Here is a 57671-nt window from a genome sequence, read left to right on the forward strand (position 1 = left end):
GGGATATGCACTGACCGAAGGCCGCAAAGTAGATGTTGTGGCTGCTGGACAGCGAGCCATTTCTGTGGAGACGAGCAGCAAATATGATGGTACACTGACCGCTGTGAGTACAACCAATAAAACAATGACGATAAAACTTTCCAATGGACAGCTCCTGACACTGCCATATCCGCAGTCCGTGGACATCTATGGCCGCTCTAATTTAGCAATCACCGATGTGGCTCTTAACAGTGCGGTAACTGCCGTACTTGCCGGTAACCAGAACGTGGTTTCAGTTCTGCGGGTGAACTCTTCTGTCCAGTTCGAGATTATTACCCTGGATGCAGCCGCAAACAAGCTGGGAGTAAAATGGTCGGGAGGGACATCCGAATTGTACACCCTGACACTGCCAATGACAGGCGACGCTGGACAAAGCATTAAGATCAGTGATTTGAAGGTTGGAGACTTTGTGAATGCCTCATTTAATGGCAGCACACCGCTCTCTCTCCAAGCGGTTAAGCTTAGTACGGGTCAGTTGACAGCTGTGAATGCTAGCACAGGAACATTAACTGTGAAGGATTACAAAGCGGGTACTCAGACCATCACGGCGACTGGTGGGGTCAAGATTATCCGTGACGGGTCTACTGCAACTACGCTCGGCTCACTTACTACTGCAGATCGTGTGGAAGTGCGCAAGGACTCCGATGGGTCCACTATTATTCGTGTATTGAGCCAGCAGTCACATGCCTTCTCGCGATACGAGAGCGGAACGAATGAGATTTTGGTAAAACGCGCAAGTCTTGACGATAACAATTACCGCTTTGCGCTGGGTGCAAATGTATATATTCATCAAGGTGACACGACTTTATCCGTGCAATCTCTCAAAGAAAATGATAATATTATAATGTATTTCAATAATAATATTCTTGTTGAGATAGTGAAACAATAAGTGCTTGGTGATTTTCCGTGTGAAACACCGTCTTGATTCAGGCGTTTTGCCTGCATCAAGACGTTTTTTTTGAAATATACAGCTGGTGATGTGTTCGTTAATAATGTATGAACGTGTACGTTACAATACATACTTTGCTTATATTTCTTTACAATTGAGAAGTTACACTCACTGCAGGCGGTGAGAGGTAACACTCCGTGGAGGGGACACTATGAAAGTTGCAGAGGTCCGCCACATCCTGGATACCATCGGAGAGTTGTTCCCTGATGCGCATTGTGAGCTGAACCACAGCAACGCATTTGAGTTGACGATAGCCGTGCTGCTCTCAGCCCAATGTACGGACGCAACAGTGAATAAAGTAACCGAGGACCTGTTCCAAAAGTATAAAGCCCCGCTCGACTATGTTTCAGTACCCATAGAGGAACTGGAGAGCGACATCCGGCGCATCGGTTTGTACCACAACAAAGCGAAGCATATTCAAAGTCTCTGCTCAATCCTGATTGAGCGGTATGGTGGAGAGGTGCCTCAGGCACATGATTTGTTAATAACCCTGCCGGGTGTGGGGCGCAAGACTGCTAATGTGGTAGTATCCAACGCTTTTGGAGTCCCGGCCATTGCGGTGGATACGCATGTAGAGCGGGTGGCCAAAAGGCTTGCCCTTGCTGGCTGGAAAGATTCTGTGCTGGAAGTGGAGAAGAAGCTGATGAAGGCGGTGCCGCGTGACGAGTGGACACTCACGCATCACCGGCTGATCTTTTTTGGACGCTATCACTGCAAGGCACAGAATCCCAAATGTCAGGTGTGCCCGCTCTTGGATGTGTGCCGGGAGGGTAAGAAACGTATGAAAACTACTGTAATCAGGAAAGCTAAGAATCATACGGAAACAAGTGATTAAGAGTTAGAGATGAAGAAGAGGATGGGATAGAGATGAAGTGCATTTCTGTATATACCGATAATTTTGAAGCGTTCTCCGATATTTTTGAACGTGTAGTGGAAAGTCCACTTGAGGAAAACGAAGAACAGGAAGTGGAAGGCATCACGATCAGCCACTCCGGCGATGTGCCTGAGCATTACCTGGAACGTATGTCCCAAAAACCTGAAGTAGTTGTGATGAGAGATAAATCCCGTGGCCTGACCATTCTACAGCATGGCAAGGTATTTGAAATTCTGTTGCCAGTTCTGGAAACTGCTTAAGCCACCCAGCTTGATTGTATAAGCAGGAGTGACCCAAATCGGATGTGAGAAAGCCGGCCCAAGGGCCGGCTTTTTGGTATGCAAAGAAAACAACTTCTGCTGATTTTGCTCTTATTGCGGGTTCGTGTCATTCTCAACGAATTCTTTTAGCAGCGACAGTCTGTCTTCCCAATAGGTCTCGAAGAAGGCAAGCCAGTCTTTTAGTTCTGCAAGAGGCTCCGGGTGAAGTGAATACCTTGTCTCCCTGCCAATCCGTCTGGAGCTGACAAGACCAGCATCAGATAAAATATGCAGATGTTTGTTAATGGCTGTACGCGAAAGAGGGAAGTTCTCCGATATGGCCACAATCGGCATATCGTTACGGGCAAGCAGCTGTAACACGCTTCTGCGGGTGGGATCGGCGATCGCTTGAAATACATCATGCTTGATTACTGGGGCAGCCACCGCTTAAGCCTCTGTATAACGAACGAGACTTTTGTTGACAATACCTTCCCATCCACCGTCCATAATGCCGCGGATCATCGAATGAGGTTGTCCGAACTCGGTAGCCTTTGTTTCATCCCATCCCGAGTGAATCAGGGTGAACTCTGTTTGCTGATTGTCCAGCTCTTTTAATTCAAACTCCAGATGCCAGTCTTTGCCCCAATCAAAACCCAGCCGGTGAGGCGGGGTAAGTTCAGTTACTGTGCAAGGAGAATCACCAAATTGGCCGGAACGCAGGATAAACTCCTTACCCAGGACCGGTTCGAATGTATTGTCCATCCACCAGGCCGCAATCCCCTCGGAAGTGGACACAGCTGTCCATACTTTTTCAATGGGAGCTTTAAGAACTACAGTTTTGCGAATTTCGGGCAATGTCTTTTCGCTGTGCATAAATTACCTCCTGTTTTGTAACACCTTTTGGGTTCGTAATTGATTGTAACACCATAAGGTGTTGTATTTCAATAGCTAATGAGAACTTCAACAAGCTTGTAAAGAAATACCTGGATTTGTGACATTCGTGAGGGATTATAGGGGAATTTGTAAATAGTTCTGATTTGAATTGTGGCAAACTGGTGATAAAATGTAATTATTCTATTCTTGGTAGACATACGATACACGAAGCAGCGAAGGTGGGAGTAAACGTGGGAGCGGAACGGGCCAAAATGGAGAAAGAAATCTTGAAGAAACCGTCCTATTCTGGGCTCAGCAAGCTTATGAAACAATGGGGCGATCCGGCTGCAGAACAAATTATCTCGGATTTGGAGTTAAAAGCTGCTGCGGGTGAGCTGACCTTTGCCTTTTGCGGGCATTTCTCGGCAGGGAAATCGAGTATGATTAATCAACTGTGCGGTAGGCCTGTACTGCCTTCCGGACCGGTTCCAACCAGTGCGAATATCGTATCCATCCGCAGTGGAACCCCTCGTGTTCTGCTGTATCCGCCAACTAGTGAAGCCGGAACCAAACCGGCCCCATGGGAGACAACACCGGAACAACTGCAGGATTTTTGCCGCAGAGGGGGCGAATACGCCGCCATATCGGTATGGGAGAACGTACCGCTGCTGGGGAGTTATGGAGTCCTAATGGATACACCGGGGGTGGATTCCACCGATAACGGGCATCAGGCGGCAACACATTCCGCACTCCATTTGGCGGATGTTGTGTTTTATGTGATGGATTATAATCATGTGCAGTCCGAGAATAATCTGGCCTTTGCCAAAACACTGAGTGAATGGGGCAAGCCCCTGTATCTTATCATTAATCAGATTGACAAGCACCGTGAACAGGAAATTACCATTGAAGTGTACCGGAAGCAATTAGTAAGCGCTTTCGGTCAATGGGGGATTCAGCCGGCGGGAATTCTCTTTACTTCACTCAAGGTTCAGGAGCATCCATTGAACCAGTGGAAGGATCTGCTGAATCTGATTGAGAAACTCCTGGAGCAACGGGATGAGCTGCTTCAGTACAGTCTGTCCCGTTCCCTTTATCATACCGCAGATGCAGCCCTGACAGCCTACAGAGAAGGACAGCGGGAGGAACGGGAGCATCTTCTTGAGGATGCAGGAACAGCGGAGGAGCGGGATTACGTGGAGCGTGAGCTCCTCGAATGCGCGGATGAGCGGGCAAAGGCTCTGGGGCTGGCTGAAGAAGCGCGCCAGCAGCTGCGAACCCGTCTGGATGCACTGCTGGGCAACAGCAGCCTGATGCCGGCAGAGGTCCGGGAAGCTGCCGGAGCCTATGCCGAAAGCGTCAGTCCCGGCTTCCGCAAGGGACTGCTCTTCACGGCAGCGAAACGGGAGAAGGAACAGCAGAAACGGCTGGCCGCCTGGCATGTGCTGCAGGGACGGGAGATTGCCGCCCAGCTGGAATGGCATCTGCTCCAGCTGGTCCGGCAGTGGGGAGAAGACCTCGGAGTCTGGGACGAGGCGGCGGAGACGGCACTTAAGCAGGCGTTCCCGGCGTTCAGCCCCGGGGTGCTGGCGGCTGCCGTCAAGCCGGGAACCGGCTTCAGCGGCGAAGCGCTGCTCAATTTCTGCCGCGCACTTGCGGCTGAAATGAAAAGCCAGTTCCGCCGCGCTGCGCTAGGCGTCGGCGATGAGCTGCTGGCGAAGCTGCCGCCGCTCCTGGACGAGCGGCTCGCGGATGTGTCGCGCCGCGAGGCAGCCCTGCAGCGGCAGGCGCGCGCAATCAGCGCGCTGGCCGCCCTTGACCGCGCAGCGGACGCCCGCGCGGCAGAGCTCGCGGCGCTGCTGCCGCAGCGCCGCACCCTCACCCCCGGCACGCTGCCGGAGGTGAGGGTCACCCCGCAGGCGGGCGCGCCCTGCGCCGCGCCGCGGGAGACCCGGCCGCCGCAGGGCGCAGCGGCTGGAAGCCCCGCCGCAGGCTTTGCGGCGGGTATGGCTTCGCCGGCGGGCGGACGCCGCCGGCTCGGGAAGGCCGCAGCGGTGCTGGACGCTGCGGCGGAGCTGCTGCGCAGCGAGCCGGCCATGGCCTCGGCAGCGCGCAGCCTGACGGCGCGGGCGGCGGATCTCGCCGGCGGCCGGTTCACCCTGGCGCTGTTCGGAGCGTTCAGCGCCGGCAAGTCCTCCTTTGCCAATGCCTTACTGGGCGAAGATGTGCTGCCTGTGTCTCCGCATCCCGCCACAGCGGCGGTGAACCGCATTTTGGCGCCGGAAGGGGACTTCCGTCACGCCAGCGCGGTGGTCACCATGAAGAGCATGGAGGATTTCTGGGAGGATATCCTCCATTCCTTCAGTGTGCTGCAGCTTGACGCGCCGCAGCCGGAGAACTGGACTACGAGCGCTGGGAATCTCCAAGTGAGCGGGCTCCATCCCTCTGCACTGCCGCATGCCGGATTTCTGAGGGCGGCAGCGGCGGGCTGGCAGGAAGCAGAACCCTTGCTTGGAACCGTACGCACTGTCGATTTGCAGGAATACCGCCAGCTGGTCGCCGAAGAGACACGGGCTTGCTTCATTCAGGGAATAGATCTCTATTATGACTGTCCCCTGACAGCCGGCGGTATCGTACTGGTCGATACCCCTGGGGCGGATTCACTGCATGCGCGTCATACCGGAGTAACCTTTGGTTACATGAAGAATGCCGATGCGATATGTTTTGTGACCTATTACAATCATGCATTCTCCAAGGCGGACAGGGGCCTGCTGGCCCAGTTGGGCCGGATCAAAGACAGCTTTGCGCTGGATAAAATGTTCTTCATCATCAATGCCTCTGATCTGGCCTCGGATGAAGAAGAGCTACAGGAGGTTCAGCAGCATGTTACGCAGAATCTGCGCGCCGGCGGTCTGAATGCACCGCAGATGTATTCCCTCTCCAGCCTGCTTGCACTGGAAGGGAAAACGGCAAATAACCGGGAGATCTATGAAGCTTCCCGGTTCAGCAGCTTCGAGCAGGCACTTGCACATTTCGCGGGCGGGGAACTGCCAAAGCTGTCACTGGCAGGGGCCAGAGACAGCCTCGGCACCATCCGGCGCCGGACAGAAGAGTGGCAGGAAAAGGCACGTCAGGCGGCGGGGCAGCGTGAAGTGCAAATGAGGGAACTGCAGGAGCAGCGGAGTCAGGCAGAGCGGCGGTTGGGTTTATTGGCCGCCGAGGAGCGGCCGCGCCGGGATTTGCGCAGGGAAGGTGAGGAATTGCTGTATCATGTCCGCCAGCGGATCTCTTTCTCCTTTGGGCGTTTCTTTCAGGAATCGTTCCATCCCTCTCTGCTCCGTGAAGACGGCGGTCATCTCAAAGACATCTTTACAGCTTGTGGAAGAGAACTGGAACGGACGACTCAGCGAGAGCTGGAGCAGGAGCTGTGGGCCACCACGCTCCGGTTGGAGGCTGCCGGGCGCCGTCTGGTGCACTCAGCGGCAGCAGCTGCCGCTGAAGAGCTATCCATACCTCCGGAAGAGCTACACTTTCTTCAGAATGATAGGGAGTCTTGGTCTGCTCCGGCCAAGCTGGAAGTCAGGCTGGAGCCGCTCGACTGGACGGCACTGTGGAGCCGCTTCAAATCCCCCCGCCACTTCTTCGAAGGGACCGGCCGCAATGAGGTTAGAGCAGGGGCCGAGCCTGGGATGAAGGAATCCGTGGCAGGGGCTGTTGAAGAACAGGAAAGCTTTTTGCTGGATTTCTATGCAGAACGTATGGATGCCGCTTTGTCCCAGGTAGTGAAGGAGCTGAGTGAGAATCTGTCCGAGCGGGAAGCAGCGATCACAGAGCTCCTGAGAGGGGGTGATTCTGCAGAGCACTGGAGTCTTCTCAGCAGTGAATTGCTGGAACTTGAACAAGCTTTAGGCGATATCGTGGACAACGATCTGTGAAGTTTGTAGGAAAATGTCGAAGAACACTTGCATTCTGACGGATGATGGAAGAAAATAAAGGAGCCTGAAAATTTACAGTTTGCATTGCGTCGTTTACAGAAACATAGAACGCAGCAATCAAATTGGCGAAAGAGGTTGAAATCGACAATGTGGGGAGCTCCTTTTTCAGCCCAGAGCCGTAAGCTGCTGCTCCTGGGCAGCGGGGAATTGGGCAAGGAAGTCATTATCGAAGCTCAGCGCCTTGGCGTAGAGACCGTAGCTGTGGATCGTTATGAAGATGCACCGGCGATGGGGGTGGCCCATCGTTCCCATGTTATTGATATGCTTGACGCGGAAGCACTAAAAAAACTGATTCGTGAAGAAAAGCCGGATCTGATTGTTCCGGAGATCGAAGCCATTGCCACACATGCACTGCAGGAGCTGGAACAAGAAGGATTCTTTGTAGTTCCTACAGCACGTGCAGCGCGGCTGACAATGGACCGGGAAGGCATTCGCCGTCTGGCCGCCGAGGAGCTGGGCCTGCCAACTGCAGCCTACCGTTTCGCGGATAGTCTGGACGAGCTGCGTCAGGCCGTAGAGATCCTGGGCACCCCGTGTGTGATTAAGCCGATCATGAGTTCGTCCGGCAAAGGACAAAGCGTATGCAAGAAGCCTGAGGATGCCGAGCATTGCTGGAATACGGCACTGGAAGGTGCACGTGCCAAAGGAACCCGGGTTATTGTAGAAGCCTTCGTGACCTTCGAGAGTGAGATCACACTCTTAACTGTACGTTCGGTCAGCGGTACGCTATTCTGCCCTCCGATCGGCCATATTCAGAAGGACGGCGACTATGTGGAGTCCTGGCAGCCTCATCAGATGAATGCAGCCGAGTGGGCTGAGGCTCAAGAAATCGCCCGCGCAGTTACAGACCAGCTTGGCGGGTATGGGATTTTTGGCGTGGAGCTGTTTCTTACGGATCATGGTGTATTGTTCAGCGAAGTCTCACCGAGACCGCATGATACAGGCATGGTTACTATGATTACACAGGATTTATCGGAATTTGCTCTGCATGTCAGAGCCATTCTTGGATTTCCGCTCGACTCGGTGCAATTGCTGTCACCGGGCGCATCAGCAACATTGAAGGCAGAAACAGCCGGACAAGCTTTTAGGGTAACCGGTATTGGCGAAGCGCTGGCGCTTCCCCGTACACAGGTCCGTGTGTTCGGCAAACCGGAGATCCGCCCTGGACGGCGGATGGCCGTAGCGTTAAGTGCAGCGGAAGATGTGGAAATCGCGCGGACGACAGCCAAGCAGGCGGCGTCTATGCTAAAAGTGGAGGTAATTGAGGATGAACAGTAGTACTCAGGAGCAGGTACTGCAAATTCGCAAATGCGGCTTGAATGATCTGGAGAGAGTGACAGCCCTTCTGCGGGAATTCGGCTATCCGACAACGCTTAGCGTGATGAAAGAAAGAATGGAAGACATGGAGAATGATCCGTTCCACTGCACTCTCGTTGCAGAACTGGATAATGAAGTTGTGGGAATGGTTGGACTACGGAAGGTAAGATCCTATTACAAGCATGCAGACTGTATTATGGAGATTACCGCACTGATCGTAGCAGAGGAGCTTAGAGGCAACGGACTTGGCAAAAGACTGGTGGCCTCAGCAGAAGACTGGGCACGCCAGCAGGGATGCTGCCAGCTTTTCCTGAGAAGCGGTAATCGGGTGGAACGTGCGCCGGCACATGCTTTCTACCGTCATATCGGATTTGAGAAAACCACCGGCTACCGCTTCAACAAATCATTGCTATAGACCATACGCACCAATCATCCCCATCCCGGTTCAAGCGGGATGGTTTTTTTTGCCCATATGTTCTATTTCTCCATACACATACGCATTCTATGTATTGCCTTCGCCAATCCACCTTCCTTAACTTAACCATAGATTGAGTCGTTCGAATCAGATAGAATGGGTGTAGAATGACCTAAACCTGATCCAAAGAGGGATGAAAAATGTATAAATTGATTCTAGCCGAAGACGAAGAAGATGTAAGAGAAGGGATTATCGCGCAAATCGACTGGGAGCACTACGGGTTTGAGGTTGTGGATCAGGCAGAGAACGGGCGGGAAGCCGCGGACTCCATTGACCGGCTGCTGCCGGACGTAGTCGTAACCGATATCCAGATGCCATTTATGAACGGGCTGCAGCTGGCGGAATGGATCCGTAGCCGTCACCCCAATACGAAGATAATTATCTTGACCGGATATGATGAATTCGAATACGCCCAGAAGGCAATCAAGCTGCAAATAGATGAATATATTTTGAAACCGTTTTCTGCACAGGAGCTGATTGACGTTCTGCTTAAGGTAAGGGCAACGATAGAGGCGGAGATTGCCGAGAAAGAGAATGTGTTTGTACTCAGCGAGCATTACCGCAAAAGTCTGCCGGTGCTCCGTGAGCAGTTTCTCTCCTCTCTGGTCTCCCGCAGGCTCCCAGCTGCAGAGATTGCTGAAAAGAGCGCTGAATACGGTATAGAATTAAGCGGTGCGCGGTTTCAGGCTTCCGTGATCCGTGTGGATTATATCCGCGAGGGCGGAGAAGAGACCGTGGCAACCAAACGGCCTGTATCGCTCAGAGATACGGGTGAACGTAATCTTCAGCTCTTTGCCGTACTGAATATTGCTGAAGAAATCTGCCAAAAGCATGGCTTCGGCAAAGTATTCATCTACCGCGATGATGTGGTGCTGCTCTCGGTCAGCGAAGACAGGGATGAAGCTGCGATTACCAGCCACACCTATGCTATTCTCGAAGAAATTCGCCAGAATGTGCAGCGTTTTCTTAAGCTTACTGTGACAGCGGGCTCAGGTACGGCCTGCCATTCACCAGCCCTCTTGTCCCATTCCTTCAACGATGCGCTGCAGGCGCTGGATTATCGTCTGATCCTTGGAAATAATAGAGTGATCTGGATCGAAGACGTAGAATCCCGGGTGGGGCGTATGCTGGCTTATGACGAGCTGACCCAGCAGTCGCTGATCCGTACGATCAAGCTGGGTACCCTCCAGGAATTGAGAGAGGTTGTGGACGAGCTCTTTGGCGGATTGGATGCGGCACTGGTGAGCACGCAGGAATATCAGATTTTTCTGCTGGAGATCATCACCACGATACTTCGGGTAGCCAAGGAATCGGGCAGTGAGATGAGCGATTTCAACGGCTTGGGATTTTCCTCCCTGACAGAGATTCAGAAATTCAACAATATGGGTGAGGCCAGGGAATGGATTATCGGTGTGTGCAGCCGGCTCATGGATTCCATTGCCTCGGAGCGGCAGTCCAGCTACAAGCAACTGATCGACCAGGCCAAGGATTATATCCGCAGCCATTATGAGGAATCCGATATTTCTATCGGCAGAGTCTGCCAGCATTTGCACATCAGCACCGGCTACTTCAGCAGCATTTTTAAGAAAGAAATGAAGATGACCTTTGTCAGCTACCTGTTGCAGATCCGTCTCGAAGCGGCCAAAGAGCTGCTGCGTTCGACAGAGCTTAAGGCGTTTGAAATTGCCGAAAGAATCGGCTTTGCCGACCCCAACTATTTCAGCTTTTGCTTCCGCAAGAAATATGGTCAATCGCCAAAAGAGTACAAAAACAGCTCACGGGGAGGATAAGCTATGAACAAGCCGAAGGCTTATTTTTTTCCGCTTCGCCCGCAGCCGCGCAAGCGGGGCAAGCTTCGTTTGTCCTCCAAGCTGCGGAGTATCCAGCTCATTATTACGTTAACCTTTACGGCGGTCACTGTCCTTATTGCAGTGATCGTTAGTTTTATGCTGTACAACAAATTTGCTGCAACCGCCGAAAAGAATGCCAATATGAACATGCAGCAGATTATTGAGCAGGTGAATTATAACCTGGAGCTGTATGTCAAAGGGATGGGAAGTATTTTTGAAACAGCGGAGAAGCAGATTACAGCCAGTCCTTCTATTGATTCTTCCCTGCTAGGGGAGCGGATGGATACGCTGATGAGCAGCCGTGAAGATCTCGTTTCTGTAGCGGTGTTCACCCCTAAAGGTAAATATGTGGTCGGCACACCGGGCCAGAATATGCGGCTCAACACCCAGCTGCAAAGTCAAAGCTGGTTCACTTCGGCTATCAAAAGCTCTGAGATTTCCTACTCTGCTCCACATATACAGAACTTGTTCAAGGGGCGTTATACCTGGGTGGTCTCCATCAGCAAGATGATTGAATACAAAGAAAACGGGATTACCAAAACAGGTGTTTTGCTAATCGACTTCAATTTCCGTACAATTGATCAGCTCAGCCGACAGGTAAAGTTGGGTAACAGAGGGTATGCTTACATTCTTGATCGGCAGGGCAACATTGTTTACCATCCACAGCAGCAGCTGATTTATGCCGGGCTGAAGTACGAGAATGTAGAGCCGGTGCTGGCGTATGAATACCGCAGCTATCTGGATGAATCTACCGGGGAGAAACGCTTTATCACCGTACGCACATTGGCCCAGACAGGCTGGAAGATCGTCGGTGTGGCCTATTACGATGAGATTGTGACGACCAAGCGTGACCTGAACCATTTTTTGATCTGGTTTTTGGGTTTCGTTATCCTAGGTGTAATCGTGTTATCAATCTTCTTGTCCTGGCTGATTGCCAGTCCCATCCGTAAGCTGGAACGGACGGTCAAGCTGGTTGGAGAAGGGGATCTGAACACGCCGATTGACGTCAGCGGTGCTTATGAGGTTGAACAGCTGTCCCGGCGCTTTAACATGATGCTGCAGCGGATCAGGCAACTCATGGACCAGATTATCTATGAGCAGGAAACCAAGCGCAAGGGTGAGCTGGAGGTGCTGCAATCGCAGATTAACCCTCATTTTTTATATAACACACTGAATTCGGTCATCCGGCTGGCGGAAAGAGGCAAAACGGATGAAGTGGTGACGATGATCCAATCCCTGTCGAAATTTTTCCGCATCAGTCTCAGTAAAGGGAAAAATATGATTACCATGCAGGAGGAGCTGGATCATATCCGGCATTACCTGGTCATTCAGAGCTTCCGCTTCAAAAACAAATTCCGCTATGAGATTAAGGCACAGGACGAGGTTCTGACGTACCAGACGATCAAGCTGATTCTGCAGCCGATTGTGGAGAATGCCCTCTACCATGGCATTGAAATGATGCCCGATGAAGGACTGATTACTATTACTGCAGAGCTGCAGGAGGGGATGATTGTTATCCGGATCAGTGACAACGGGCTTGGCATGAATCAGGAGACACTGAAAACGATTCTGAGCGGCGGTAAAACCAGCGGCGGATCAGGTGTAGGAGTCCGGAACGTGAACGAACGGATCGGTCTTGTCTATGGACGGGAATACGGACTCACCTTTGAGAGTGAGATTGAAGAAGGGACAACAGTTACGGTCATCTTTCCTGCGGTCCGGGCCCAGGAGGGGCCAGAAGAAGGAAAGGAGGAATCCGTACAATGAGAAACTTACGCTTAGGGGTTGTTTTACTGGTGTGCTTAGTGTTGGGGTTTATGGTCACTTCCTGCCTGGGTACTTCTCCGGCATACATCAGTACAACCAAAACACACAACGTCCATATGATTGTAAAAATGAACAAAGGCGACTACTGGAACACTGTGAAGCTGGGTGCGGAGGCCGCTGCCAAGGAGTTCAATGTGAAGCTGACGTTCAAAGCGCCGGATTCGGAGAGCGACATCGACGAGCAAATCACGATGGTAGAGGAGTCCATCAAGCAGAAGGCTGATGTAATTATACTTGCAGCCAGCAGTTATATGGGGCTCGCGCAGGTGGTGGACCAGGCCGAATATTATAAGATTCCTGTAATTTCAGTAGATGCGGAGGTAGGTTCAGCCAAGGTCAAAACCTATGTGGGCTCAAACGGCTATGAAGCCGGGCAGAAATCTGCAGAAAGGCTGATTGAGCTTTTAAATGGCTACGGGGAGATCGGCATCATCAATTTCACAAATTCCACCGGACACCAAGGCTCATCCGGATCGATTGATTATGGTGCACGGGATGCGAACGAACGGGAGATGGGTTTTCTGAACTATGCTGCCCGGTTTCCCAATATTGAGGTCGTTCAGATTTCCTATACTTCATCCAATACTAGCGACGCTGAACAACTGACCCGGGATATGCTGTTGAACCATCCTGATCTCCGGGGCATTGCCACCCTGAATGAAACGGCTTCACAGGGTGCAGGCAATGTGATTCAGGAGCTGGGTTTTAGTCAGTTGAAGATGGTCGCCTTTGACAGTTCTCCGTCCATGATGGAGCTGCTGCAGAATGGGACGGTTCAGGCCACCGTCATCCAGAATCCTTTCAGCAACGGATATTTAGCCGTCAAATATGCCGTAGAAGCCTCTGAAGGCATTGAAGTGCCTGAACGTGTGGATACCGGCACGAAGCTGATCGACCTGGAGAACATGTTATGGCCGGAGAACCAGAAGTTATTATTTCCCTTTGTCCGGTAGAAGGCTCACATCATTAGAATTTTTATAAAAATGAGTAGGATTTTATATTCGCAACCGCTTTCACGTCGGGCATAATAAGGATGTACCCGGGACATACTGGGCACAACTAAAAAGAAACATATATCAGGAGGTCAAATAATTATGAAAAAAATCACTTCCGTTTTACTAGCTAGTGCTTTGCTTGGTGCAGCTCTCGCAGGCTGCGGCGGCAACAATAATGCTAAGACTGACAATACAGGCAACGCTGCAAAAGCTACCAACAGTGCAAACTCCGGTGCTGCTGGTAAGACTCCAAAGGTCGGCGTGGCTATCTACAAATTTGACGATACGTTCATGACCGGTGTCCGCAATGCCATTGACACAGCTGCCAAAGGCATCGCTACTGTAGACATCGTAGACAGCCAGAACTCACAGCCTACACAGAACGACAAGGTGGACCTTTTCATCACAAAGAAATACGACGGCATGCTGATCAACCCGGTTGACCGCACAGCAGCAGGCGTAATTATCGATAAAGCCAAAACAGCAAATATTCCGGTAGTATTCCTGAACCGCGAACCGCTTCCAGAAGATATGAAGAAATGGGATAAAGTATACTACGTAGGCGCTAAGGCTGAAGAGTCCGGTACGATGTCCGGCCAGCTGATTGTAGACTACTGGAAGGCTCATCCAGAAGCTGATAAGAACAAAGACGGCGTGCTCCAATATGTAATGCTGAAAGGCGAACCTGGACACCAGGATGCCGAGCTGCGTACCACCTACTCCATCCAGGCCATCGAAGATGCCGGCATCAAGGTAGAGAAACTGGCTGAAGACACAGCCATGTGGGATCGTGTAAAAGGACAAGAAAAAATGGCAGCCTTCCTCGGCTCCCACGGTGACAAGATTGAAGCCGTTCTTGCCAACAACGATGATATGGCCCTCGGCGCGATTGAAGCTCTGAAAGCTGCGGGATACTTCACTGGCAACAAGTATATGCCGGTTGTAGGGGTAGATGCGACGGCTCCAGCTGTTCAAGCGCTGCAAGACGGAACCATGCTTGGTACGGTGCTGAATGATGCCAACAACCAAGGTAAAGCTGCAATCACATTGGCTGCATTGCTGGCCAAAGGTGAAACGCCTACCAAAGAAAATGTGGGCTTTAACATCACAGACAACCAATACGTATGGATTTCCTACAAAAAAATCACTAAAGATAATGTAGCTGACGCGAAATAAAGCTTAATACAAATAAAGCCGGGGAGTGGAAAACTGCTCCCCGGAATTCCTTACGGGTAGGAAGCAGAAGGGAACCGCTGTGCCTCTCATGGAAAAAGAAAAATAGCGTAGGGGGCGTAACAACATGGCAAAAACTGAATTTTTGCTGGAAATGAACAATATTACCAAAGAATTTCCCGGTGTAAAGGCGCTGGACGGCGTCAGCCTGAAGGTTAGGCCGGGTTCGGTCCATGCACTGATGGGTGAGAACGGCGCAGGCAAGTCTACACTCATGAAATGTCTGTTTGGGATCTATTCACCGGATGCCGGTGAGATTTTTCTGGATGGTGAAAAGGCTAATATCACCAACTCCAATGATGCTTTGGGTCACGGAATCTCCATGATACACCAGGAGCTGCATCCTGTGCCGTTCCGCAATGTGATGGAGAATATCTGGCTGGGGCGTTTTCCGACGAAAGGGTTCGGACCGATTCAGTTCATTGACCACAAGAAAATGTTTACTGACACTGAAAACCTTTTCAAGGATCTGGATATCGATCTGAATCCCGAAACCCTGGTAGGCAAACTGTCTGTATCCAAAATCCAATCTATCGAAATCGCGAAAGCCGTCTCTTTTCATTCACGCGTTATTGTAATGGATGAACCTACCTCCTCGCTGACCAGTGTGGAAGTGGAGCATTTGTTCCGGATTATCCGGGATCTGCAAAAAAGAGGCGTGTCCATTATTTATATATCCCATAAAATGGAGGAAATCCTCGAGATTTCTGACGAAGTGACGATCATGCGTGACGGCAAAAAAATCGGTACCTGGCCTTCAGCAGAGCTGACAACAGATCTGATTATTTCCAGAATGGTCGGCCGCGACCTCACGAACCGGTTCCCTGAACGCTCTAACGTTCCCGGTGAGGTTTTCCTGAAAGTGGAAGGGCTTACATCGCCAGAACCGAGATCGTTCAAGGATGTATCCTTTGAGCTCAGACGCGGTGAGATTCTGGGTGTCGGCGGTCTGGTCGGCGCACAGCGTACGGAGGTTATCGAGGCCCTGTTCGGACTTCGTGCAATAAAATCCGGAAGCATTTCCATTGCTGGCAAGAAGGTTAATATCCAGTCGCCGCAGGATGCCAAAAAACACGGGTTGGCACTGCTTACCGAGGAACGCCGGGTAACAGGTATTTTCCCGGTGCTGTCCGTTCATGAGAATGGGGCTATTGCCAATCTGGACCGTTACCAGACGCCATATCTGCTGCTTGACGGCAAGAAGAAAAAGGTTGAAGTCGATAAGATGATTGAAAAGCTGCGTACCAAGACACCCACCACGAAAACGCAGATTATGAATTTATCGGGGGGGAATCAGCAAAAGGTGCTGCTCGCCAGATGGCTGCTTACCGAGCCTGAGGTACTGCTGCTGGATGAACCAACCCGCGGGATTGACGTCGGGGCCAAATTCGAAATCTATTCGATCATCGCCGATTTGGCGAAGCAAGGCAAAAGCATCATCATGATCTCTTCGGAAATGCCGGAACTGCTCGGAATGTCCGACCGCGTAATGGTTATGTCTGAAGGCAAGCTGACAGGAATACTAGAAGGCGAGCAGGCTACGGAAACCGAAGTTATGCGTCTCGCTGCACAGCATTAAGGGGGAAACTACTAATGAACGTTAAAAAAGCTCAATCCTTTGTCACTCAAAACGCGATCTATATCGTACTCGTACTGCTGATCATGGGTATTATCATCTATGAGCCAAGCTTTATGTCCATCAATACGCTGCGTGACGTCCTGATTCAATCCTCCACACGTGTAATTATCGCTCTGGGTGTGGCCTTTATTCTGATCACAGCCGGTACGGACTTATCCGCAGGACGTGTTGTAGGGTTCACGGCGGTTATCTCCGCTTCGATGCTGCAAATTCCGGATTATTCACGCCGGTTCTTCCCTGATCTTCCGCAGGTGCAGGTATGGCTTCCAATCCTAATCGCTATCGTTGCCGGTCTGCTCTGTGGTCTCATTAACGGGATTATCGTCTCCAAGCTAAATGTTCCACCATTCATCGCTACACTTGGTACGATGCTGATTGTATACGGTTTGAACTCTCTGTACTTTGATATGGACCCGAACCAATCGCAGCCGATCGGCGGTCTGCGTCCTGACTTCACCAAAATAGGCTCCGGTTTTATAGGTGAAGGAAAATATTCTATTCCGTACATTGTCATCATAGCCCTTGTAGTCGCCGCCATTGTATGGGTGCTCTTCAACAAAACCAAGCTGGGCAAAAACATGTACGCTATCGGCGGCAACATGCAGGCTGCCAAGGTATCCGGGATTAACGTATCCAAGAACCTGATCTACATCTACGCTATTGCTGGTGCCCTGTACGGTCTGGCTGGTGTGCTTGAGGCTGCCAGAACAGGCGGCGCAACAAACAACTACGGTAACATGTACGAGCTTGATGCCATCGCGGCTTGCGTAGTCGGCGGCGTATCCACTACAGGCGGTATCGGTACGGTGCCGGGCGTTCTCGTCGGTGTAATTATCTTCACCCTGATCAACTACGGTCTAACCTTTATCGGCATCAGCCCTTACTACCAATTGATTATCAAAGGTCTGATTATTATTGCGGCGGTATCGTTTGATATGCGGAAATATTCGTCGAAGAAGTAAGCGAAACAACAACAATAACTACTTAAGGTGATTGGGGCGTGGCTACGGTGAGTGTTTGGGCTTTCGGCCGCTGTTGTCCTCGGATTTCCTGATTTGAACCGCTGGCAGCGGTAGAAATCCGAGGACAAAGGCGGACGCTATCGCTCCTACAGCTCCAAACTTCCCCTCCGCCACTTGCATCACCTTAGGTAGTTCCCCTTCCCGCTTCGCGAGGGGGAGGGGCAGTATAAAAAGCGTTTGCTGGGTATCCGGCAAACGCTTTTTTTGTAGTGCTGAGGGAGTCTATTGGAACATGATGCCAGTGAGGTGATTAAGGCGTGAAAAGCAGCATCAAGTTCCTTTCTTCACCCAATTAGCTCTGATGTAGCCAATTCTCATTCCTGCTCTTTCCATATTGTTCTGGCTTGTCGAAGTATACGCACATTGACCTACAACTAACTCGCATTTTTGTAATGCTGCTTCGTACATGCGCTTACCTAAAAATGCTGATTGCAGACCCTGTCCTCTAAACTCAGGAAGCGTGGCAGCAAAGGTCAAGGATGCAATCCCGCTATGGATATACATTACCGCAACACCGGCAGGAATTTCATTTACGAATCCAAGGAAAATACGCCATCCGGAGCGATTGAATAATACTTTATTATTTGCTGCAACGTACTTTGAACCACTTTCCGCTAAACCGCTTCCCAAACAATGTAACTTACCATATAGTTCGAATTCGTCTTCATTTATTTCACGAATGAATATATTGGATGGATAGTCCGGATAAACCTCATTTGGAATACCATACATAGATGTATGGAACGTGTTTTGATAAAAACCTTTACTGGATAAATACTGAAGTAGCTCAGGGCTGGACTTAGAAGGGATAATTTCAAATTGGCAAGGTCTGTCACGTTCATGATAAAAATGAATAATTTCATCCACTTGGTCTATATCATCAAGTGTGATGCCTTTAACGGTATTAAAAGCCCCCCATGGCATTGTTTTAACATATATCGCCGTTGTATTACCAAATTTCTCTATCTCGGCTCCTTCAGGGTTGCCCGCTCGTTCACGTATGGCTTCTACTCTGGAAACCATATAATCAATTTCTGATTTTTCGATCCGTTCAGCAAGCTCTCTGGTGACAACAGGGAATGGCAAGTTATTATTCACTCCCTCCAAATTAATTCTTAATATCTAAGCAAACATGCCCTAGTCTATTACCTCAATCCCGATATGCGAATAAGAGGCGAAGTCGAATAAACCCCGGTCTGTCAGCTTGAGCGCAGGAATGACCGGCAGGGCCAGGAAGGATAAGGTCAGGAAAGGATTGAAGTGATCCGGTGCACCGATCTCACGAAGGGCGGCGTACAGCTGCTTCATCTCGGCATAGACCTGTTCATAGCCCTGCTCGGACAGGAGTCCTGCTACCGGAAGCGGCAGGGAGGCAAGAATTTTGTCACCGGATACTACAGTCAGTCCGCCGTTCATAGCTTCGATGTGGCGGATGGCGGTGAGCAGCTCCAGATCGGAAACACCGGCGGCGATAATGTTATGTGAATCATGAGCTACGCTTGCCGCGATGGCACCTTTGGAGAACTGAAAGCCTTTTACGATACCCAGACCGATATTCCCGGTACGGTTGTGTCTTTCCACTACAGCTAATTTGAGCAGATCCTGCTGAACAGAAGGGGCGAAGCAGCCATTTCGAATCTGAACCTGTTCCTTGAGGTGGCGGGTTACGATTGAGTTTGGAATAATTCCGATAACATTGCAGTAGCCGGACTCTAGAGGGATTGAGAGATCACCGTTTTCCACATTGGCCAGGCGGCAGCTCTCGGCAATTGAACTTTGAACCTCAGCTGCTGTATTTTCTGTGAAAGCTCCTGTAACCAGCTTTCCATTGTCAACAACACATTCGCCTTGTTTAAAGACCTGAGAGATGGATAGTGAATTCAGATCATCCAGCAGCACCAGATCCGCCCGGTATCCTGGTCCAATAGCGCCCCTGTCTTGAAGCCCGAAGCATTCCGCTGTGTTCAGCGTTGCCATCTGGATGGCTGTGATGGGATCAAGGCCTCTGCGGATGGCGAGCCGGATGTTATGGTCCACGCTGCCTTCTTCCAGCAGATCATCGATTAATTTATCGTCGGTCACGAAAAGGCAGCGTCTCGCATTCTTTGCAGTGACGGCGGGCAAAAGGGCTTCCAGATCCTTGGCGGCGGTTCCTTCACGGATCATTAGATACAGGCCCAGGTCAAGGCGTTGTTTGGCCTCCTCTGCATGGACACATTCATGATCTGTCCGGATGCCGGCTGAACGGAAGATGTTGAGGTCTTCCCGGGCAATCCCGGCAGCATGCCCGTCGATCCGTTTCCCATGGTCAAGTGCACCGGCCAGCTTATCCAGCATCCCTGTGTCAGGCCCTGCCAGCGCGGGGAAATCCATTACTTCTGCGAGTCCCAGCACCATGGGGTCGGCATACATCGGGCTCAGGTCAGCGGCCTCCAGCCGGGCTGCACAGCTCTCGAACTTCGTTGCCGGCACACAAGAGGGGAGCATGACGTAAATATCCACCGGCAGGTCTCTGGAGCGCTCCAGCATGTATTTAATACCCTCTACCCCGGCCACGCTGCCGATTTCATGCGGATCGGTGACTACTGCTGTAACTCCATGCTGCAACACCACTTTGGCAAATTCCTTGGGAGTCAGCATGGAGCTCTCAATGTGAACATGCCCGTCGATCAGGCCGGGAATAATCCATTTTCCGGAGGCGTCTGCCGTCCGTTTGCCTTCATAGGAGCCGATTCCTGCAATATATCCATCCACAATGGCAATATCGCCCTCCATTAGCTCACCAGTGAATACATTGACTATGGTTCCGCCTTTGATTACAAGGTCCGCCGGGATTTTCTTGCCTGCCACCTGAATGCGTCTTGTGAGCAGGGATTTCGTACTGTTACTCATAGGTTTCACTTCCTTGTCTGTGTTAAGGTATGCCAAAAATCCTGATCACAAAAAAATGCACACCGGCATTTTTTTGTAATCAGGATTTTACGGTTCCTGGTAGAGACCCCCGGCCCTTATCGCCGAAGTTATACAAAAATGTTATGTCTATAGTATGCGAGGTCGCCATGAATTTCAAGATCACACCACATGTCATATAGAACCCTGCCTGCTTAGGCACATAAATCCGCCCCTGCCCATATCCTGTAGGTATAAGGTTATGGTAAAGGGGAGCGAATGGATGCTGAGGATCAAATTGAATGAGCTGGGTAAAGGCTGGGATACCGGCCTTGTCCAGACTGAAGTATGGCGGTGGGACGGAATCGGCTGGAACGAGTGCATTCCCCAGCAGGAAGAGGATTTTATCCGGGCAGATGACGAGCTGTTCGTAACGATCCCCGCGGTAGAGGGATTGTACCGGGTGGACTATTTCCGTAAACCTCCCGAACCGCAGATTGTACTCCCAGAAGTAGAGGAGAGCGCGTTGAGGGCTGATCTGCTGCACCCTGCGCCTTTCAAGCTGAAAGAGGGCACACTGTGGGGATACATTAATAATGAAGGCCGGACAGCCATTGAGCCCAGATACGACTATGCCGAGGATTTTCAGCCGAACGGTCTGGCTATAGTGCAGCGTAAAGACAGAAGCGGGCTGATTGACGGCACCGGAAAGGAGAAGGTAAAACCCGTCTATTCCTTTATTGCCCCCTTTTCCGAGGGCCGGGCTGTAGTCTCCGATGCGAAAGGGTATACCCTGATTGATGAAAAAGGCAAAGAGGTCACTTCCGCCCGCGCAGACTATTTGAATTCGCTGCATGAAGGACGGGCGCTTTTTTCCAGACAGAGCACCACAGGTACTTCCCGCTATGGCTACTGGGATGCGCAGGGCAAAGAGGTACTGCCTGCCGTATATGAGGATGCTGGTGATTTTATGGGTGGAACGGCACTCGTCAAAATCAAAGATGGAGAATTTGCACTGATCGATCCGCAGGGAGCGGTATTGCATTCTTATCACTATCCGTTTGTGGGGTATCCGGGGGACGGACTGCTGGCGTTTCAGGCAGAAGAGAACGGCAAATACGGCTATCTCCGCACGGATGGAACGATTGCAATACAGCCGCAATTTACCGCTGCACTGCCTTTTTCCGGGGGAAGAGCGGTCATCAATACAGCAGCTGATTACGGTAATGCCTACGGGCTGATTGATATGAAGGGACAACAGATCATCCCGGCCACCTATTACGAGGTGCTGCAGCTTGGCGAGGATCGCGTTGCACTCGGAACCCCCCTGGATGCTGCCCGGCCTTACATCGGGTCTCGTTATGTCATCGCAGATGCGGTAACCGGAAGGATCCTCAGCAATCATCCCCTGCTCGGTGTGAACAATTATCAGAATAGCCTGGCGTCCGTATATGATGCCAAAGAGACTTATTTTATCGATAAAAGCGGCCAAAAGGCCGCCCAGCCCCCCGTTATCCCTGGTGCTGGCACTCTGTCCTTCAGCGGAAGTCTGATCCGGGCGGATGTAGATCTGCGCACGTCTTATCATGACCGCAGCGGCAAACAGGTATGGAGACAAAACAGTGTGATTCCGCTTCGGCCGCCATATTCCGTACTGGAGAAAAAATATAAGCCGAACAAAGACTATCTGGTCTATTATCCCGTGGTGGAAGGCATTGCTATTACGGATGTGTCCAGAGTAGTGAACGACAAGCTGCGCAGCCTTTCTCTGGCTGAGGGTGCAGGGACAGGCGGTGCGGCTCAGGATTTCAGCTATACCGGTGATTTTAACGTATCCTTCTTCCGTAAAAATCTCCTGGTCCTGGAGCTGAACGGGTATCGCTTCCCATTCGGAGCAGCACACGGGATGCCGACAAAAATCTATACGCATATCAATCTGCGAAACGGTAAATTTTATAGGCTCGGCGATTTGTTCAAACCGGGCAGTAAATATGTGCAGAAGCTTAGTGATATTGTCGGTAAGCAGATTGCGAATGATCCCCAGTACTCCTATGTATTTCCCAATACCTATAAGGGCATTACCGCAGACCAGCCGTTTTACGTGGATGAAGAGGCACTATATCTGTATTTTGCCCCTTATGAAATTGCGCCGTATGCTGCCGGATTTCCTACGTTCCGTATTCCTTATGCGGAGATTATGGGACTCATCTCAACCGAGGGGGAGTTCTGGCAGTCTTTTCACTAAGAGGAGCTCCCTGTCCCGGTATATAATGTAAGAAAATTTAACAAAATATACGGCTGCCGTTCCAGAAGGAGCGGTGTTGCCGTTTTTTTTCGCGGAATACAAGCCTTATACAGTCTGCCGCTAGACGGGACAAGCGGTCTGAACTCTACTAATCCCCAGAATTTAGAAGCGCACAGCAAATAGATTTGTGTTACAATGACTAAGGAACAAATTACAACTTTGTAATATTTGATTCAGCGACTCTTGGCAGAAGACCACACTACAACAAGAACAAGGAGATGGCAGAATGAAGAGCAAGACTTTAAGAGCAGTGATTGGTGGAAGTGTAGCGGCTGTTATGGCGCTTAGCATCTCTCTTCCATTACAAGCAAATGCAGCATCGGAAACTCAGACGATGACCATAAAGACCACTAACTTTGCACAATTCATGGAATATCTGAAACAATACAGCACAAACGGATTTTCGTTGGACGGTTCCACGGTAACTTTTACGAAGCTTCAGCCTGTTGTTACAAATCCGGCAGCAGCAGCTCCAACAGCTACAGCGAAGCCTGCCGCAACACCAGCGCCTGCGGTTCAGCCCGTAACGCCTGTGGCAACACCAGCACCAACGGCTAAACCCGTAGCAACAGCCAAACCTGTAGCAACAGCTGCGCCAATAGTGGCAGATACGTCCGGAACTGCTGCATTTACCCAGCAGATCGTAACATTGGTCAATAAGGAACGCGCAGCAGCTGGACTTGCGCCTGTAGCAGCACTAGCCAGCCTTAACAAGGTAGCGGCAGCCAAGGCAACAGATATGCGTTCGAACAATTACTTTTCCCACACGTCTCCAACGTACGGATCACCCTTTGACATGATGTCTTCTTTCGGCGTGACTTATCAGTATGCAGGTGAAAATATCGCTATGGGACAAAAAACACCTCAGGAAGTCATGACCGCTTGGATGAACAGCACCGGGCACCGGGCCAACATTCTTAGTGCGAATTTCAATTATATCGGCGTTGGTTTTGACAATAACTACTGGGTACAAGAGTTCATCGGCAAGTAAGCTTCAAAAGCTTCAATCCCTGCAAGGTATAACGGTTCCTCTTTCAATCCCAAGAGAAACCGCAGCTGTATCAGCATTTAACCGTTCTCCGGCGCAGCCGGGGAGCGGTTTTTTTAAGAATATAAGGATTAATATGTATTAAGGTATCAATCATTGTTATATTTCTACGCTGAAACGGGTACCGTCCTTTGAAGGGGGGTATCCGTTTCCTCTTGCATTCAGTATTTGCAAATTGAACATAGAAGAATTATGTTTATCTACATAGTTAAGAAGTTTGTAAAATGTGGAACAATACAGAATAGAACGGCACACGGAGGGATAGCTTTGAACGATTCCAAATGGACCTGGCGCGCAGTCAGCTTGATTTCCATAGCGGCTACAATCATTTTACTCGTCGGGTTTGTGTATGCGGTAAAAGATGTGCTGTACCCAAAAGGAGCAGCCACACTAACTATTCTACCGGAGCAGACCGCTGCTCCAGTCTCTGCTGCCGGAGAAACGATCAGAATAGTGGCATTAGGCGATTCACTGGCCAAAGGAACAGGCGATAATGAAGGCAGCGGGTATGTGAAGCGCACGTTAGACGGCTTGACAGCAAAAGGAAGCAAGACAAGTCTGATCGGCAATATGGGGATCAACGGTCTGACAACAGCAGGTCTGCAGAGCAAGCTGCAGCAGGAAGGCGTGAAATATGCGCTTCGCCAGTCTAACGTGATACTGGTGTCCATAGGCGGGAATGACCTTTTCAGAGGGGCTGACCTTTTGGGAAGCGGCAGTGAAGGCCAGCAGATTGCGGTACCGGATACGGAAGGTCAGAAAGCTGGAAGCATGGAGGAAGGTACAGGTGTAAGTACAGGTGCGGGTATCGCAGAAGGGAATGATAAAATATCTCCTGATTCCCTGCTGGCAGCATTGCCTGAAGCGGCGAAACGGCTTAATACCATTCTCGAACGTATTTCAGAGATTAATCCTGAGGCGCAGATCTACTATCTGGGGCTCTATAATCCATTTGGAGATGTTCCCGAGCTGCTCGTGCCTGGTAATCAAGCGGTAACGGCCTGGAATAACGCAGCGATGGATATTATTAATAAGCATAGCAACATGACGCTTGTTCCCACCTTTGATTTGTTCAACCGGCATCTGGACAAGTATCTGTCGAGCGATCATTTTCACCCGAATGGCAACGGTTACCAGCGGATCAGTGAGCGGGTCATACAGGCATTGCAATAAGCCGGGACAGTTGTCAGCAGGGCAAAATAATCAACAGAAGGGAGCTGCAAGGATGACATCAAACCCAAGAGACGGCTCCGGTACGGTAGTGCTGTCTGTCGACGGTGTCCGTAAAAAGATAGGGCGCAAATGGATTATTGATGATGTAACCTTTGATGTGCGTGAAGGTGAAATATTTGGTTTTCTCGGTCCGAATGGGGCCGGCAAAACGACGACTATCCGCATGCTGGTAGATTTGATCCGCCCCAGCGAAGGGAAAATCACCGTATGCGGCTACAACGTAAACCGTGAGCCCGAAAAAGCGCTGCAATATGTTGGTTCCATTGTAGAGAATCCAGAGGTCTACACCTATCTGACCGGATGGGAAAATCTGCAGCATTTTGCCCGGATGCAGCCGGGAGTAGGTAAAGACCGTATCGCCGAGGTAGTCGATATTGTCCGGCTGGATCAGAGGATACACGATAAGGTAAGTACGTATTCCCTTGGCATGCGCCAGCGGCTGGGTATTGCCCAGGCACTCCTTGGACGCCCCCGGCTTCTGATTCTGGACGAACCCACGAACGGGCTAGATCCCAAAGGAATAAAGGAACTGCGTGAATTCATCCGGCGGCTGGCCGATGAAGGTCTTGCCGTATTTGTCTCCAGCCATCTGCTGAGCGAAATTCAGCTGCTCTGCGACCGGGTAGCCATTATCAGCAAAGGTCGGGTGCTCGCCGTGGGCGGAGTCGAGGATCTGGTTGCCCAGAGCTCGCCATATGTGCTATGGGAGCTGGATCCGTTAAGCAGAGCAAAGAACCTCCTTGGCGGCCGCCCGGATATTTCAATACTGGAGCTGGATGAAGTGACCCTGGATGATTCCGTTATTGCCGGCATGGGGGCGAATTCCCTGATCACTGTGATGGAAGAGGATTTGATTCCGGAGATTGTAGCCGTACTTGTTACAGATGAGGTGGAAGTACGGGCCGTGCATAAAATCAACCCTACACTGGAACAGCTATTCTTGAAGTTAACGGAAGGTGAAACTATTGACTAGCCTAATACCGCTCATCCGCAATGAGTGCCTGAAGATTATTAAAAAGAAGCGCTTCTACATTATTCTGCTTATTCTGCTTGTACTTGTGCCTATGTTTACCTATGCACAGATGCGGATTGCCGAGCGCAGCCGGGATAAGTTCAACTCGGACTGGAGGCTGGAGGTTCAGCAGCAAATCACAGATAATCAGAATTCACTCGGCAGTGACCGGATCCCTGAGGAGTGGAAGTCTTACCGGAAAATATTTGTCCAGCAGCTGCAATATTATCTGGATCACGATGTGAATCCGAATGAGCCTAGCGGAGTAACCTTCACCCGTGAGTTTCTGGACAATTCGGTATCCTTGTTTATTCCGCTGTTGATTATGGCTGTAGCCTCCGATTTGGTCTCTGGAGAGCGGACCACCGGAACCATCAAAATGCTGCTGACCCGGCCGGTGAAGCGCTGGAAAGTGCTGTTCAGCAAAATGGCGGCGCTGCTGATGTTTGTCTCGCTGATCGTGCTCTCAACTTTTCTGATCAGCTATCTCGTTTCGGGTCTTGCCTTTGGGTATAAAGGATTTAATGTCCCTGTCTTTACGGGGTTTCAGCTGAATGGAGATACAGTGGATATGTCTAGCGTGCATGCGGTGCCGCAATGGAAATATTTGCTGATGCAGGGCGGATTGATCTGGTTCGTGAGTGTAGTTGTTGCGCTCCTGGCTTTTATGGTATCAGTGCTCGTGCGAAGCACAGCCGCGAGTATTGTAGTGATGATGGCGGCACTGATTGCCGGCACCATATTGACAAATATGGCTTCAGCATGGACTACGGCCAAATATTTATTTATGGTCAACCTGGGCTTGACTGGTTATTTATCCGGTTCGCCCGCCCCTATTGAGGGGATGACACTGTCCTTTTCTATGGGGGTGCTGGCCGTTTGGGGAATTCTTTCGGTGATCATTTCATTCGCCGTCTTTACGAAACGGGATATTTTGAATTAGAATGTACAAAGTGAACCAAAACGTTTGTTTGCATTTCGCAGATAGAGAAAGAAGGAGGAGCATGAATGCTCGAACAGATCGATATGTTTGCAAAAGTCTCCAAGAACGGCGATACCGCCCGGACTGGATACGATGCTGACGACATTCAGGTGCTCGAAGGTCTGGTTGCAGTACGCAAACGGCCCGGCATGTATATTGGCAGTACGAGTGCCTCGGGACTGCACCATCTGGTATGGGAAATCGTTGATAACGCCGTAGATGAGCATTTGGCCAAATTTTGCTCGAAAATTGATATTACACTCCGCAAGGACGGTTCGGTGACCGTAATCGACAATGGACGCGGAATTCCGACCGGAATGCACAAGACAGGAGTCCCCACACCGCAGGTGGTATTTACGATTCTGCACGCGGGTGGCAAATTCGGAGGCTCAGGCTACAAGAAATCCGGCGGTCTGCACGGCGTGGGAGCTTCAGTAACCAATGCCTTGTCCGAGTGGCTGGAAGTAGAAATATACCGGGATGGCAAGATTCACCGGCAGCGCTTTGAATATTGGGTAGACAAAAGCGGCAAAGAACATGTCGGTGAGCCAGTGACCGGACTTGAGGTTTTGGGGAATACCAATAAGACCGGATCGAAGATCACCTTCAAGCCGGATATTCGTGTCTTTCCAAACGGTATTGCCCTGAACTATGATACGCTGGCGGAACGGGTGCAGGAGATCGCCTTTCTGAACTCCGGGCTGCGCATTAATCTGACGGATGAACGCAGCGGCCGGCAGGATGAATATTTTTATGAAGGCGGGGCCAGCCAGTTCGTACAATTCCTTAACGAGGGCAAGGACGTACTGCATGATGTAATCCATTTCAGCTCGGAAAAAGACGAAATTGAGGTTGAAGTGGCCCTGCAGTACAATGCCGGGTATACCGAAACTATTGCTTCCTTCGTTAACTCGATTCCTACCCGCAGCGGCGGCACGCATGAGACAGGCTTCAAGACAGCCTATACCCGGGTTCTGAATGATTATGCCCGCCGGACACAGCTGCTCAAGGAAAAGGATAAGAACCTCGAGGGTAACGATTTGCGCGAAGGCATGATGGCGGTTATCAGTGTCAAGATGTCCGAGGTGGAGTTCGTCGGCCAGACGAAGGATCAGCTCGGAAGCGCGTCTGCCCGCAGTGCAGTAGATTATATTGTATCCGAGAATATGGCGCGTTTTCTGGAAGAAAATCCGCAGGTGGCACAGAGCCTCCTGAAGAAGTCGATCCAGGCCTCCAAAGCGCGGGAAGCTGCGCGTAAGGCCCGCGATGAAATCCGCAGCGGCAAGAAACGCAGTGAAAGCTCGAACCTTGGCGGCAAGCTGTCGCCTGCACAGTCCAAAGATGTAACACGTACTGAACTGTTCATCGTCGAAGGCGATTCTGCAGGTGGTTCTGCCAAGCAGGGACGGGATTCCAAGATTCAGGCGATCCTGCCGCTGAAGGGCAAACCAATGAACTCGGAGAAGGCCAAGCTGCTGGATGTGCTTAAGAACGACGAATTCAAGGCGATCATTTCCACCATCGGTGCGGGAATCGGACCGGAATTTGCCGTAGAAGACAGCAATTATTCCAAGATTATTATCATGACCGATGCCGATACCGACGGTGCGCATATACAGGTGCTGTTGCTGACCTTTTTCTACCGGTATATGAAGCCGCTCATTGATGCCGGCAAAGTCTTTATCGCCCAGCCGCCGCTGTACAAGCTGACGCGCAAATCGGGCAAGCTTGAGACCGTGCGTTATGCCTGGAGCGACGAGGAGCTGGCGAACTACCTGAAGGAATTCGGCAAGAATTTCGAGCTGCAGCGCTACAAAGGACTTGGTGAAATGAACCCGGATCAGCTCTGGGAGACCACGATGAATCCGGAGTCACGCAATTTGCTCCAGGTGCAGATTGAGGATGCTGCTAAGGCGGAGCGCCGCGTATCCACTCTGATGGGAGACAAGGTCGACCCGCGCAAGCGCTGGATTGTGGAGAACGTCGATTTCACTGAGATTGAGGAATAGCAAGAGCGGCAGGATATCTAAGAGATGCTGCGGTTACAATGTGGCATAGATAAATGTATAGCGGTAAGTGACGATTACTTCCGCTGTTTTTATTTTTTGGTGATCCTTTTATGCGAAGCAAAAGGGAACATTCTCTGGTTTTGTCTTTGCCAGGTTCTACAGAGTAAAGCGAAGCTTATGGGGTGGAAAGTAACGGAGGGGAAGTTTGGAACTGGAGGAGCGCTAGCGTCCGCCTTTGTCTGCAGATTTCAACCGATAACATCGGTATAAATCAAGAAATCTGCAGACAACAGCGGCCGTAAGTCCAAACATTCTCCGTAGTTACGCCGGACACCAATCAGCCCAGTTTTACCTTTGAACATTTCAGGCAATAAACCTGAAGAATTTCCAGCAGCGTAGCCGCCAGGTATCACTAATCATTAAAACGCGGACAGATTGAGGAACAGAAGGTGAGCGAATGAGCAGTTTATCAGAACAGTTTTTGCCGGCTTTTCTGGAAGAGGTCGTCGGTGACCGCTTTGGCCGGTATTCCAAATATATTATTCAGGACCGGGCGATTCCGGATGTCCGTGACGGGCTGAAGCCTGTACAGCGCCGGATTCTGTATGCCATGTACGATTCCGGTAATACCCCGGACAAGCCGTACCGCAAGTCTGCCAAAACGGTAGGGGACGTTATGGGGAATTATCATCCCCATGGTGACTCTTCCATCTACGAAGGTATGGTGCGGATGGCACAGCCCTGGAAGATGGGCCATGTGCTAATAGACGGACACGGGAACTGGGGCTCGATGGACGATGACCCGGCAGCAGCGATGCGTTATACAGAAGCGCGGCTGTCACCGATCGCGATGGAGATGATGCGCGATATCGAGAAGCGTACGGTGCTGTTCAAGGATAACTTTGACAACACGGCCAAAGAGCCAGTCGTTGTGCCCTCCCGTTATCCGAATCTGCTGGTCAATGGGACCAGCGGCATTTCAGCCGGCTTTGCGACGGAAATTCCACCGCATAATCTGCGCGAGGTAATTGACGCGTGCATCGCAGTCATGCAGAAGCCGGATATTGAACTGGAGGATATCATGACCTTTATCAAAGGCCCTGATTTTCCGACAGGCGGCACGATTATGGGCGGCGACGGCATTATGGATGCTTACCGCACCGGGAAAGGGCGCATCTATTTGCGCTCCAAGACGGAGATTGAAACGCTCCGGGGCGGGAAGCAGCAGATTGTGATTACCGAGGTACCGTTCCAGATCGTCAAATCCCGGCTGGTCACTTCAATGGAGAATATCCGGCTGGAGAAAAAGATCGAAGGCATCGCAGAAGTCCGAGATGAGAGCGGACGTGATGGCCTGCGGATCGTAGTCGAGCTGAAGAAGGAAGCGGATGCCCAGGGGATCCTAGCCTATCTGCTCAAAAAAACAGATCTTCAGATCACTTATAATTTCAACATGGTGGCTATTGTCAACAAGTCTCCGCAGCAGCTTGGTCTAAAAGCCATCCTGGAGGCTTATATTGCCCACCAGCGCGAGGTGGTTACCCATCGCACGCGGTTCGATCTGGAAAAAGCAGAAGACCGTGCCCATGTGCTGGAAGGACTGGTTAAAGCCCTGAACATTCTGGATGAGGTCATCGCCGCCATCAAGGCGTCGAAGAACCGCCAGGATGCCCAGAATAATCTGGTCTGGATGTTCGGTTTCAGCGAAAGACAGGCAGACTCCATTCTCACCTTGCAATTGTACAGACTAACCAATCTGGAGATTCATTCACTCCAGAAGGAGCTGGACGAGATGCACGCGCGTATCGCTGTGCTTCAGGGGATTCTGGACAGTGATAAGAAATTGATCGCTGTAATCCGGAAAGAGCTTATTGAAATCCGCGATAAATACGGTATAGACCGCCGCTCCCTCATTCAGGGTGAAGTCGAGGAGCTTAAGGTCAGCCTTGAAGTGCTCGTGAACGCCGAGGATGTCCTTGTTGCTCTTTCGGCTGACGGGTACATCAAGCGTACCGGCATGCCATCCTTCACACGTTCAGGCGGTGAACGGCATGCTTCGGGCGTGAAGGAAGGCGACCATATCATCAAGCTGATGGACCTCAATACCCGGGACAGTCTGCTTGTGTTCACCCGCAAAGGGCAGTATTTCCTGCTGCCGGTGCATCAGATACCGGAGTTCAAGTGGAAGGACCCCGGAACAGCGATTGTGAACGTGATAGCTCTTGCCAAAGGCGATGGAATTGTCACCATTCTCCCAGTCGGCAATATGGAGGATACTCAGGCCAGCCTGGTCTTCATCACCCGTAAGGGGCAGGTCAAGCGTACCGAGCTCAAGGAATACTCTACGAGCCGTTCAGGGGCTGTTGCGGCATGCAAAGTGGCTGATGGGGATGAGATCATCACAGTGGCCCTGAGCAGCGGTGACAAGGAGATCGTGCTGGTGACCCGTGAGGGGATGAGCATCCGCTTCTGCGAGAGCGAAGTGAACCCTATGGGCCGTGTGGCCAGTGGGGTAAGGGGAATTCAATTGCGTGAAGGAGACGAAGTGGTCTCTTGCTTCTGGGTCAGTGAAGATGAAGGCGAAATCCTGTCGGTAACCGAAATTGGCTATGCCAAACGTACCCTGCTGCTGGATTACCCGTCTCAGAGCCGTGGCGGAAAAGGGTTGCCAACCTTTGAATTCAAAGAGGGCAAGCGAGTCCGTCCGAACGGCAGCAGAATTTCAGGTGCCTTCTATTGCCGCGAACCACTTGAACTGGTGGCATTAACCCGTGATGGATCAATGTATACCTTCTCCTCTGAATCGGCTCCGCTCGGCGAACGGCGTTCGATAGGCAAGCAGCTGGTGTCTGTTGAGAAAAAGGACGAGATTATAAGCCTTTTCCCGGCAATTAAATAGGTATAGGCTTCATAATGACTGCAAGTTATGAAGAAATAAACGGTGTCCCGAATCTCCTTGTGGAGAATAGGGACACCGTTTTATGATAGATATACCGTACGTTAATCTTAGTTCAAAGGATGCATTTCTGTATGGCTTTGGGTTATTTATTTTTCCCTTTTGCAGGAAATGGAATTTTTCTCGCGAAAATGTAGATATGGCGACCCGAAAAGATACCATCCTTATTGATCAAGTAGAAACGGCTTCGCTGTCCTTATCACGACGGTATCCGTTACAGCGAGAAATATAAGGATAATTTATTGTGTGAAACATATAAATTCTTATATTTCAAGAAAGGAAGGAATACGTGTGCACTCCACTGAATTCAGTAAGATCTGGCATAAAATATTAAAGGATTATAAGTTACATATGGACAGCAAGCTTGCCCCTACACTTACAGACGCCCAACTCACTGTACTGGAATTACTGCAGGAACGTGACGCGATGAAGCCTTCTGATCTGGCTCCGCATCTGGCGACCAGCCCTGCAGCAGTAACGATGCTACTGGACCGGATGGAGAAGCATGGTCTGATTGTCCGGGAGCGTGATGCTGCTGACCGGCGAATCGTATGGGTAAGTATTACGAAGACGGGCAAGAAAGAGACCGAACGCGGACTTCAGATCCGCAGTGATTTTTTTGCTGAGGCGCTGGACCCCATCTCTTCCCATAATCAGCAGCTCCTCCTGTATCTGATGGGGAAGATGGTGGTGACACCAACACCAACATCAACATCAACATCGGCACCAACACCGGCACCCGAGGGCTCAACCCCCTGACCAGTCAGGGTTTTAGAAAACCGAAAGCTCTTTTTCCAAAATGGTTGCTGCCCCACTTCTCCTGACCGCTACGGAACGTACAGCCTATAATTTCGCTTTAGCGTACTCTGCTAGACTAACGGGCCGTAGAACGTTTAATGCCCCTTCATCAAGCCTATTTCAGGTGATTATCCGTACATAACTCCTATGCCTTTTACATGATAAAAGCGGGCAATCAGCCATATAATGCCTATATCACATACAAAAAGCAGGCCTCCGTTACCGGATGGCCTGCTTTTGTGTATGCTGCGACCACAAGCTCCAGGGATGAGTCTGCGGCGGCAGAGAGATCAATTCAACTTCTTCTTTGGTGACGGGGTGGGGGAAGCCGACAAGTGCGGACCACAGAGCAATCTGCTGGCCGGGCTTGTTCACAGCGGCCCCGTATTTCTGATCACCATACAGGGGACAGCGAATGCCGCTGAGCTGTACACGGATCTGGTGGGAACGTCCGGTGAGCAGGTCGATCTTCAGCAGACTGTAGCCTTCGGCACTGCCGAGCACCGTATAGTCCAGAATAGCTTCCTTGCCGCCGGGTGTCCCCTGGCGTACAATCGTCACTGTATTGGTCTTGGCATCCTTGAGCAGTGTATGGACCAGGCGGCCCTTCGCAGCTGGAGGCTTGCCGTGAACCACGGTCAGATAGACTTTATGGAAGCTGTGGGAGCGGACACTCTCGGACAGCCGTGAAGCGGCTTTGGAGGTCTTGGCGAAGATCATGGCTCCTCCAACCGGACGGTCCAGCCGGTGAACCAGGCCCATATATACATTGCCCGGTTTGTTGAAGCGCTCCTTCACGTCCTCCTTGAGCAGGCTTAGCAGATCAGGATCACCTGTTGCGTCCTCCTGCACCGGAATATTGACAGGCTTCACGATGCCAAGCAGATGATTGTCTTCGAAGAGGATCTCGAACCGGGAGCTTCCGCTGCCGGATTCGCCCATCGTACCAGGTGTCATTTCTGACATGGTTTACGCCTCCCAGCGGCCCAGAATACCGCAAGGCAGGTTCATACCGGAGGCAGTAATCGGCAGGCCGATTTCACCGGAGGTCAGCTTGCCGCCATAGCGTTTGCCCATCGTCATCGAGAGCATGTTGCGCAGAACGGTTGGAGAAATACCGGTCGTGTAGGAGTTAATCAGCATGAACAGCGGTCTGTCGCTCATAATCTCCATACAGCTCTCCAGGAACGGATACAGGCTTGCCTCCAATTTCCACATCTCACCGCCGGGGCCTCTGCCATAAGAAGGCGGGTCCATGATGATCGCATCGTATTTACTGCCGCGGCGCTGCTCACGCTGAACGAATTTGAAGACATCGTCGGTAATGAACCGGACCGGACGTTCTGCCAGACCGGACAGCTGTACATTTTCTTTTGCCCATTGGACCATGCCTTTGGCAGCATCCACGTGAACGACAGAAGCACCTGCGCTGGCGGCAGCCACAGTAGCCCCGCCGGTGTAGGCAAAGAGATTGAGCACTGAAATCGGACGGCCCGCTTCAGCGATCTTGTCCATCATCCAGCGCCAGTTGGCCGCCTGCTCGGGGAATAGTCCGGTATGCTTAAAGTTGGTGGGACGCAGGTGGAAATTCAGCTTCCCGTAGCTGATTTTCCAATCGTCAGGAATAGTCTTCTTCATTTCCCACTGTCCGCCTCCAGCGGAGCTGCGGTGATAATGTCCATGCACATCGCGCCATTTCGCCGTCTCATTCGCAAGCGGCCAGATGATTTGCGGGTCCGGACGGCGCAGGATGATATCTCCCCAACGCTCCAGCTTTTCTCCGCCGCCAGTGTCGATTACTTCGTAGTCCTTCCAATCACTTGCTATATACATGATTAATCCATCCTTCAAAAAGTCATTTAGCCTTTATTGTACAACATTTTGCCTTGCAGCTACAATCTAAATGGTTGCAAAGCTGCGACTATTCTTATTTTGCCCCAATACTCATTTATGAATAATAATTCCAATAATTGAAGAGATCAGGGAGGATGATATCGCAGATAAAAAAATTCGCAGCGGAATATAGATAGCTGTAATTCTGGCGCTACTGGCAATGATTGTGTATGATCAAAGAATTAAATGAATGGAGGCGGAATCGGATGTTTGACCTTTCCCAGCTGTATTATCCTATTACGGCAAAACCTGCCGGAGCCGGTGAGGTAATGCCCTGCAAGGCATTGCGGTCATATATCCGCTGCTTCTGGGGAACTGCAGCCCTGCCAGAGACAAGTGGACTCTTACCAAAGACCGCCCTAATTGGCGAGTCAATTTCGTTATCTCCGGAGCCGGAAGTAATTATCCCGGATACGTGTATGGATATTATTTGGGAATGGGATGAGCGTACGGGAGAATCCGAAGGCTTTTTTTGCGGGATCAATGATGCGCCGTTTGAAGTGGGACAAGCCACGGAGTCAACCGGCAGAGTGTATTTCGCTATCCGTTTTCATTTCTGGGCCGTGCATTTGTTCGCGGATGAGCACCTCAGGGATGTCCTTAATGTTCATGTTCCGGTGGAGCAATATTTCGCTTCTTTTCGCAGAGAACTGGGTCACAGGCTGGGCGCTTCCCTTACCTACGCAGAACGTATCACTGTGGCGGAAGAGTATCTGCTTAAGCGTCTGGAACGGACCGTGCATAGCCGGGATAGCTTGCTGAACGCCGTCTACAGTATTCTTAAGCAGAGAGGTGTCGTTGATGCCAGGGCGCTTGAGAGCACTGCAGGGGTAAGCAGCCGTCAACTGGAGAGGCTTTTCCGCGAGTACATTGGTCTTTCTCCGAAAAAGACAGCAGATCTGGTCCGCTTTCAAAATGTATGGCTTGATTTATATCGTTCACCTCCGCCAGCAAGGGCGATGCAGGATATGGTATACGATTACCGCTACAGCCACCAGTCGCATATGATCAACAGCTTCAAGAAGTTTGCCGGCAGAACGCCGCTGGAGGCTTTGGCTTATGCGCGGAGGTAGATGTCGTTTTTTTGCAATACAAAAATGGCAGCAGCGGGTACACTGTTGTAAGCGGGCCAATGTGCAGTTGGATAATAATCTTAAAGGAGTGCGAACCGATGATTTCTTCTTTTGAAGGCATTAACCTGTATACCAAGGATACGGCCGCTTTGGCTAAATTTTATGCTGAACTGCTGGGGGTTCCAGTTCCTTTTGAGGGATTTGGCAATTATGACGGCGCGAAGATCGGTTTTGACCGGGGTCTGCCAGGGCTGATTATCTGGGATGAGAACAAATGGGGCAAGCACACCACTGGAGTTGTTAATCTGGTGTTCTCCTGCAGTAGTCTGGACGAGACCTATGAGCAGCTGAAAGCCCGGGGTCTGGATTGTCAGCCGCCGGCCACCATGGAGTATGGGGGAAAAGAAATGAACTTCCGTGATCCGGACGGCAACGGGATTACCCTGCTGGAAGGCGCTTATTGAGCAAGACATACCATTTGTGAAAAGCATATGATCGAAGCGTTGAACGCGGGCTCTATCCGGTAAGGGAACCGGAGGGCCTTTTTTTTGCGTGCTTAATATTGACAATGAGAATCATTATCAAATAGAATGAAGGAAGTAATACTTGGTTTGAATTTTAACTTGTATGAACCGTATAACATTGTGTTTACTTTGGGAGGAAACCATACATGGCTAAGGTGCTTGTAGCATATGCCAGTTTGACTGGCAACACGGAAGAAATAGCTGAACTGATTGTGGAGGGGATACGCCAGGCCGGAGGTGAGGCTGTTCTGAAATCGGTCACCGACTGCAATGCGGATGAGATCAAAGCCTATGAGGCTGTACTGCTGGGGGCATATACCTGGGGAGATGGCGAGCTGCCGGATGAATTCCTGGATTTCTATGAAGAGATGGATGACCTGGATTTGACAGCCTGCAAGGCTGCAGCCTTCGGAAGCGGAGATACGGGCTATGAAATTTACTGCGGTGCGGTGAATCAGATTGAGGAGAAGCTGAGGGAGCGCGGAGCAGAAATTATTCAGGAAAGTCTGAAGATTGAATACGGGCCTAACGCAGCGGAAAAAGAAGTCTGCCGCAGCTTTGGCCGCCAATTTATCGAAACCTGCGCGGCGGTATCTTAGGAATGGGCGGCGCGGCGGGAAGCAGGACAGCAGGGAAACGCGATGCATATGCCCTGCAATACAGCCGGTTGAATGATTTTCGTATGGAGCATATTATGCTGGGAGGAGCGGGAATTTCCGGCAGCGGGCCATCCACCGGGCTGCCGCGCTGGAGGCAGCAGGTGCAGTATGCGGTTGGGCATACGCTGAATGACTTCTACAGTCTGCAGCCCGAGGTGCGCAGGGAAACGCCGATTCAGTTCCTGCTGGAGCGGCGTTGGCCGCCCAAAGGGGATGCTTTTCCATCGTTGCTGCACTATTGGGAGGTCAAGACAGCCGTCGCCGACGAACTGATGCGGATCGTTAGTGTGAATCATCTGCTGGAGGTCCCGGTGCTGCTCTATGAGCAGTGGCATGTACCGGTACCAGTGCTTGATATCGAGCTGGCGATGATTTTTCAGCTGGCTTGGCACTCTATAGTTCCAGGACGCTGCCTCAGCATCCAGAAATTTATGGTGAACGGAAATGAAGACGTAATCACCGGATTTTTGCATATGGCTAATGTGTTCTGCCATCAGGCTTATGGGATGCCGGCCGAGAAGGTGGAGGTCTATTCTCTCCTGGACAGCCGCCGGCATATATTTGATGGTGCGGGAATCCCGCTCCAGGAATCCATGGATTATGTGCGGTTATTGTCCGTATTCCTGGGGCGGGAGGAGTCTGCAGGGAAGCTGCTGAAATACGGAGTGCGCAGAAGCGAACAGGAAGAACTGGTTCACCGGGGGTATGGGTTGATGTGAGCGTGAGTCTGCCTGCAGTATAGCCTGCGCTTGCAAGCAGACGGCCAAGGCGATATGGTTAAGAACAGGGGGTGTTCAAAACCATGCCGGAACCAATCAAAACATATAACACCGCTGTGGAGGCCACGCTTGAGGTAATCGGCGGCAAGTGGAAGCCGGTGATCCTATTTTTTCTTACCTTCGGCAAGAAACGCAACGGTGAGTTCATGAGCCTGATGCCTGTTATTACCCAGAAGGTGCTGACCCAGCAGCTGAGAGAGTTGGAAGAGGACGGCGTTATCCAGCGGACTATATTCAATGTAGTGCCTCCCAGAGTCGAGTATGAGCTGACCGATTACGGCTGGAGCCTCAAGGAAATTCTGCACCTGATGTGCAGGTGGGGCGATACCCATATTGAGCGGGTCTACGGTGATCAAGCCGCTGTACTGGCCCAGCCGCAAACGAAAGAATAAAGAAGCCTGACCCGGAAGGATGGGGTCAGGCTTTTCACGCTGTTTAGGGCTTAATGAATTTGGAGGTTACGGGATGATTTTACGGCTGCGGAAATCTGCAAAGATACGCATGAACATCGCTTCGGTATCGATGAATTCATGGAATCCGAACCGCCGTGCCTTGCTTCCATCGGCAAAAAAATCATAGTCCCAGGAGAAGACAAAATCTCCGAATCCCCATGACGAAACGTCCTGGTAGCTGTTCGGCTCCAGCCCGTATTTCTCTACCATGTCATTCCACAGCTGTTCCTTGTCCTCCATCACTACCGAGAGAGACATGGGCAGCGGCGGTGCGGTATCGAGCCCGAAAAAAGCCGCAATCTTCGGCCAGAGTTCATCCCAGCGGAACAGGTCGCCATTAGTAATGTTGAAGGCCTGATTGGCGCAGCGGATGTCTGTCGCCGCCCATACGGTTGCCTGGGCAAGCAGGCCTGCATCCGTCATTTCCAGCAGACTATGGTAGGCACCCGGCTTTCCGGGGAACCGGAGCGGAAGTCCCAGCTCCTTCGAGAGGGAGGCATAGACAGCGATGACCATTGCCAGATTCATCGGGTTGCCGAGAGCGAAGCCGCAGACCACAGACGGCCGGATCGCCGACCAGGTCCAGGATTTGCCCAACTGCTGCTTCTCCAGGAAGTTCTGTTGATCGATATTGAATTCTGGCGGCATATGATTGGCATCTGTCTCCCGGGCAGGGGTTTTGAAGGGTCCCAAATGGGCTCCATACACCTTATAGCCCTGCATCAGGCTGATGTGCTGCAGATGATGGGCACGGGGCTCAATGGCCTCAACAACATTCACCAGCATGGCCAGATTCGGAGGGACCAGCTCCGCCCAGGTTGGTCGCTCCTGATAGGCGGCGTAAAAGATATGCGTCACCTCCGGCAGGGCCTCAAGCCTACGTCGTGAGTCCTCAGGACTCAGCAAATCGGCCGCGATGTAGCGCACACGGCTTGTATCTTCTCCGCCCCGGCGTGAAATTCCGATAATATCCCATTCAGGCAGGGTTACCAGGTATTCGATCAGATTGCGTCCGATCACTCCGTTTGCACCAACAACCAGTGCGGTTTTACGTATTCCAGCGTCATCTAGTCTCATAAGCGGGTTCTCTCCTTCAACTTGTGTATGCCCTCATTATGTCTGCTGGACAGGGGAGCGGATAGTACGCACTTTGAGGTTATATAGGCACCTGTAAGTAACAATGACTCCTTCTATGAATTGTGCGGATACCAAAGGATACGTAAAAGCACCCTTCCTTAAGGCACTGTGCCAAAAGAAAAGGTGCTGTTCAGATTGTGATATGCTTTAGCCGATATAGCGGAAATAATCCTGTTTGTTCAGAATGACGAAGCCGCAGCTTTCATACAGCTTCAGTGCATTAGGATTGTCGAGAGCCACTTCCAGATTCACACCGTTGTAATTGTGCCGTTCCCGTTCAATCGTCTGCAAAAGCGCGCTCCGGCCTATACCCAGTCCACGCAGCTTTTTGTCCACCGTAAACCCGTAGATCCAGGTTTCGTTGTCCTCCGTCCATAGCCGCATCTTGCCGGCGGGCTGTCCATTCATTTCAATCACGATGTGTTCCTGCTGATTGTCATTCATCTGCAGTGTGTACATCTCTGCGGCGTCCTCCCGCGACATATCGAATCCTCCGCAGTCCAGCTCGACCAGAATATCAGCATCTTCCTGGCGTGCAGGCCGCAGGACTATGGTTCCTGCGGCTGAACTGGCTTCGACTGAACCTTGTGGTACAGCAGCCCCATCCCATTTCATCTGATATTCCGCATGGTTGAATGCCAGGGGCAGGGTCTTCAGATAACCGGCTGCCGAGGCCGAACTTGCCGGGGCATTGAGCAGCAGTGTTCTGATATTACTACGTTTGATGATGCTCTGAGCCCGTTCCCATAGTGAGGTGAAAATGCCTCTGCGCCGGAATCCCGGCCGCACCATTCCGCAGATTTCCATTTCGCCGGCGAATCCGTACAGACCTATAAAACCAATTAGTTCTTCTTCCTCATAAGTTACCAGCCATTCGGCTCCCCCGGATTCTGGAGACATACGCAGCATGTCCCAATTGAGCTTCAGGCTGATCCCTTCATATTGCTCGCAGCGCTGCTGCAATTGCTCTATATCCCTTAATGTATCAGCTGTAGTCAAACGCATATCCTCCTGAAAATTTAATCCCGCAATGGTCTCAATAACCGGGTTCAGCTGCTGAGAACATCCCCGTATTCCGCATGTTTCTTGAATTGATGTGCAGCATAAGGGCACTGGGGTACAATCTTAACCTGTTCGGCGCGGGCTTTATCCACAACCGCACGCACTAGCTTCTCACCGGCACCTTGGCCTCGCAGATCTTCGGAGACAAAGGTGTGGTCAATCACCCAATTCCCTGTGGCCTCTTCCGTTCTGTATGTAATCTCGGCAAGGTCCTTACCGTCACCAGCAATATAAAAACGTCCTTCTCCCTGTTCAATCTGTCCCATATTCTTCACTCCAATCAGGTTATTGTGACTATATTTTACTACCGTGATCTGGAAAAAGCGAGGATATGGACATGCAGATGTATGTAATTAGGTTACACATATATAACTCTAAGGGTCAGATAATCTATATAACTTGCGCATGCTCTGTAAAATACCATAAGATTACACTAACGCTGTGATGAATAGAAGTTGCATCAGGGGGAATGGCCATGGAGTATGAGGTTGAGGTTCAGTTTGAGCCGGTTTTTGAACTGGTATGCAGTATACATACGTTTATATGCAAGAAATCCAATAAGAAGATGGATCTGGGCGCCTCATGGTCTGCTGATGTGGCAGGCAGGCTTAGCCCGGAACTGCTGTCCGCTTTGGACGAGACAGACCTCGGTAATGACTGGAAGCTGCTGAATTTGCTGATTCACCAATGTCCGGTGAAGGAGAGCGTAGATCAGGTGCTGGAATGGTTGCAGCATTTGCCGGTAGGAGAGATGTACGAGACACTTGCAGAATACGTCAGCGTGTTCCCGGTGCAAATGGATCAATTCCGCAGCCGGATGCATTTTCTGCTGTCTGAGTGGAACAGGCAATATTTCAGGGACTGCAGTCCGGAGATCAGCGGCAGACTGCGTCAGCACGCGGACGAACGAAGCCTGGAGCTGGACAAGAGTGCTGTTTCTGATTTTGTGAACAGGACAACGAACGGATTTTATTTTCTTCCGGTGGACGGATTGCGCAAGCTGGTGCTGATCCCGCAGTTCCATTTTCAGCCTGCCAATATTATTTACAGCTTCGGTCCACTGACAATTTGCCATTATGCGGCGAGAGTCTCGGTAACAGACGAAGAGATTTCACCTTTTATGTACAGAACTTTGCGCAGTCTGGGTGAAAAAAGCCGTCTGAAGATTCTACAGTCGCTGGGCGGCGGACGCAGAACCTTTACCGAAATCGCCAAGCAAGCCGGAATCTCCAAGGGGATTGTGCATGACCATATCTTCAGCCTGCGCTGTGCGGGCCTGCTGAATGCCTATATCGAGGGGGAGAACGTTACCGCCTACAGTCTGCGTCTGGAAGGAATTCACCGGATGAATGAGCAGCTGTTCGAATTTTTAAAATAAACTTAACGCCGTTTGAGCGGTATTACACCAAGTCAAAGTGATCTCTTAGGGGAGAGAATGCTTTGGCTTTTTGTTTTGCAGGTTTTCGCATAAATTCTGTTTGTGAAGAAAAAATATTTAGTTCTCTCTTTACAGAACCACAATAAATTCCTATAATGTGAACTATCGGTCTTAAACATACTTAGTGGGTAGGAATTATAAGTATTAAAATTTGGTGAGAAAAGAGATGATTTATTATGAGAAAAAGTACGCTTGTATTGTCCACGCTGCTGATTACAGGTTCAATGCTGCTTGCGGCCTGCTCGGACAATAACAACAGCAATACAGCGTCGGGGAATACTCCGGCGTCTGCAACAGCTGACTCGGGCGGGACGGCTGGAACGGAGGCGACAGCATCCCCGGCGCCAGTATCAGCGGGTGCGCTAAGCGAACCTTTTACGGCAACGGATTTAACCAAGCTTCCGGCTGTAGCCCAGAACCGCACAGATACGATTATCGTTGGCCTTACGGATCCCAGCGGGGCATTTACACCTTATTTTCAGGAGAGCGGCTATGACGGCAATGTATCCTCCCTGCTGTATGCTTCCCTGGTAACTGTGGATGACAAAGGGGTCCCAACGCCTGAGCTTGCCGAGAGCTGGGATGTATCGGATGATCAGCTTACATACACCTTCCACTTAAGAAAAAACTTGAAGTTCAGCGATGGTTCGCCGCTAACAGCAGATGATGTAGCCTTTACCTGGACGATTCAATACGACAAAGCCTATGACGGCGGCTCCTCATTGCCTTCCCTGAATGTGAAGGGCGGCAAAGCCTATAAAGAGGGCACGGCCAAAACAGTCGAAGGCATCAAGGTCATTGATCCGCAGACGATCTCAGTGACACTGGAGAAGCCGAATGCGACGGCGCTGGTGACACTCGGCTCTAACGTGCTGTCCAAGGCTTACTATGGCAAGGACTATAAGTTCGGCCAACTGGACTATATCAAGAAGCTGCATGAGCACCCGCTTGGCGACGGACCTTACAAGCTGGAGAAATTCCTGCCTGGGCAGGAAGTGCGCCTTACGGCCAATGAGAATTATTTCAAAGGCAAACCTAAGACGGAGCATTTCATCTACAAAACATCGGAAGGCGATGTCTGGCAGTTCCTGGAGACCGGAGAGGTTGATTATGCCTCTTTCAGTGCCTCGGAAGAGAATATTGAGAAGCTGAAAGCACTTGGATTTGTGAACATCATTCCTTATACACCAAGCACTTATGGCTACATGCAAGTCAACCTCAAGCATGAGCAGCTTAAGGATAAAGAGGTCAGACAGGCGATTATGTACGGGCTTGATCGTCAGAGCATTTATGTTGATGCCCAGCAGGGAGCAGGCGCCATTGCCAATATTCCGGCTTCGCCAATCTCCTGGGCCTATACCGAGGAAGGCATTAATCCTTACAAATATGATCCGGAAAAAGCCAAACAACTGCTGGATGCAGCCGGCTGGACCGTAGGTGCAAATGGAATTCGCGAAAAAGGCGGCAAGCCGCTGTCCATCCATTATCTCGGCTCCAAAAGCAAGAACACCGATATTTTCATCGCTGTAGCCAAGGAGAATTTTGAAGCACTTGGCATTGAATTCCAGCCGGAGGTCTTTGCAGACTTCAACTCACTGGTGTCCAAGGTGGAAGGCGGAGACTATGATCTGGTATCCTTCTCGACCAGTATGCTGACCGATCCGGCTGACGGGTTCATGCAGTTCTTTGACGGGGAAATCACCGATTATGATAATCCGAAATTCCTTGAACTGTACAACAAAGCGCTTGCTACAACGGATATTGAACAGCGCAAGGCCGTATACAAGGAGCTGTACCAGCTTTTCAATGATGAGCTGCCGATTCTGTTCACCAGCTACAAAAAAACAGTCTATGCCTACAATGGACGCATCCAGAATCTGACGGTCAGCCCGTTCATCGGGCTTGCCGGAAGCCTGCCGGAGTGGACGCTGAAATAATTACACATTCGTCCCTTGCTTCAGCTGTCATGGGCAGGGGACGATCCATAAGGAGCGGGTCATGAGTACCTATCTGACGAAAAGACTGCTGTACATGCTCGTTATTCTGTTTGCGGCCTCGCTGCTGATCTTCTGTCTCTATGCCTCTACACCCGGGGATTTCATTACAGGAAATATTAAGCTGACTGCGGAACGCAAGGCAGAACTGCGGGAAATCTACGGCCTCAACAAGCCGATGCTTGAACGCTACGGCATCTGGATGAACAATGCTTTTCACGGGGATTTCGGGTATTCGCTTGCCCAGCAGAAGCCGGTGCTTCAGTTGTTCAACGATTATATTTGGAATTCTTTTTTGCTGGCCGCCGTGTCCACTTTTCTAACTTGGGTGATTGCGGTCATTGTGGGGGTAATCTCGGCCTATAAGCAGTATTCCTGGTTCGATACGCTGGTGATGGTGGCTATCTTTGCTGCAATGTCGCTTCCGTCCTTTTTTATCGGCTTATTCCTGATCAAGATTCTGGCTGTGGATCTGAAGTGGCTCCCGCCGGGCGGGATGATTACAACGGGCAGCAATGCCACGGGGCTGGCATATCTGAAGGAAGTGGTGCGGCATATGGCACTCCCGGTTGTGGTGATGACCTTGCTCGGCTTGGGCTCGCTAACCCGTTACTTCCGCAGCAATATGATTGATGTGCTGAAGCAGGATTATATCCGCACAGCGCGGGCCAAAGGGCTGAAGGAGCGGAAGGTGCTGTTTACCCATGCCCTGCGCAATGCTCTGCTGCCGGCGATTACACTAGTCGGCTTCGAGCTCCCGGCACTGTTCGGCGGCTCGCTGATTATCGAGCAAATCTTCAACTGGCCGGGGATCGGCCAGCTGTATATGAAGTCCTTCGGGCTCCGTGATTATCCGCTGCTAATGGGCTTTACCATGTTTATTGCCATTCTGACCGTCATCGGAACGCTGCTCTCGGACATTTTGTACCGGGTTGCCGATCCGCGCGTCCGGTTATAGGGAGGAGGATACCATTTTGGAAGCTAACAGCAGGATGACCGGGCTGCACGAATCACGGGTACAGAGGCAGAAGTCCTCACTGTTCAGACAGTCACTGAAGAGGCTGATGAAGAACAAGCTGGCGGTTGCAGGTTTTGGAGTGGTTGTGTTTATGTTTGTCTTATGTTTCATCGGGCCGTTCTTTTCACCATATACGGATAACAAAATTAATATGACCATGATGAACAAGGCGCCCAATCTGCAGCATTTACTGGGAACAGATGCACTTGGAAGGGACATTCTCACGCGGGTGATGCAGGCCGGACGGATTTCGCTCACGGTTGGTTTGGCTTCAATGGTGCTGTCCGTGTTTATTGGCGCTCTGCTCGGAGCAATAGCCGGTTATTACCGCGGTATCGCGGATCAGGTGATTATGCGGATCGCCGATCTGCTGATGACGATTCCCAGTCTGCCGCTGCTTTTTATCTTCGGGGCGCTGCTCTCGGAATGGAAGGTTAGGGCGGATTACCGGATGTATATCGTCATGCTGATGCTCAGCATTGTGAATTGGCCGGGACTTGCCCGGATGGTGCGGGGGCAAATGCTCAGCCTGCGGGAACGCGAATTTATGCAGGCGGCGGTAGTGCTGGGCCTGCGGGACAGCCGGAAGCTGTTCCATCATCTGCTGCCGAATGTAGTTCCGCTGCTGATCGTCATGGCTACACTCAACATCGGCGGAGCGATATTAAGCGAATCAGTGCTAAGCTTTTTCGGGCTGGGCGTCATGCCGCCTACGCCGACCTGGGGCAACATGATTGATGCAGCGAACAATATGATTGATTTTCAGGATCATCCGTGGCTGTGGATTCCTCCTGGACTGTCCATTTTTGCCACAGTGATTGCCATTAATATATTTGGTGACGGCCTCAGAGACGTGCTTGATCCCAAACAGAAAAGGTAGGTGGCCAGCTGCTGATGAAGCATTTAATGAATATAGAAGGTCTCAGTACCGTTTTCTATACAGAAGAAGGGAAAGTAGCTGCCGTTGATCATGTAAGCTTTCAGGTCCGAGAAGGAGAAACGGTATGCATTGTTGGTGAATCCGGCTGTGGCAAGAGTGTAACCGCTATGTCGATAATGGGTCTTGTGGAAGCGCCAGGCGGGAAGGTGGCTGGAGGGAAGATCGATTTTGCGGGTGAAGATTTGCTGGGGATGGACCCGAATACCCTGCGGGCGATCCGGGGCAATGAGATTGCCATGATCTTTCAGGAGCCAATGTCATCGCTGAATCCCGTGATGAAGATCGGGGAGCAGATCATGGAGCCGCTGATGGTGCATCTGAAGCTGAACAAGAAACAAGCACGTCTCCGGGCCATAGAGCTGATCACGCAAGTTGGCATTGCGCGCCCGGATCAAATCGCTGACAGCTATCCCCATGAATTAAGCGGTGGCATGCTTCAGCGGATCATGATTGCCATTGCCATCTCCTGTAACCCGAAGCTGCTGATTGCCGATGAGCCGACCACAGCGCTTGATGTGACCATCCAGGCGCAGATTCTTGATATGCTGAGGGAATTTAAAGCAAGCGGAGGGATGTCTATTCTGCTCATTACCCACGATCTCGGCGTTGTAGCCGAAATGGCCGATTACGTGATCGTGATGTATTCCGGCAAAGTCGTTGAAGAGGGTGGAGTCGTGGAGCTGTTCAACAATCCCAAACATCCCTATACAAAGGGGCTGCTGAAATCCAAACCGGTGGTGGGTCAGCGTTTGGAGGAGCTGTATTCGATTCCGGGCCAGGTGCCGAATCCGCTGGAGCTCGAGCCCTCCTGTTATTTCCATGACCGCTGCGAGCAGTGTCTGCCCGTCTGCCGCAGCCGCCAGCCGCAGCTTAAGGAGCTGGACGGCGGACAGAAGGCAGCCTGCTGGCTGTATGAGGAGGCGGAAGTCCATGTCTGAGGCATTACTTGAAGTTAATCATCTGAAAAAATATTTTCCGGTTACAGAAGGGCTGCTGAACCGCACGGTCGGACAGGTGAAGGCCGTGGATGACATCAGTCTTACCCTTCAACCTGGTGAAACCTTCGGACTGGTCGGTGAATCAGGCAGCGGCAAAAGCACAGTAGGACGGACAATTCTGCGTCTGACCGAAAAGACAGCGGGTGAAGTGAAGTTCAAAGGTCAGGATATCCACAGCCTCTCCTCTGCAGAGCTTCGTCTGCTTCGGCCACAAATGCAGCTGATTTTCCAGGACCCTTATAGCGCGCTTAATCCGCGTGTACGGGTGGGTGATGCGATCGGTGAAGCCCTGCTGGACCATGGATTATGCTCCAGGCATGAGGTGCGGGAGCTGGTGCTGGAATCACTCGATGCCTGCGGCTTGTCCGCTTACCACATTGACCGCTTCCCGCATGAATTCTCCGGAGGGCAGCGCCAGCGGATCGGCATCGCCCGGGCACTCATTCTGAACCCGGATCTGATCATTGCCGACGAGCCGGTTTCGGCGCTGGATGTGTCAATTCAGGCCCAGATTATCAATCTGTTCAGCAAGCTGCAAAGAAGCAAGGGAATGGCCTACTTGTTCATCTCCCATGATCTGAGTGTGGTCGAGCATTTATGCTCCCGGATCGGCGTGATGTACCTTGGTTCCATGGTGGAGACCGCTTCCCGGGACGAGCTGTTCCACAGCCCGCTGCATCCGTATACTAAGGCGTTGCTGTCTGCAGTGCCTGTGCCGATTCCTAGACTGAAACGGGAACGGATCGTGCTGAAAGGTGATATTCCAAGTCCGGCGAATCCGCCTTCCGGCTGCAAATTTCATACCCGTTGCCCGTTTGCCGTGGAGGTCTGTAAGGCGCAAACCCCTGTTTTCCGTGACGCCGGAGGCGGACATTTTGTGGCATGTCATTTGGTTTAGTTTAGATGAAAATGGATTAAAATTGAATAATACCCTATTTTGACTTGCCAGGTACGCAGTGCTATACTGATTCCAATGTAGGCATATATGGTTAATAAGAGACTAATTAGACCTGCATATCTAATGGGTCTTTTTTTATTTTGTGCCAAGAACTACTCAATGCAGCTAAGCTGACAAAACTTGGCGTATGCTTCCGAGGCAGTTTTTCCGAAGCTGAATCGCGGGTGTTGCGCTAAAAAAATTTTAGGAGGAATATCATGAATACCACAGTACGTTTGACTGAAAGATCCGGCTCGACCTCTTCACAGCGGAGCAAAGGCTTTGTACCGGTTGTCGTCTACGGTGCAGGTTCAGATAGCCAGTCCTTTACAGCAGATGCGAAGACATTGAACGAAATACTCGGCAAAAACCCCCGGGCCATCCTTAAGGTAGAACTCCCGGATTCCGGCTCCAAAAACGTGGTGATCCAGGAAGTGCAGCGCCAGCCGTTGTCCCGCAAGCTGCTGCATGTGGATCTTCACCAGATTGATATGAAGGCTGAACTGGTCACCAAGGTTGCTTTTCACTTCAGCGGAGATCCTGTAGGCGTGAAGAACGGCGGTATTCAGCAGGTAGAGCTGTATGAACTGGATATCCGCACCTTGCCGGACAAGCTGACCGCAACATTTGAAGTGGATATCACCGGCCTCGACATTGGGGACCAATTGCTGGTCTCGGACCTGCCGAAGCATGAGGGCTGGGAAGTGCTCACTCCCGAAGATACGCTGATTATCCGTATTGCACCTCCGGTAGCACTGGAAGAACCTGCTGATACAGATTCGGATACCCCGGCAGCTGCAGTAGCTTCCGAGGAAGCGAAGACAGTGGAATAACTCTAATCACAATTACATGGGCGTATAAATATACGTAACTAACAGGAGCAGACATATCCTTACCAAGGAGCTGTCTGCTCCTTTTTGTTGGCAAGGGGCCATAGAATAGTCTGGAAGAATGAGCGGAAATCCTCCTGAGGGCGGAGGTCCGCTGTATTGTTGTGGAATACAATCGGAAGTACAGGATGGGGATATGAGGCATTCGGTCAATCATTAGAGGGGGTCAGGTTATGGATCAGGCAACGGCGGCAGATTTAGTGATTGCCGGGATAGGCGGGGCAGCTGGAGGAACATACCATCATGTTAATCTGGAGGGAGTGAGCCGGATCGGCGGTCCGGTGCGCGCCCGAACTTTCAAGGGGAACGGCCTCATGAGGCTGGGGGGAAGCCTTACCGTAGATGAAATGGAGACGAATGGTGATCTCAAAGTAGGCGGAGGCCTGCAGATGGGAACGATGAAGCATGACGGGCTCCTGAAAATGGATGGCGGCCTGCGAGGAGAAAACTGTACATTGAGCGGGGTCATCGGTATCAAAGGAGACTGTGAGCTGCGGAATTTCACGGTTGAGGGTTCACTTACCATCAGCGGCTTCCTTAGCGCAGAGCATGTGGAGCTTGCGCTGCAAGGGCAGACCCGAGTGAAGAAGATAGGGGTAAAGAGCCTGGTAGTCCGCAAGGCGGGCTCGGGGGTCTGGAGTAAGCTTGCGGGTGGCGTTATACCAAAGCTCAGGGCAGAGCTTCAGACGAGTGTAATAGATGGTGATTTTATTGATTTGGAGTATACGACAGCGGATGTGGTAAGAGGGGCTATAGTTATTATCGGAGAAGGCTGCAGCATCGGCCGGGTGGAATACCGTGAAGGATTAACTGTACACCCTGGAGCCACAGTAGGGATGGAGGTGAAGACCGGTGAATGAAACAGAAGAGCGGACGAATCTGAAAGTACTGGGGAATTCAACCTCAGCGGGTGGATACTTCCTGGACGTGAAGGTGACCGGGGAATGCACATTTAATGGTGATGTGGATTGCCGGAAAATGACGCTGATGGGCGAAACCGAGGTCAATGGCAGACTGGTTATGGAGAGTATGAAGCTTACTGGTGAATGTGCCGTAAAGGGTGGTATTGAGGGTGAATCCATGCGTGGACAAGGGGATATCAAGGCTGCAAGTATTCACGTGGAGGGCATTAAATTCACTGGAAATCTTAGCGTCTCAGGCGATTGCGATGCAGAGGACATGCACATCAGCGGTGCACTCCAGGTACAAGGAGTGCTAAGCGCAGAGACATTGGAAATATCGCTGTTCGGTCCTAGCAGGGCAGCCGAAGTCGGAGGCGGAAGCATCAAGATCAAACGCAGTCTTGGCGGGAAGCTGATTCGTCCGGGACATCCGGGAAGTCTGCGGTTTACCGCGGGCCTGATCGAAGGAGATCAGGTGGAACTGCAGGGGACGACAGCAGGAACAGTCAGAGGCGGAAATGTTGTCATTGGTACCGGCTGTGAAATTGACATAGTGGAATACCGGGATTCTCTGGACATTCATAGGAATGCTACAGTAAGGAACCAAGTGAAGCTGTAAAGTAATCCATTAGAATCAAGGGATAAGGAGTGGAACCTGTGAGCTCAGCTTCAAAAACACCCAATCTGGGCATTGTCATTGCCGGTTTGCTGTTAGGTATACTTATGGCTTCTATGGACAGCACGATTGTCGCCACGGCGATGGGCAACATTGTCGGCGAGCTGGGCGGGATGGACAAATTTGTCTGGGTCACCTCGGCGTACCTGGTTGCCGAAATGGCGGGAATGCCCATTTTCGGCAAGCTGTCGGATATGTACGGCCGCAAAAAGTTTTTTATCTTTGGAATTATTGTATTTATGGCCGGCTCGGCGTTATGTGGTACTGCGGAGACAATTACCCAACTGGCTGCTTACCGGGCCATTCAGGGAATAGGTGGCGGCGCGCTGGTGCCGATTGCCTTTGCCATTATGTTCGATGCGGTCCCGCTGGAGGCACGCGGTAAGCTTGGCGGCGCTTTTGGAGCGGTGTTCGGTCTTTCCAGTATCTTCGGTCCCCTGCTTGGGGCTTATATTACGGATCATATTGCCTGGCAGTGGGTCTTCTACATCAACTTGCCGCTGGGATTGGTTGCTTTGGTTATGGTCGTGGGCTTCTACCGGGAATCGGTGGAGCATTCGAAGCAGCCCATTGACTGGCTGGGTGCAGGAACACTGCTTGGTGCAGTGATCAGCTTAATGTTCGCGCTGGAGCTGGGCGGCAAAGAATACGCCTGGAGCTCCGGGCTGATTCTGGGCTTATTCGCAGCGTTTGCCGTCCTGACGGTGCTGTTTCTGTTCACAGAGACGAAGGCAAAGGAGCCTATTATTTCTTTTGCCCTGTTTCGGCAAAGACTGTATGCCACCAGTATTCTGTGCGCCTTATTCAGCGGTGCGGCCTTTATCGCCGCCTCGGTCTATATCCCCATCTTCATCCAAGGCGTGCTTGGCGGATCGGCTACGAATTCAGGGCTGGTGCTGCTGCCGATGATGGTTGCCTCGGTCATCACAGCCTCAACTGGCGGTTTCCTGATGGCCAAAACCAGCTACCGCAGCCTGATGGTGCCGACACTGGCCCTGCTTGTACTGGGTACTGGACTTGTAGCAACGCTTGCACCGGATGCCTCGCGCCTCCTCCTGACGCTGTACATGATCCTCATTGGACTCGGTGTCGGGGCATCCTTCTCGGTGCTCGGAACAGCAGCGATCCATGGCCTGACACCGCAGCAGCGCGGTTCGGCCAGCGCGACCATGAACTTTATCCGTTCGCTCGGCATGACCATTGGAATTACGACCTTCGGGATCATTCAAAGCCATTATCTAAGCTCGAAGCTGTTAACTGATATAGGGTGGTGGAGCGGAGGAGATCCCTCAGGCGGCCCACTCAATTTTAAGGACCCGCATGCGCTGCTGTCCCCGGAGACCCGGGCTCAGATTCAACCGGAAATTCTGGACAAAATTACTAAGGGTCTGTCTTTCTCCATTACTACCACTTTCGCCTGGGCTGTCATACCAGCCCTGCTGGCGCTGCTGGCGGCATGCTTCATGGGCCGCCAGAGAATGGATGCTTCAGCGGAAGGGAAGGTACCTTCCGGACACTGAGACTGCCTGCGAAGCTAACCTTCGGAGAACGCTCTTATACCAGGCTGCTACTCCTCCCGTGAAACCAGAAAACGCAGGACAGTCTTCAGCTTCTCCGGCTGCGTTCTGCGGGCATCCGAGAGATATATTTCCCGGTGGGTCTTGGAGATCCGCCGAAGTCCTTGCTGCGCGCAATATTGCTCCATCTTGCTGAAGCTCGCCGGCTCATTATCGTAGGGTCCCGAATGCAGCATTTGTACACAAAGACCGTCTTCGTAGCTCCCGAAGGTGGCCCTATCCAGTAACGGCTGCGGCTTCGTGCGCTTAACCTTATCCACAATTTCGGCAGCAAGGGCAGGTGTGACAAAGTCCGGCTGCCGGATCATTATGGTGTAGACCAGCTCGTCCTTGTCGAGTCCTGCCTTCAAGCGTCCTTGTTCACTGAGATCCCATACACCTTCCAGGGGGAAGATGCTATATTCATGGTAGCCTTCGGGTGCCGGACCTTTTTTGGGCAGCATCTTGATGGCATAAGATAGGGAATACAGCACTCCAACCGCCTCAGCGAACGCTTCACTGTTAGGATTGCCTTCACCTGACAGCATGAAGTATGGATAAGCGGGCACCGTTATCAGCGTAGGTTCTGATGGGGGCAAATAGAACGCTTTTTCTTGTTTTTTCCACTCGTATTTCATGGATATCCCTCCGTAGTATATAGCGGCTGGCCGCTATGATTTATGATTGCCTTCAGAATACCATGCCTAACTGGACAGGTGTCTGTCATATTCATTGAAAGTGGATAATTAAACTCAGTGAAGGTAGAATGGAAAAGGAAGTGTCATATTCTGGAGTGAATGAGGAGGATATCCATTGATCATACAGGCTGAACTGGTGCTGGACGCCCAAGCGGAGCTTGGCGAGGGTGCCCATTGGGACCCTGAGGCACGAGAGTTGTTATGGGTAAATATTGAAGGGAAGCAGCTGCGGATTGTTGATTCCCGGACGCTGAATGAGAAGATCTATACCTTCACGCAAATGATCAGTGCGGCGGTTCCATCCGTTGGTGGCGGCTGGGTAGTCGCCTTGCAGGATGGGATCTACAAATTTCAAGAAGACGGGTCTCTGAAATTACTGGCCGCGGTGGAGACAGAGCTTCCCGGGAACCGGTTAAACGATGCGAAATGCGACAGCAAGGGCAGGTTGTGGTTCGGCTCCATGAGTATGGAGGACAAACGGGATGCGGGAAGCTTATATGTGATGGAGCCGGAAGGCGAAGTGCGTAAGGTGCTGTCTGGTATCGGAATTTCCAATGGCATGGCCTGGGACGATAGCCGTGGTCTGATGTATTACATTGATACCTTGACCCGGAGAGTCGATGTAATGGATTATGATCTGCAGAATGGCACTGTAACCGGACGCAGAACTGTGGTGGAGTTCCCGGAAGGCGCAGGCGGTCCGGATGGAATGACCGTTGACAGCGAGGGAATGATCTGGGTTGCCCATTGGAACGGCAGCTGTGTCTCACGCTGGAATCCGCACACCGGGGAGCAGATCGGGAAGATCGAAGTGCCCGCACCGTTCGTGACCTCGTGTGTTTTCGGAGGTGAACATCTGGACGAGCTCTATATTACCACTGCCCGGGTTGGCATGAGTGCTGAGGAACTGCAACGCTGGCCCTTAGCCGGCGGATTGTTCAAGGCGGACACGGGCGTGAAGGGAGTTAAGGGCAACCGTTTTGCAGGCTGAGATGCACAGCGGGAAGCCGTCCGTCCGGCTCTCCTGCTGATGAAGCATGAAGCCGGGGATACATAGGTGTAAGATGAACTGAGCTTGGAACGATATTCTGAATTTGGGGGAGGGACGGATATGCAGCTATTGAATTTTTGGGAATCAGGAACGCTGCGTCTCGGTGTAAAACAGGCAGAAGGCATCCTGGATGTGGCGGCGGCATTGCATGCGGTGCCAGAGCGGGCTGCAGAAGCTGTTCCGGCAACGCTAAGAGAACTGCTGGACGGAGGAGAGGCGGCGCTCGGCCGTTTACGCGAATTCGTGGGTAATCTGCCTGTCCAGGGCGAAGGCGCCTTTTATAAAGAGGAAGACTCGCTTGAATTCGCGCCTTGTGTGGCAGATCCCGGCAAAATCATTTGTATCGGGTTGAACTACCGCAGACATGCCGAAGAGACCGGAATGCCGCTGCCGGAATATCCGATTCTTTTCAGCAAATTTACGAATAGCCTGGCCGGACACGGCATGGAAGTTCCGCTTCCGGGCACCACGCAGAAGGTCGATTATGAAGCTGAGCTGGGCATTGTGATCGGTCGGACAGCCAAGAACGTAAGTGAAGAAGAGGCGCTTGATGCGGTGTTTGGTTATTTTGCTGCAAATGACCTGTCCGCACGTGATCTGCAGACGCGCACCAGCCAGTGGCTTGCAGGCAAATCGTGCGACCGGTTTGCTCCAGCCGGGCCTTATGTGGTAACGAAAGACGAGGTGGAGAATCCCGGTTTACTGCGCATTAGAAGCTCGGTGAACGGGGAGGTCCGGCAGGACTCCAATACCTCGGATATGATCTTCAATTGCCAGCAGATCATCAGCTACATCTCCGGTTGCATGACGCTTACGCCAGGGGATATCATTCTTACAGGAACCCCGGAGGGGGTTGTGATGGGATATCCGCCGGAGCAGCAGATTTACCTGCAGCCGGGTGACGAGGTTACGGTGGAGATCGAGAAGCTAGGGAGTCTAACGAACCGCATGATTGCTGACAAGGCTTAAGTGGGGAGAGGCGATGCAGAGAGACAAGCGCTGCACCCTCGCGTTCGCATGGATATAGGAGGTAAATAAGAAGGAACTGTTCATTTGCAGAGCTTGCAGATGGCCGGTTCCTTTTTTTTGACAGCAATAAATGTAACGGGAAATTGGTCCACTGACCTGTGAAAATGGTCCGGAACTGTATTACCGCTCTCGCAGAAGGCCTACCGGCCCTCTCTCCCGGCGAAGATTCGTTATGCACTAAGATGAAAGCGTAAACAAAAATCCGGGTAGAGGAGATTTGATATGGGGGTACCTTCAGGCGAGCTGCTCCGCGGTGTGGGTCCGGTCCGGCCATCCCGCAGGAAGCTGCAGAATAAATACAAACTGTTTCTTATGGCGCTTCCTTTTCTTGTAGTGACCTTTGTTTTCTATTATCTGCCGGTTAGCGGGTGGATCTACGCTTTTTATGATTTCATCCCCGGTATTCCGCTGTCGGACACGCCGTATGTAGGGCTGAAGTGGTTCAGGACCATTGTTGCCAATCCTACCCAGACAGCAGAGGTGCTGCGCGTACTGAAGAATACGGTAGCCATGAGTTCACTCGGGCTGGTGACTTCCGTCTTTCCGGTTATTTTCGCTATTCTCCTTACGGAGATACGGGCAGGCTGGTACCGCAAGTTCGTGCAGACGCTGACGACGATACCGAATTTTATCAGCTGGATTCTGGTCTATGCCCTGGCCTTCTCACTGTTCTCGGTCGACAACGGAGTGGTGAACCACATTCTGATACAGCTGGGCTTCGTGAATGAGGAATTCAATTTCCTGGCCTCCAGCTCGCATATTTGGGTGACGATGATTGCCTGGTATTGGTGGAAGTCCCTGGGCTGGGGAGCTATTCTCTATCTGGCGGCCATTGCCGGCATCGACCAGGAGCTGTATGAAGCGGCAGAAGTAGACGGGGCCAGCCGGTTCCGCAAAATCTGGCATATCACCGTTCCCGGCCTCATTCCGACGTTCTTCGTACTGCTGCTGCTCTCCATCGGGAACTTTGTCAACAACGGCATGGAGCAGTATTTTGCCTTCCAGAACGCCATGAACAAGGATGCGATAGAGGTGCTGGATTTGTACGTCTACAATATTGCGTTTGCCAACAATTTTCCGTTTGCCACAGCAGTCAGCATGTTGAAGTCGGTCGTCAGTGTCATTCTGCTGTTTGCGGCTAACACGCTGTCTAAGGTTGTGCGCGATGAATCGATTATTTAAGGACGGTGATTCCAGTTGCGTAAAAAGCTAAAACCCGGCGATGTCCTGTTCCAGGGAATCATCTATGTGCTCTTTGGATTGTTCACCCTGAGCTGCATCTATCCCTTCTATTACCTGTTCATTAACACCATCAGCTCCAATGATCTCAGCGCGGCGGGTTACATCAAGTTCTATCCGCAGCAGATCCATTTCGACAACTATTCTAAGGTGCTGCGGATCAGCGGGCTCAGCCACGCGGCGCTGGTCTCGGTCTACCGGACTGTAGTGGGTACCTTGCTCACGGTGGGCGCCTCCGCCTTTCTCGGTTATCTGTTCACGAAGAAGGAAATGTGGGGCCGGCAGGTCTGGTACCGCAGCGTCGTCGTCACCATGTATTTCAGCGCAGGGCTGATTCCCTGGTATATTACGATGCACAACCTGCATTTAACCAACAACTATCTGGCCTATATTTTGCCGACGATCATTACTCCGTTCAACATCATTCTTGTCAAAACCTTCGTCGAGGCGATTCCGCCCTCGCTGGAGGAGTCGGCAGCCATGGACGGCGCAGGGTATCTGCGGTCCTTCTGGAGTATTATCGTTCCGCTGACCACCCCGATTCTGGCCACCATTACGATTTTCTCGGCGGTCAACCAGTGGAACTCCTTCATTGATACGGCATTCCTGATGACGGACACCAAATATTTCACGCTGCAGTTCCTGCTCTGGAGATACCTGAATGAGTCCAGCTCGCTGGCCGCACTCATCCGAAGTTCCCCGGATATGGCGGCCAGTGTGCAGAACATGCAGACGCCAACCTCTGTGCGGATGACGGTGACGATGATCGTTGTGCTGCCCATTCTGATAGTATATCCGTTTTTCCAGCGTTTTTTTGTCAAAGGCATCATGATCGGCGCCGTCAAGGGCTGACCGGTCCGTAAAAGCAGGTATGGCTGGAGTTCGGCTCTGCCGGCAGGCGGAGCTTTAACTTAGGAGCACTCTTCACCTTTTACCAATTCATTAGGGGGTATGACGCAATGAGATTAAATAAGCTGCCGCTTCTTCTGCTGAGCATGGTTCTGGTGCTGGTTCTGGCATCCTGCGGCGGAGGGAACGGGAATTCGGGCAAGACGAACACAGCGAAGGCTACTGATAAGCCTACGGCTGAAGCAACCAATGCTGCAGCGGAAACGACAGCGCCTAGTGACGGGGCACCCGACAATTCCAAGCCGCTGAAGCTGACGGTATTCTCGACCACAGCTAACTATGCAGGCCCGCAGACCGGCTGGTTCGCCAAATTGATCAAAGACAAGTTCAATATTGAGCTGGAAATCGTAGCTTCCAATCTGACTGGCGGTGACACCAAAATCTCAGCAATGATGGCTTCCGGTGATCTCGGCGATATTATCATCTTCGGGGATGACAAGAACCACTATCCGAATGCCATCAAGGGCAACCTGCTGCTGGATTGGACCAAAGACGGGCTGCTCGACAAGTACGCCCCGGATATTGCGAAGCAATTTCCCAAAGCCATTGAGAAAGCAAAGGTCGCTTTTGGCGGAGGCAGCGCGGTCTACGGGATGGGAAACAGTGTGGCGACGAACCCGTCTGGACCTTCCGAGGGCAAGGATATGACTTGGGGACCGGACCTGCGCTGGGATCTCTATCAGCAAATCGGAGCTCCGGAAATCAGCAAGATCGAGGATTATCTGCCGGTGCTGAAGAAGATGCAGGAGCTGGAACCCAAGAATGAGCTGGGTAAAAAAACCTATGCGTTCTCGCTCTGGTCCGACTGGGACGGCAACTATAAAATGACACTGGCGAAACAGTTCGCCAATATGATGGGCTATGATGAAATTCCTGACACTGCCCTATATGTCAAAGCGGATGAAGAGAAGTATTATGATTTTCTCTCCGACGACAGCTGGTACATGAAATCGCTCAAGCTGTATTTTGAAGCCAATCAGATGGGACTGCTTGATCCCGATTCGCTGACACAGAAATTTGATGACGTGGTTGCCAAGTACAAGGATGGCCGTCTGCTCTTCTCCTGGTTCCCGTGGCTGGGTGCTGCCAACTACAATACACCGGAAAGAACGGCGGAAGGCAAGGGCTTCGCTCTTGTACCGTTCAAGGATGAGCTGATGTATTCCACAGGCTTCAATGTATACGGCGGTAACGGGATCATCTCCATCGGTGCGAAGGCCAAGGACCCGGCGCGGATTAT

At 51.4% G+C, this 57671-nt stretch carries 50 protein-coding genes and 1 riboswitch (2 of these 51 cut by a window edge); of the genes, 40 read left to right on the top strand and 10 right to left on the bottom strand.

Features of this window, described 5'->3' with window-relative positions; all coding sequences use genetic code 11:
• From A3842_RS10470 to A3842_RS10480, 3 genes are all read left to right on the top strand, one after another.
• Positions 1 to 928 carry the 3' end of an S-layer homology domain-containing protein gene (locus tag A3842_RS10470; RefSeq protein ID WP_178382330.1) on the top strand. It extends 1826 nt beyond the left edge of the window, so only the last 928 of its 2754 coding nucleotides appear in the window; its start codon lies off the left edge, out of view; the stop codon is at positions 926 to 928.
• 211 nt (positions 929 to 1139) lie between these two features.
• Entirely contained in the window at positions 1140 to 1823 is a 684-nt protein-coding gene (gene nth, locus A3842_RS10475) for an endonuclease III (RefSeq protein ID WP_074101337.1), read from the top strand.
• 32 nt (positions 1824 to 1855) lie between these two features.
• Complete coding sequence (locus A3842_RS10480) at positions 1856 to 2122, top strand: hypothetical protein (protein ID WP_020432793.1); 267 nt, start codon at positions 1856 to 1858, stop codon at positions 2120 to 2122.
• A gap of 111 nt (positions 2123 to 2233) precedes the next feature.
• Here A3842_RS10480 and A3842_RS10485 read toward each other — a convergent pair whose 3' ends face one another.
• Both A3842_RS10485 and A3842_RS10490 read right to left on the bottom strand, forming a co-directional pair.
• Positions 2234 to 2566 carry an ArsR/SmtB family transcription factor gene (locus tag A3842_RS10485; protein ID WP_074101338.1) on the bottom strand — a complete coding sequence of 111 codons (333 nt, stop codon included), beginning with the start codon at positions 2564 to 2566 and terminating at the stop codon, positions 2234 to 2236.
• A 3-nt stretch (positions 2567 to 2569) separates the two neighbouring features.
• Positions 2570 to 2995, bottom strand: coding sequence for an SRPBCC family protein (locus A3842_RS10490; RefSeq protein WP_074101340.1), 426 nt, complete (start codon positions 2993 to 2995; stop codon positions 2570 to 2572).
• Between the two features lie 251 nt (positions 2996 to 3246).
• Here A3842_RS10490 and A3842_RS10495 point away from each other — a divergent pair, with 251 nt between their 5' ends.
• The 9 genes from A3842_RS10495 (at position 3247) to mglC (ending at position 17285) form a co-directional block, all read left to right on the top strand.
• Positions 3247 to 6927, top strand: coding sequence for a dynamin family protein (locus A3842_RS10495; RefSeq protein WP_143186236.1), 3681 nt, complete (start codon positions 3247 to 3249; stop codon positions 6925 to 6927).
• Positions 6928 to 7074: 147 nt separating this feature from the next.
• A complete protein-coding gene (purT, locus tag A3842_RS10500; protein ID WP_074087684.1) occupies positions 7075 to 8265 on the top strand; it encodes a formate-dependent phosphoribosylglycinamide formyltransferase in 1191 nt (396 codons plus the stop codon).
• The gene (locus tag A3842_RS10505) at positions 8255 to 8719 is read left to right on the top strand and encodes a GNAT family N-acetyltransferase (protein ID WP_074087685.1); all 465 of its coding nucleotides are present in this window, start codon (positions 8255 to 8257) and stop codon (positions 8717 to 8719) included. The genes purT and A3842_RS10505 overlap by 11 nt, the downstream gene beginning before the upstream one ends.
• Positions 8720 to 8919: 200 nt before the next feature.
• Positions 8920 to 10569, top strand: a complete 1650-nt coding sequence (locus A3842_RS10510) for a response regulator (RefSeq protein WP_074101342.1) — start codon at positions 8920 to 8922, stop codon at positions 10567 to 10569.
• Between the two features lie 3 nt (positions 10570 to 10572).
• Complete coding sequence (locus A3842_RS10515; protein ID WP_083609550.1) at positions 10573 to 12396, top strand: sensor histidine kinase; 1824 nt, start codon at positions 10573 to 10575, stop codon at positions 12394 to 12396.
• On the top strand, positions 12393 to 13409 hold the full coding sequence (locus A3842_RS10520; protein ID WP_074101343.1) for a substrate-binding domain-containing protein: 1017 nt from the start codon (positions 12393 to 12395) through the stop codon (positions 13407 to 13409). Before A3842_RS10515 ends, A3842_RS10520 begins: the two co-directional genes overlap by 4 nt.
• Positions 13410 to 13550: 141 nt before the next feature.
• Positions 13551 to 14627 (top strand): galactose ABC transporter substrate-binding protein, encoded by a 1077-nt coding sequence (locus A3842_RS10525; protein WP_143186237.1) that lies wholly within the window; start codon positions 13551 to 13553, stop codon positions 14625 to 14627.
• A 124-nt stretch (positions 14628 to 14751) separates the two neighbouring features.
• Complete coding sequence (locus A3842_RS10530; protein ID WP_074087689.1) at positions 14752 to 16263, top strand: sugar ABC transporter ATP-binding protein; 1512 nt, start codon at positions 14752 to 14754, stop codon at positions 16261 to 16263.
• A 14-nt stretch (positions 16264 to 16277) separates the two neighbouring features.
• Complete coding sequence (gene mglC, locus A3842_RS10535; protein WP_074087690.1) at positions 16278 to 17285, top strand: galactose/methyl galactoside ABC transporter permease MglC; 1008 nt, start codon at positions 16278 to 16280, stop codon at positions 17283 to 17285.
• Positions 17286 to 17615: 330 nt separating this feature from the next.
• Here the strand turns inward: mglC and A3842_RS10540 are convergent, their stop codons facing one another.
• Both A3842_RS10540 and ade read right to left on the bottom strand, forming a co-directional pair.
• Positions 17616 to 18443, bottom strand: coding sequence for a GNAT family protein (locus tag A3842_RS10540; protein ID WP_083609551.1), 828 nt, complete (start codon positions 18441 to 18443; stop codon positions 17616 to 17618).
• 39 nt (positions 18444 to 18482) lie between these two features.
• Positions 18483 to 20237 (bottom strand): adenine deaminase, encoded by a 1755-nt coding sequence (gene ade / locus A3842_RS10545; protein ID WP_074101345.1) that lies wholly within the window; start codon positions 20235 to 20237, stop codon positions 18483 to 18485.
• A gap of 56 nt (positions 20238 to 20293) precedes the next feature.
• A riboswitch (purine riboswitch) is annotated at positions 20294 to 20393 on the bottom strand.
• A 124-nt stretch (positions 20394 to 20517) separates the two neighbouring features.
• Here ade and A3842_RS10550 point away from each other — a divergent pair.
• From A3842_RS10550 to A3842_RS10585, 8 genes are all read left to right on the top strand, one after another.
• The gene (locus tag A3842_RS10550) at positions 20518 to 22479 is read left to right on the top strand and encodes a WG repeat-containing protein (protein ID WP_074101347.1); all 1962 of its coding nucleotides are present in this window, start codon (positions 20518 to 20520) and stop codon (positions 22477 to 22479) included.
• 286 nt (positions 22480 to 22765) lie between these two features.
• A complete protein-coding gene (locus A3842_RS10555) occupies positions 22766 to 23530 on the top strand; it encodes a CAP domain-containing protein (RefSeq protein ID WP_074087693.1) in 765 nt (254 codons plus the stop codon).
• Between the two features lie 324 nt (positions 23531 to 23854).
• Entirely contained in the window at positions 23855 to 24760 is a 906-nt protein-coding gene (locus A3842_RS10560; protein ID WP_074087694.1) for a GDSL-type esterase/lipase family protein, read from the top strand.
• A gap of 52 nt (positions 24761 to 24812) precedes the next feature.
• On the top strand, positions 24813 to 25793 hold the full coding sequence (locus A3842_RS10565) for an ABC transporter ATP-binding protein (RefSeq protein WP_074101349.1): 981 nt from the start codon (positions 24813 to 24815) through the stop codon (positions 25791 to 25793).
• Complete coding sequence (locus A3842_RS10570; protein ID WP_074087696.1) at positions 25786 to 26775, top strand: ABC transporter permease; 990 nt, start codon at positions 25786 to 25788, stop codon at positions 26773 to 26775. Before A3842_RS10565 ends, A3842_RS10570 begins: the two co-directional genes overlap by 8 nt.
• 65 nt (positions 26776 to 26840) lie before the next feature.
• On the top strand, positions 26841 to 28823 hold the full coding sequence (parE, locus tag A3842_RS10575; RefSeq protein WP_074087697.1) for a DNA topoisomerase IV subunit B: 1983 nt from the start codon (positions 26841 to 26843) through the stop codon (positions 28821 to 28823).
• Positions 28824 to 29280: 457 nt separating this feature from the next.
• Positions 29281 to 31722, top strand: coding sequence for a DNA gyrase subunit A (gyrA, locus tag A3842_RS10580; protein ID WP_074101351.1), 2442 nt, complete (start codon positions 29281 to 29283; stop codon positions 31720 to 31722).
• A 348-nt stretch (positions 31723 to 32070) separates the two neighbouring features.
• Positions 32071 to 32538, top strand: coding sequence for a MarR family winged helix-turn-helix transcriptional regulator (locus A3842_RS10585; RefSeq protein WP_074101353.1), 468 nt, complete (start codon positions 32071 to 32073; stop codon positions 32536 to 32538).
• Positions 32539 to 32796: 258 nt separating this feature from the next.
• On the opposite strand, the gene A3842_RS10590 is transcribed toward A3842_RS10585, so the two are convergent.
• Together A3842_RS10590 and A3842_RS10595 are read right to left on the bottom strand one after the other, a co-directional pair.
• Positions 32797 to 33534 (bottom strand): RluA family pseudouridine synthase, encoded by a 738-nt coding sequence (locus A3842_RS10590; protein WP_083606838.1) that lies wholly within the window; start codon positions 33532 to 33534, stop codon positions 32797 to 32799.
• Positions 33535 to 33546: 12 nt separating this feature from the next.
• Complete coding sequence (locus tag A3842_RS10595; protein ID WP_074087700.1) at positions 33547 to 34410, bottom strand: class I SAM-dependent methyltransferase; 864 nt, start codon at positions 34408 to 34410, stop codon at positions 33547 to 33549.
• A 266-nt stretch (positions 34411 to 34676) separates the two neighbouring features.
• Here A3842_RS10595 and A3842_RS10600 point away from each other — a divergent pair, with 266 nt between their 5' ends.
• The 5 genes from A3842_RS10600 to A3842_RS10620 all read left to right on the top strand — a co-directional run bounded on the left by A3842_RS10600 (position 34677) and on the right by A3842_RS10620 (position 37897).
• Positions 34677 to 35543: a helix-turn-helix domain-containing protein gene (locus A3842_RS10600; RefSeq protein ID WP_074101354.1), complete on the top strand. Its 867-nt coding sequence runs from the start codon at positions 34677 to 34679 to the stop codon at positions 35541 to 35543.
• Positions 35544 to 35641: 98 nt separating this feature from the next.
• Positions 35642 to 36007: a VOC family protein gene (locus tag A3842_RS10605; RefSeq protein WP_074101356.1), complete on the top strand. Its 366-nt coding sequence runs from the start codon at positions 35642 to 35644 to the stop codon at positions 36005 to 36007.
• A 206-nt stretch (positions 36008 to 36213) separates the two neighbouring features.
• Complete coding sequence (locus A3842_RS10610; RefSeq protein ID WP_074101358.1) at positions 36214 to 36666, top strand: flavodoxin; 453 nt, start codon at positions 36214 to 36216, stop codon at positions 36664 to 36666.
• 2 nt (positions 36667 to 36668) lie between these two features.
• The gene (locus A3842_RS10615; protein ID WP_074101359.1) at positions 36669 to 37445 is read left to right on the top strand and encodes a hypothetical protein; all 777 of its coding nucleotides are present in this window, start codon (positions 36669 to 36671) and stop codon (positions 37443 to 37445) included.
• An 83-nt stretch (positions 37446 to 37528) separates the two neighbouring features.
• Positions 37529 to 37897, top strand: coding sequence for a winged helix-turn-helix transcriptional regulator (locus A3842_RS10620; protein WP_074087707.1), 369 nt, complete (start codon positions 37529 to 37531; stop codon positions 37895 to 37897).
• Between the two features lie 66 nt (positions 37898 to 37963).
• Here A3842_RS10620 and A3842_RS10625 read toward each other — a convergent pair whose 3' ends face one another.
• From A3842_RS10625 to A3842_RS10635, 3 genes are all read right to left on the bottom strand, one after another.
• Positions 37964 to 39034 carry an SDR family oxidoreductase gene (locus A3842_RS10625; protein WP_074101361.1) on the bottom strand — a complete coding sequence of 357 codons (1071 nt, stop codon included), beginning with the start codon at positions 39032 to 39034 and terminating at the stop codon, positions 37964 to 37966.
• A gap of 207 nt (positions 39035 to 39241) precedes the next feature.
• On the bottom strand, positions 39242 to 40093 hold the full coding sequence (locus A3842_RS10630) for a GNAT family N-acetyltransferase (protein WP_178382331.1): 852 nt from the start codon (positions 40091 to 40093) through the stop codon (positions 39242 to 39244).
• A gap of 50 nt (positions 40094 to 40143) precedes the next feature.
• On the bottom strand, positions 40144 to 40422 hold the full coding sequence (locus tag A3842_RS10635; RefSeq protein WP_074101364.1) for a GNAT family N-acetyltransferase: 279 nt from the start codon (positions 40420 to 40422) through the stop codon (positions 40144 to 40146).
• Between the two features lie 209 nt (positions 40423 to 40631).
• On the opposite strand from A3842_RS10635, the gene A3842_RS10640 reads away from it, so the two are divergent.
• The 10 genes from A3842_RS10640 (at position 40632) to A3842_RS10685 (ending at position 51469) form a co-directional block, all read left to right on the top strand.
• Positions 40632 to 41534 (top strand): ArsR/SmtB family transcription factor, encoded by a 903-nt coding sequence (locus tag A3842_RS10640; protein ID WP_074101366.1) that lies wholly within the window; start codon positions 40632 to 40634, stop codon positions 41532 to 41534.
• Positions 41535 to 41770: 236 nt separating this feature from the next.
• Positions 41771 to 43531 (top strand): ABC transporter substrate-binding protein, encoded by a 1761-nt coding sequence (locus A3842_RS10645; RefSeq protein ID WP_074101367.1) that lies wholly within the window; start codon positions 41771 to 41773, stop codon positions 43529 to 43531.
• A 61-nt stretch (positions 43532 to 43592) separates the two neighbouring features.
• The gene (locus A3842_RS10650; protein ID WP_074087715.1) at positions 43593 to 44546 is read left to right on the top strand and encodes an ABC transporter permease; all 954 of its coding nucleotides are present in this window, start codon (positions 43593 to 43595) and stop codon (positions 44544 to 44546) included.
• Positions 44547 to 44580: 34 nt separating this feature from the next.
• Positions 44581 to 45486: an oligopeptide ABC transporter permease gene (gene opp4C, locus A3842_RS10655; protein ID WP_074101425.1), complete on the top strand. Its 906-nt coding sequence runs from the start codon at positions 44581 to 44583 to the stop codon at positions 45484 to 45486.
• Positions 45487 to 45500: 14 nt separating this feature from the next.
• Complete coding sequence (locus A3842_RS10660; RefSeq protein WP_074101369.1) at positions 45501 to 46484, top strand: ABC transporter ATP-binding protein; 984 nt, start codon at positions 45501 to 45503, stop codon at positions 46482 to 46484.
• Entirely contained in the window at positions 46477 to 47442 is a 966-nt protein-coding gene (locus A3842_RS10665) for an ABC transporter ATP-binding protein (RefSeq protein ID WP_074087719.1), read from the top strand. Before A3842_RS10660 ends, A3842_RS10665 begins: the two co-directional genes overlap by 8 nt.
• A 257-nt stretch (positions 47443 to 47699) precedes the next feature.
• Positions 47700 to 48314: a 50S ribosomal protein L25 gene (locus tag A3842_RS10670; RefSeq protein ID WP_074101371.1), complete on the top strand. Its 615-nt coding sequence runs from the start codon at positions 47700 to 47702 to the stop codon at positions 48312 to 48314.
• A 230-nt stretch (positions 48315 to 48544) separates the two neighbouring features.
• The gene (locus tag A3842_RS10675; RefSeq protein ID WP_074101372.1) at positions 48545 to 49231 is read left to right on the top strand and encodes a hypothetical protein; all 687 of its coding nucleotides are present in this window, start codon (positions 48545 to 48547) and stop codon (positions 49229 to 49231) included.
• A complete protein-coding gene (locus A3842_RS10680; RefSeq protein WP_074101375.1) occupies positions 49224 to 49892 on the top strand; it encodes a hypothetical protein in 669 nt (222 codons plus the stop codon). Before A3842_RS10675 ends, A3842_RS10680 begins: the two co-directional genes overlap by 8 nt.
• Before the next feature lie 104 nt (positions 49893 to 49996).
• Positions 49997 to 51469, top strand: a complete 1473-nt coding sequence (locus A3842_RS10685) for an MDR family MFS transporter (RefSeq protein WP_083606839.1) — start codon at positions 49997 to 49999, stop codon at positions 51467 to 51469.
• A gap of 47 nt (positions 51470 to 51516) precedes the next feature.
• Here A3842_RS10685 and A3842_RS10690 read toward each other — a convergent pair whose 3' ends face one another.
• Complete coding sequence (locus tag A3842_RS10690; RefSeq protein ID WP_074101377.1) at positions 51517 to 52143, bottom strand: GyrI-like domain-containing protein; 627 nt, start codon at positions 52141 to 52143, stop codon at positions 51517 to 51519.
• A 175-nt stretch (positions 52144 to 52318) separates the two neighbouring features.
• Here A3842_RS10690 and A3842_RS10695 point away from each other — a divergent pair, with 175 nt between their 5' ends.
• From A3842_RS10695 to A3842_RS10715, 5 genes are all read left to right on the top strand, one after another.
• Positions 52319 to 53194, top strand: coding sequence for an SMP-30/gluconolactonase/LRE family protein (locus A3842_RS10695; protein ID WP_083609553.1), 876 nt, complete (start codon positions 52319 to 52321; stop codon positions 53192 to 53194).
• A gap of 120 nt (positions 53195 to 53314) precedes the next feature.
• Positions 53315 to 54223, top strand: a complete 909-nt coding sequence (locus A3842_RS10700) for a fumarylacetoacetate hydrolase family protein (protein ID WP_074101379.1) — start codon at positions 53315 to 53317, stop codon at positions 54221 to 54223.
• 282 nt (positions 54224 to 54505) lie between these two features.
• Positions 54506 to 55465, top strand: a complete 960-nt coding sequence (locus A3842_RS10705; protein WP_074087732.1) for an ABC transporter permease — start codon at positions 54506 to 54508, stop codon at positions 55463 to 55465.
• A 15-nt stretch (positions 55466 to 55480) separates the two neighbouring features.
• The gene (locus A3842_RS10710) at positions 55481 to 56374 is read left to right on the top strand and encodes a carbohydrate ABC transporter permease (RefSeq protein WP_074087733.1); all 894 of its coding nucleotides are present in this window, start codon (positions 55481 to 55483) and stop codon (positions 56372 to 56374) included.
• A gap of 107 nt (positions 56375 to 56481) precedes the next feature.
• Positions 56482 to 57671: the 5' portion of a type 2 periplasmic-binding domain-containing protein gene (locus tag A3842_RS10715; protein WP_074101381.1), read on the top strand. 646 nt of this gene lie beyond the right edge of the window; 1190 of the gene's 1836 nt are visible here — the first part of the coding sequence; it begins with the start codon at positions 56482 to 56484; its stop codon lies off the right edge, out of view.

Source organism: Paenibacillus sp. P3E, assembly GCF_001909045.1.
Taxonomy (GTDB): domain Bacteria; phylum Bacillota; class Bacilli; order Paenibacillales; family Paenibacillaceae; genus Paenibacillus_AQ; species Paenibacillus_AQ helianthi.

What these genes read in the sequence shown, in the direction of transcription:
- nth (WP_074101337.1), top strand. Translation starts at nt 1,140, where the DNA reads ATGAAAGTTGCAGAGGTCCGCCACATCCTGGATACCATCGGAGAGTTG.
- A3842_RS10480 (WP_020432793.1), top strand. Translation starts at nt 1,856, where the DNA reads ATGAAGTGCATTTCTGTATATACCGATAATTTTGAAGCGTTCTCCGAT.
- A3842_RS10490 (WP_074101340.1), bottom strand. Translation starts at nt 2,995, where the DNA reads ATGCACAGCGAAAAGACATTGCCCGAAATTCGCAAAACTGTAGTTCTT.
- purT (WP_074087684.1), top strand. Translation starts at nt 7,075, where the DNA reads ATGTGGGGAGCTCCTTTTTCAGCCCAGAGCCGTAAGCTGCTGCTCCTG.
- A3842_RS10505 (WP_074087685.1), top strand. Translation starts at nt 8,255, where the DNA reads ATGAACAGTAGTACTCAGGAGCAGGTACTGCAAATTCGCAAATGCGGC.
- A3842_RS10510 (WP_074101342.1), top strand. Translation starts at nt 8,920, where the DNA reads ATGTATAAATTGATTCTAGCCGAAGACGAAGAAGATGTAAGAGAAGGG.
- A3842_RS10515 (WP_083609550.1), top strand. Translation starts at nt 10,573, where the DNA reads ATGAACAAGCCGAAGGCTTATTTTTTTCCGCTTCGCCCGCAGCCGCGC.
- A3842_RS10520 (WP_074101343.1), top strand. Translation starts at nt 12,393, where the DNA reads ATGAGAAACTTACGCTTAGGGGTTGTTTTACTGGTGTGCTTAGTGTTG.
- A3842_RS10525 (WP_143186237.1), top strand. Translation starts at nt 13,551, where the DNA reads ATGAAAAAAATCACTTCCGTTTTACTAGCTAGTGCTTTGCTTGGTGCA.
- A3842_RS10530 (WP_074087689.1), top strand. Translation starts at nt 14,752, where the DNA reads ATGGCAAAAACTGAATTTTTGCTGGAAATGAACAATATTACCAAAGAA.
- mglC (WP_074087690.1), top strand. Translation starts at nt 16,278, where the DNA reads ATGAACGTTAAAAAAGCTCAATCCTTTGTCACTCAAAACGCGATCTAT.
- ade (WP_074101345.1), bottom strand. Translation starts at nt 20,237, where the DNA reads ATGAGTAACAGTACGAAATCCCTGCTCACAAGACGCATTCAGGTGGCA.
- A3842_RS10550 (WP_074101347.1), top strand. Translation starts at nt 20,518, where the DNA reads ATGCTGAGGATCAAATTGAATGAGCTGGGTAAAGGCTGGGATACCGGC.
- A3842_RS10555 (WP_074087693.1), top strand. Translation starts at nt 22,766, where the DNA reads ATGAAGAGCAAGACTTTAAGAGCAGTGATTGGTGGAAGTGTAGCGGCT.
- A3842_RS10565 (WP_074101349.1), top strand. Translation starts at nt 24,813, where the DNA reads ATGACATCAAACCCAAGAGACGGCTCCGGTACGGTAGTGCTGTCTGTC.
- parE (WP_074087697.1), top strand. Translation starts at nt 26,841, where the DNA reads ATGCTCGAACAGATCGATATGTTTGCAAAAGTCTCCAAGAACGGCGAT.
- gyrA (WP_074101351.1), top strand. Translation starts at nt 29,281, where the DNA reads ATGAGCAGTTTATCAGAACAGTTTTTGCCGGCTTTTCTGGAAGAGGTC.
- A3842_RS10590 (WP_083606838.1), bottom strand. Translation starts at nt 33,534, where the DNA reads ATGACACCTGGTACGATGGGCGAATCCGGCAGCGGAAGCTCCCGGTTC.
- A3842_RS10595 (WP_074087700.1), bottom strand. Translation starts at nt 34,410, where the DNA reads ATGTATATAGCAAGTGATTGGAAGGACTACGAAGTAATCGACACTGGC.
- A3842_RS10600 (WP_074101354.1), top strand. Translation starts at nt 34,677, where the DNA reads ATGTTTGACCTTTCCCAGCTGTATTATCCTATTACGGCAAAACCTGCC.
- A3842_RS10605 (WP_074101356.1), top strand. Translation starts at nt 35,642, where the DNA reads ATGATTTCTTCTTTTGAAGGCATTAACCTGTATACCAAGGATACGGCC.
- A3842_RS10610 (WP_074101358.1), top strand. Translation starts at nt 36,214, where the DNA reads ATGGCTAAGGTGCTTGTAGCATATGCCAGTTTGACTGGCAACACGGAA.
- A3842_RS10615 (WP_074101359.1), top strand. Translation starts at nt 36,669, where the DNA reads ATGGGCGGCGCGGCGGGAAGCAGGACAGCAGGGAAACGCGATGCATAT.
- A3842_RS10620 (WP_074087707.1), top strand. Translation starts at nt 37,529, where the DNA reads ATGCCGGAACCAATCAAAACATATAACACCGCTGTGGAGGCCACGCTT.
- A3842_RS10625 (WP_074101361.1), bottom strand. Translation starts at nt 39,034, where the DNA reads ATGAGACTAGATGACGCTGGAATACGTAAAACCGCACTGGTTGTTGGT.
- A3842_RS10635 (WP_074101364.1), bottom strand. Translation starts at nt 40,422, where the DNA reads ATGGGACAGATTGAACAGGGAGAAGGACGTTTTTATATTGCTGGTGAC.
- A3842_RS10640 (WP_074101366.1), top strand. Translation starts at nt 40,632, where the DNA reads ATGGAGTATGAGGTTGAGGTTCAGTTTGAGCCGGTTTTTGAACTGGTA.
- A3842_RS10645 (WP_074101367.1), top strand. Translation starts at nt 41,771, where the DNA reads ATGAGAAAAAGTACGCTTGTATTGTCCACGCTGCTGATTACAGGTTCA.
- A3842_RS10650 (WP_074087715.1), top strand. Translation starts at nt 43,593, where the DNA reads ATGAGTACCTATCTGACGAAAAGACTGCTGTACATGCTCGTTATTCTG.
- opp4C (WP_074101425.1), top strand. Translation starts at nt 44,581, where the DNA reads ATGACCGGGCTGCACGAATCACGGGTACAGAGGCAGAAGTCCTCACTG.
- A3842_RS10660 (WP_074101369.1), top strand. Translation starts at nt 45,501, where the DNA reads ATGAAGCATTTAATGAATATAGAAGGTCTCAGTACCGTTTTCTATACA.
- A3842_RS10665 (WP_074087719.1), top strand. Translation starts at nt 46,477, where the DNA reads ATGTCTGAGGCATTACTTGAAGTTAATCATCTGAAAAAATATTTTCCG.
- A3842_RS10670 (WP_074101371.1), top strand. Translation starts at nt 47,700, where the DNA reads ATGAATACCACAGTACGTTTGACTGAAAGATCCGGCTCGACCTCTTCA.
- A3842_RS10675 (WP_074101372.1), top strand. Translation starts at nt 48,545, where the DNA reads ATGGATCAGGCAACGGCGGCAGATTTAGTGATTGCCGGGATAGGCGGG.
- A3842_RS10685 (WP_083606839.1), top strand. Translation starts at nt 49,997, where the DNA reads ATGGCTTCTATGGACAGCACGATTGTCGCCACGGCGATGGGCAACATT.
- A3842_RS10690 (WP_074101377.1), bottom strand. Translation starts at nt 52,143, where the DNA reads ATGAAATACGAGTGGAAAAAACAAGAAAAAGCGTTCTATTTGCCCCCA.
- A3842_RS10700 (WP_074101379.1), top strand. Translation starts at nt 53,315, where the DNA reads ATGCAGCTATTGAATTTTTGGGAATCAGGAACGCTGCGTCTCGGTGTA.
- A3842_RS10705 (WP_074087732.1), top strand. Translation starts at nt 54,506, where the DNA reads ATGGGGGTACCTTCAGGCGAGCTGCTCCGCGGTGTGGGTCCGGTCCGG.